Consider the following 57,671-nt stretch of genomic DNA (forward strand, 5'->3'; position numbering starts at 1 on the left):
CTCATCGTTCAAATATCCATCAAAGCCCTGCTGGCTAGCAAATGTTACAATATGTATTTCATATGGGTTTCCTAGGGATGTTTCTATAACACAATCGGCAGTTGGCCTTACCCGGTAAATTAATTCCCCGCCATGTTTATGCAACAAGGGTAATACATACGATTCGAACAGGTTAAATTCGTATTCTTTATTGTCCCTGATGAATACGATCTGGGTAAAGTAAAGCATGTTTAAATATAAAAAAGATATTACTCCGTTTTCAAACTCTTAACCGGATTTGTTAATGCGGCTTTTACACTCAGATAGGATACCGTGGCAAATGCGATCACCATAACTATCAAAAATGGAATAATGAACAGTAAAGGACCGATATCAACTCTAAAGGCATAGGTTTGCAGCCATTGGCTGATAGCATACCAGGCTATTGGCGCCGAAACAACAAAGGAGATAACTACTAACGCAGCAAAATCCTTGTATAGCAATGTCAAAATACTATTCACCGTAGCTCCCAAAACCTTGCGGATACCGATCTCCTTAGTGCGTTGCACAATAGTGTAGGACACCAGCCCGAACAGACCCAAACATGCTACAAAAATAGCTATGCCGGTAAATACGCCAAACACTTGTCCAAAACGTTGGTCGGTTTGGTATTGCTCATTAAAATACTGATCCAGGAAAAAATAATCAAACTGATCGCCTGGGAAAAATGCCGACCATGTTTTTTTAAGATCGGCAATGGTTTTAGGGAGATTAGTTGTACTTATTTTTACTGATACATAACCCCGCACATCAGGAATGCAACGAAAAATAATAGGCTCATAGGCATCACGCAAGGACTGCTGATGAAAGTTATCAACCACGCCTACAATGGTATATACCTGTCCCCAGAAATCAATACGTTTTCCTAATGCCGCCTCAGGTTTATTAAACCCAAGCTGTTCTATGGCTTTTTTATTAAATACAACATTATGAGGCTCATCTCCATAATTTTTAGAGAATTTACGGCCGGCTATGAGTTTTAAATCATAGGCAGTCAGGTAATCATAGTCGGCACCTACAATACGGTATTGCTTGCCCTGGCTTTCGTCGGCCGTGGTTAACTTAACACCACCGGCATTCCACCAAATTGATTCTCCCGGAACTGAGGTTGATACACTTATATTTTTTATAGATGATTGTGTCAGACACTCCTGTTTAAACGAGCTCATATCCCGATAAAACGAATCAATCTTATTCATCGGTGGCTTAATGATCAATGTTTGATCAATTTTTACACCCAGCTTTTGGCTTTGCATAAATTTTAACTGCCTGAACACTGTGAGCGACCCAATGAGTAAAAATATAGAGGCGGCAAACTGAAATACCACCATCGCTTTGCGTAAAACAACACCTTTAGGCGAAGCCAGTATTTTACCCTTCATCACTTCAACAGGCCGGAATGAGGATAATACGATGGCCGGGTAAAATCCGCTAAAGAATGATCCCAGGATAAATATACCTAACATAGAACCCCAGAAGATGGGTCTGGTAAACATATCAAACCCTATTTGTAAACCTGATATACGCGAAAAAACAGGTAAACAAATCAGAATTAATATCACAGCTAATATGATGGCTAACCCATTAAGCAGCATAGATTCTAACATAAACTGAGCAATCAACTGTGCTTTAGCTGAGCCCAATGTTTTACGAACGCCCACCTCTTTGGCCCTACCTATACCACGTGCGGTTGCCAGATTAATGTAATTGATCCAGGCAATAATGATCACAAATATGGCTATGCCCAGCAGTAAATAAACCGACTTTCCATCGCCATTGGGTTGAAATTCCAACATACGGTTGGAGTATAAATGGATGCTTTGTATGGGTTGCAAGGTATAAACAGCATCTTCGCCGGCACTTTTATAAGCATCATAAACTTTTTTTACAATAGGTATAAATTTACCCTCCAGCACTTTAGGGTCAACTCCTGGTTTAAGTAACACGTAGGTTTTACAGCCATCACTTAACCAGGCATTATCCATATCATAATCTTTATTCGGTGGATTTTCCTTGAGCAGCGTATTATATGATTGCAAAAAATCAAACTTCATGTGCGAATTGGCAGGAACATTTTTCATTACACCGGTAATTTTCAAGAGCTTATCATTATTAATAGTTAATGATTGCCCCACCGGGTTTATATCATGAAAAAGTTTTTGCGCCACCTCTTCGGATATGACCACTGTATTAGGCTCTTTTAAAGCCGTTTTGGGATCGCCGCTGATAAGCGGAAAAGAAAAAATATTAAAAAATGCATCACTCACATAATAATCATTGGTGATAGTCATTTTTTGGTCTTTATAATTAGCCAGCACTCTACTGGCGCCCACAATCTTTACAAAATCTTCTATTTCTGGCAAGGCAGCCTTGAAAACGCTACCGGGTGCGAATGCTCCGCCGGCCCACCGCGTGCTTAATTTACCATTGTTATACCTGTCTTGATTGATGCGGTAAATGCGGTCTTTTTTGGCGTGGAAATTATCAAAACTTAATTCGAAATTGACGTATTGCAAAATCAACAAACAGGCTGCCATCCCTATAGCCAAACCAACGATATTAATAAATGAGAATGCCTTGTGTTTATAGAGATTTCTAAAAGCTACAAGCAGGTAATTTTTCAGCATAATCAATTAAGTTTAGGCTGGAAATAGAGCCAAAAACATACCTTAATTTTAAGACATTGAAATTCAATAATTTAAAATAAAGTACACTTAAATAACTGTTCGGATTCGTTACAATTATTGTTCAGTATTGAACGGAAAAACGCAGAGTCATATCACTTAAATATTCTTATCCTAAAGAGCAGCTACATCAGTTCACTATCCTTTTTTTCATGATAAGTTTTGTAAGCGAGATAAAAGAACAACAGTGACGGCAATGCATTTAGCAATACATTTTGAGGATTTACCTCAGGATAGGTTATAATTACCTGCACTATTAACGATATGAATAGTAAACTGCCAATGGAAATATACAGGTAACGAAATTTCGGATTCATTAGGTATTCGATTAACAATGTAATCCAGCTAAACGCGTATTCCCGGTTAATGGTTACATTGTTAATCGACTTTTTAAATCCATCAGCGTTTCAGCTCATACTTGGCTGGCGCGTCTTTGGCTATTTTAAATATAGTAGCACCCAATGGTGGAAGGGTAATTACAATAGAATTATCTTTTCCATGCCACTTTATAGTTTCGGCGGTTACTTCGTGTCCATTGGTCAAACCGCTGCCCCAAAACTTTTTAGCATCTGAGTTGAATATCTCAACCCATTGTCCGCCTTTGGGTACACCTATACGATAATTATGGCGTGGTACAGGTGTCATGTTCAGGATGATCATCAGGTCGTCTTTTTCATGATGGCCCATGCGTCTGTAAACTAATACCGAATCATTGGCATTGCCCCCATCTACCCATTCAAAGCCACTAAAGTCAAAAGCTTTCTGATAAAGTGCCGGTTCATCACGATACAAATGATTCAGTGTCTTCACCGTTTCGCTCATGCCCTGGTGGTTTGCATACTCCAAAACATGCCATTGTAGCGACTGGGCAAAATTCCACTCATCGCCCTGACCAAATTCGGCACCCATAAACAGCAATTTGGTGCCTGGGTGCGTAAACATATAACTGTACATTAAACGCAGATTGGCAAATTGCTGCCATTCATCGCCAGGCATTTTGCGTAACATGGAGCCTTTGCCATATACTACCTCATCATGCGAAAAGGGCAGCATAAAGTTCTCGGTAAAAGCATATATAGTACTAAAGGTAATTTCGTTATGGTGATATTTTCGATTGATCGGATCCTCTTTAAAGTAACCTATGGTATCGTGCATCCAGCCCATCATCCATTTCATACCAAAGCCCAGTCCACCCAAATAAACCGGGCGACTAACACCGGTAAACGAAGTAGATTCTTCGGCGATGGTTTGCACCGATGGGAAATGACTGTAAACTGCCTCGTTGAACTCCTTCAAGAAAGATATAGCTTCCAGGTTTTCGTTCCCACCGTAAATATTAGGTTCCCACTCACCATGTTTACGGGAATAATCCAGATAAAGCATGGAAGCTACCGCATCTACACGCAAACCATCGGCATGATATCTATCCAGCCAGAAGAGCGCGTTACTGATCAGGAATGCCCTTACCTCGTTGCGGCCATAATTAAATATGTACGATTTCCAATCCGGATGAAAGCCTTTACGGTTATCGGCATGTTCATATAGATGCGTACCATCAAACTTGTACAGGGCATGCGCATCGCCAGGGAAGTGTGAAGGCACCCAATCCAGTATCACACCAATTCCGGCCTTGTGAAATTCTTCAACCAGATACATTAAACCCTTAGGGTCGCCATAGCGCGATGCAGCGGCAAAATACCCGCTGATCTGGTATCCCCAGCTCGGGTAAAACGGCGATTCCATAATGGGCATCAGCTCTACATGGGTAAAGCCCATTTCTTTGACGTAAGGTACCAGCTTATCGGCCAGTTGGGTATAGGTCAAAAACTCATCCGGACTCTCTAAACTGCGCGCCCATGAACCCGGATGTACTTCATAAACACTATATGGTTTATCCAGGCCATTATGTTCGTGCCGGTTGGCCATCCACTCAGCATCTTTCCATTCATAGTAGGTATCGGCAACTATGGAGGCTGTACTTGGCGGTACTTCCCACCTGAGTGCAAAAGGGTCGGCCTTTTCCAGGTTTTCGCCGGTTGATGATTTGATATAATATTTATAGGTTTCGCCCACACCCACATTCGGGATAAAACCCTCCCAGATACCCGAGGAATCCCAGCGGGCATTTAGACTGTGCGAACCGCGGTTCCAGCCGTTAAAATTGGCTATAACCGATACATACTGTGCATTTGGCGCCCAAACAGAAAAATAGGTTCCGATAACTCCATTAAATTCCACCACATGCGAACCAAACTTTTCATACAGTTTATAATGTTTGCCCGATTTAAATAAACTGATATCAAAATCGGTAAAACGGCTGTAGGGTTCTACAGCATTCTGCATTACATGTATCTGAGGCACGGATGGCTTTGCTTTGGCCGTCTTCGTGGCAGGCTTTGCCGTTTTGGAAGCTGCTGTTTTTGGTTTTGGAGCAGCTTTTTTAGCTGTTGCGGGTTTCACTTCCGGTGTAACTACCTTTTTATCAGCCGATTTTGCGACTTTCTTCTCTTTTGCAGGTTTAGCTTCCGGTAACGGGGTTTCGGTTTTCTTTGTTTGTTTGGCCATGATATAAGAACCTGTTAAGGCATGTTAGAATAACCCAATGTACGGGAATGGTTTGGTTTATATACTATCAAATATAACAGGATTTACAAGATTTTGATTTGATTTAAAAGATTATACTTTGGGCAATTATTTTTGTTGCCACCTCCTATTCATTCATGGGCTGAAAAACTTTTTAAACCCCGAATTTTAACACTTTTCTGCTCAAAAACGGGGTAAAAACCTTCGAAAATTCATTCAAAACCATCCATTTTAACACTTTTTAACAAATTTCAGCCCGTTTTTTAGCAGTTTTAAAAACTTTAAAAAGTATTAATTTATTGATTGTCAAATAACTACATACCAAACGATCTATTTTTGACCTTGTTTTGTCTTTAACAAAACAGCCCGGTTCTCCTTTTTGCGGGAGAACCGGGCTGGTATTTGTATAAAGATACGAAAAATAATCGGGAGTTGGAAGGCTTTAGTCTGAAGCCTACCGGCATAATAGGCCGAGGAATTAAAAGCAGCATTTGAATAAATACTCCTGACATACTGTTGTCATCAGGCATACTTACGTTTGCGTGTAAATAACAATCAAATAATAACAGTATGAAATTATCATCATTAAGAATTATCACCAACGAAATAAAAAACCTGGTACCGTTTTATGAAAAAATTACTGGTTTGCCCGCCAAATGGTATACGGACGACTTTGCAGAAATAACTACAGACGGTAGCAATTTAGCTATTGCCAGTACCCGTACATTAAGCTTATTCGGAAACAACTTTGCCGAAGCTGCCAGTAACAAAAGCGTGATTATAGAATTTCGCGTAGCAGATGTTGATGATCAATATGCTAAAATTAAAGATTTCTTGAATGATGTTATTCAAGAACCCACCACAATGCCCTGGGGTAACCGCTCTTTATTATTTCGCGACCCGGAGGGGAATTTGGTTAACTTTTTTACACCTGTTTCTGCTGAAGCTGCTGAACGATTCAATTAAGTTATAGGATTCTTTCGGTGCCGTTGTTGGTGTTGTCACCAACAACTTATTATCGTCGACCAGGCAGTAGAATGTTGGTGACAACACCAACATTGGCGAAGGCACTTTCTTCACACGTCATTGCGAGCTACGAAGCAATCTCTACATAAGCAGGTTAACCATAAAGATTTACTCTGTATAGTTTAGAGATTATTAATGTTCTGTTTGTTTTTTTTATAGGTATTAATGAGCTCCCTCCGGTCGGTTGTCTTCGTACCTCGCAATGACGCGCGGGAAGGACAAAGGTAGCCACATAACTAAAAAGGCCCCTAACGGGGCCTTTTTAGTTATTTTAAAATTTCGATGTGTTTGAAATTCTTACTGAACTTAAACTCTACCGTGCCATCGGCGTTGATCACGAAATCGTTGACCACTTTGCCATCGGCCAGTATTTTGCCCGGTTTAAATGGTAGTCCGATAATATTGAGATGGTAACCTTCATAGCGCGGGGTGTACAGGCCTTCCATGCTCTGATGAATGGTCATCTCGCGGGAATTGCCGTTTACCACAAACTTTTTCTCGAGGTAAATATCCTGCTCGTAGGCAAAGGTTTCGCCGTAATCTTCAAACAGGAAAGAGTTCACTTCATAGTCCGAGTAGTAGATATTTTGTTTCACCTCTTCTATCTCATGCTCGCCTACATATTGCATTACCGGATATTCGGGTATTACCGAGCCGGCTTTTACAAACAGCGGCATAGTTTCCAAAGGAGTTTCTACACTTACTTCTTTACCGCCTTCTACTATCTCATGCGTCCAGAAGTTAAACCATTTGCCTTTAGGCAGATATACATTACGCTTAGTTTGACCTGGCTCCATTACCGGACAAACCAATATCTTATCGCCATAAGTAAACTCATCCTGGCGGAAGTGATTCAGTTTCACATCCTGCTCATGCATTACTATCGGTCTCAATATCGGGAAGCCATAACGGTGATGCTCCCAGAAGGTGGAGTAAAAGTAAGGCATCAGTTTATAGCGCAGTTCGATAAACTTACGGTTGATGGCCGTAAACGGTTCGCCAAAGCTCCAGGGCTCACGCTCCTTGGTATCCCCTGCCGAATGCGCGCGCATAAATGGTGAAAATGTACCCATCTGGATCCAGCGGGTAAACAATTCTCCATCGGGTTCACCGCTAAAGCCGCCAATATCGGTACCGCAGAACGGTATACCCGATACAGAAAGACGCTGGCATTGGATATTACCTAATTTCAAATGCTCCCAGGAAGCCACATTATCACCAGTCCAAACGGATGAAAAACGTTGTACGCCTGAGTAACCCGCCCTGGTAATGGTAAAAGGGCGCTTATTTTTCATGATGTTACGCAAACCCTCATAAGTGGAGCGTACCATTTGCATACCATATACGTTATGTGCCTTACGGTGCGATCCGCGGAAACCATCGTACTGGTGGCGTACATCATCGGGGAAAGTACCGGCGCCAAATACGGCGGGCTCATTCATATCGTTCCAAACACCGGCTACACCCATTTGCACCAGCTCGTCAAACAAACCGCCCCACCAGGTACGTACCTCAGGGTTGGTAAAATCCGGGAACTGGCAGCGGCCCGGCCAAACATGGCCCTCCATAAAGTAATCGTCGCTACGGCGGCAAAAATATCTTTTCTCCTTACCTTCTTTAAACACAGCGTAATTATCGTCGACCCGTATGCCCGGGTCAATGATCACCACGGTTTTAAACCCATCGGCGGCCAGTTCGCTGATCATTTTTTTAGGATCAGGGAAATATTTGCGGTTCCAGGTAAAACAGCGGTAGCCATCCATATAATCAATATCCAGGTAGATACCATCGCAAGGGATCTTATTATCACGGAAACCACGAGTGATCTTTTTCACCTTAGCCTCCGGATAATAGCTCCAGCGGCATTGGTGATAGCCCAGTGCCCAAAGCGGTGGCATAGGATGGGTTCCGGTTAATATATGGTAGCTTTTTACCACATCCATCATATGCGGCCCATGGATATAGTAGTATTGCAGTTCGCCACCATCGGCCCAGAAACTGGTTTTGGTAGTATCTTCACCGCCAAAGTCAAACTGTGCCTTAAAGGTATTATCGAAGAAAATACCGTGTGCTATACCTTCGTTTACACTGATGTAAAAAGGGATGCTGCGGTACAGCGGGTCCTGGTTCCACTGAAACGAATAAGCGTCTGTGTTCCAGTTTTTTAAACGTTTGCCGCGCAGGTTAAATTCGGTTGGTTTATCGCCCAGGCCAAAAAAGCTTTCGTCGGGATGGCAGGTTTTGGTGCAAAACACGTAGTAGCCGCCAAACTTTACATTCTCTTCCCAGTGCATGGGCACCGCATCGGTACTGGTTACGTGGTTTTTACTATCAGAAAATGATATAAAAAAGTCCTTTTTACGGATATGACAGTTTATCGATTTAGTGGCTACCCGAAATTCCATCTCATCTTCAAACAAGGTAAACTCGGCGGCTTTATGTTCCAGTTTGGGAACCGCGTAGGAAAAATCTTCCAGAAAAACTCCATGCGGCGCTAATCGTACCCGGATAATCTCGTCGGTCACTACAATCACTTCCACCTTCGCATCGCCATCGGTAAAGTAGAATTTATTCCCCAGCTGATCTGCATGATTAGGAATACCCAGGTACTTTTTGATGATGGGCTTTATCGCATCGGCCGGGTTATTGAGGTGGTGAAATTCCTCATCCTCTTCTTCAAGTATGTGCTCTGCTTCAACTAATTTACGAGGTATCAGCTCCTCATTTGGTATATTACTTTCCATTCAAATCTATTAGAGGTCTGCTACAAATATGTATAAAGTGTACTTACTACGCAATATACGACTATTGAATTAATGAAAAATCATTAACCGTGCCATTAAACGCAATTTCTCATAAATTTAATTTAATTTTTATATCGAATTTTTATTGGGCTGGTGGGAAGCAAAGTGAAGATGAATATCGTAGAGCGCTCAATTGCCGCTGTGGCTGTTACTTTGTCTTGATACAAAGTAACCAAAAATCAAGTCAGCAGAGAGGCTTCTTGCGCACTTGGCCTTTACCCTGCAAAGCGGTCAGAACCACGGGCTGCAATTATTTTGCCCCACTTCGTTCCCGCATTCCCCTACGCTTCAGCAAAAACTTGCTATGCCCCACATCCGCACAGGCCACCATTGTTCTGCCCGCTTTCGCCCGAAGCTGTTCTGCTGACGGTGGAAATGAAATACAAGCTGGGAAATAAAAAATATGTCATTGCGAGCGTAGCGTGGCAATCCCCTCACGTTCTCATAGGCAAGAACGCGAGAAGATTGCTTCGTCGTTCCTCCTCGCAATGACATGAAGGAAAATTGGGGAAGTATCGCCGTTTAAAACGCCAGCAACAATCCGCCCGAAGCAGGTATGCTTATACCCACCCCGTTTCTGATATCATCCGTATGGAATTTTACTTCGCTAAGCAAATCAGTGAACTCTGTTTTGCCGTTTAGATTGAGTTTGCTGAGCAAGTCGTCAGGAAATTTAACAGTCAACCCGCGTTCGGCGCGGTTAAAGTTAGCGATAACCAGTACACGCTGTTCATCCGTGTAACGTAGATAAATGTATAATAACTGATCGAACCCGGGTTGATGTTCGTTGGTCATCATCAGTTCATAAAAAAGTCCATTGCTTAGGGCTTCATTATCTTTTACGCTCAGCAGTAATTTTTGATAGAAACTGCGCAGGTTGTTTTGACTTTCGGACAGATTCGCGCCATCAAATGCTCCGTTATTGAGCCATTTCTGATGTTCGGGTACACAACAGTAATCAAATATAGAGGTACGGCCATCATCGCCACTGAAACCCTGATGACCTAAAGCTGGCTCGCCCACTTCCTGACCCGAATAGATCATAATCGGACCGGTGTTCATGGTAGCGGTCACAATCATGCCGGGTACGGCCAGCCAGGCGTCGCCGGCAAAATAGTGGGAGGCGATGCGCTGCTCGTCGTGGTTTTCCATAAAGCGCAGCATGTGCTGGTCGATACCATGACAATGGGTATTCCATACATTGTTGATTTCCCAGGTATTGGCGCCGTAATCGTTACGGGTTAGGCGACGGATGGCATCGTACAAACCCACCTTATCGTACAGGTAATCAAAGCCCCCTCTGAAAATATAATCGCCGTATTTGTTTTTATCATAGGCTTCGCCGATGAATATGGTACCGGGATAGGCTGCCTTGAGTTTGGGGATAACCCAGGCCCAAAACTCGGTGGGCACCATCTCTACCATGTCGCAGCGGTACCCGTCTATACCCTTTTTACTCCAAAAATTCAGGATGTCGTAAATTTTGTTCCACAGCGGCGGTATTGGGTCGAAATGACCATAACGGCCGTTCATATAGTCGACCCCGTAGTTCAGCTTCATGGTCTCGAACCAATCGTTGATAGACGGCCAGGCACTGAATACATCGTTACCGGTAGCCTTTGCGGGATTCTCATCAAAATGCCCATCCTTCAGCGGACTGTGGAACTCATCCCCACCGGGATTATAACCCGATGGCACTACAAAAGGCTGACCGGGGATATAATAAAAATCATTGTGTGGATCGAAAGCTTTGCTTTTGTCGTCATCCTGTCCAAAATCACGCACTTCGGTGGGTTTTACATCCGAGGCGTAGGTGCGGGCCACGTGATTAGGCACCAGATCCATGATTACTTTAAGACCATTGTTATGGGTGCGCTGTATCAAAGCCTCGTATTCGGTCATGCGATTGTTGACATCAACAGCCAGATCGGGAGCTATGTCATAATAATCCTTAATGGCATAAGGCGAACCTGCCCTGCCTTTCACAATATCCGGATCGTCATTGGCGATGCCCTGGGCAGTATAATCGGTCATGGTGGCGTGCTCTATAACGCCGGTGTACCATACATGTGTAAAGCCCATAGCCTTGATTTCCTGCAGGGCTTTGTCGGTAATGTCATTTAGTTTACCAACCCCATTTTCTTCGATAGAACCATTGACTTTGTTAAGCGTTTGTGTGTTGCCAAACAGGCGCGGCAGGAGTTGATATATGATGAGTTTATTCATTCTTTTAGTATCAAGTAGCGAGTATCAAGTATCAAGACTTTTTACGGGATTTTGTTTGGAAATGATTATTTATATCTATTGTATTGAATTATTTCAAAACTATTTTTTGGGCAGAAAAATTATTGCACCAAAATCATAGTTTTTTAATTAAAATTTAACACTTTCAACATACGTTTGCGGTGCATTTAAACAGGCTTGTCTTCGTTGCTTAATCAAAGGAACAGGCAATCTAATTTTAAGATTCAAGAAGATGACATCACTAAATGAACTTGGGCAGCGGATATGCATTCTAGGCCCAAGTAATAGCGGCAAATCAACGCTGGCAAATCAGCTTGGAGAAAAACTAAATATTCCGGTATGTCATCTCGACCAGCTTGCACATATTCCCGGAACAAACTGGCAACTACGAGATGAGAAAGAATTTGCCGCCGATCAGGATGCTTTTCTTGAAAAAGAATCATGGATTATTGAAGGTAATTATAGTTTCTGCATGCCTCAGCGTTTTGCAAAAGCGACTTCTTTAATTTGGATAGATCCAAATTTTTTAGGTTGCTTTTTTCGATGCATCTCAAGATGCATAAAAAATGACCGTAACAGACCGGGCCGGCTAAAAGATGCAACGAATGAATTTAGTTTTGAAATGATGAATCACATTCTGTTTAAATACCCTAAAATTCGTCAGAAGCATAAAGCTATACTTTCGGGATATACTTTTCCGCTCCTTTACATTCATTCCATGAAAGAGTTGAATCAATATTATATGAAATGGGGTCTAAAAAGATAATTGCTAAGCGATATTAACCGCGCTATTCGAAGTCAGAGATCTGCGCTGTTCGAAGTCTCTGACTTCGAACGCCTATGTCTGTAGTCTTCAGACTACAGACATAGCGATCGTTACTTCTGCATTGCCCTCAACCACATGCTCATTACCATAAACTACCACTGTGGTTTCCTTATCCGAAGCATTTTTGATCTGCACGCCATCCTTACTTACCTTAACATTCAGCAATGCTCCCCTGAAACCGATATGGAACGAAAATGACGACCATTTTGCAGGAATAAAGGGTTGGAACGATAACCTATCATCGCGCACACGCATACCTCCAAAACCTTCCACAACCGACATCCAGGTACCGGCCATCGAAGTGATATGGCAGCCATCCTCGGTGTCGTTATTATAATCGTCAAGATCCAAACGGGCGGTGCGCAGGTAAAATTCATAGGCCCGGGCTTCGTCGCCTAGTTTGGCAGCTAATATGGCATGCACACAAGGCGACAAGGAAGACTCATGCACGGTGCGCGGTTCATAAAAATCAAAGTTGCGACGAATGGTTTCCAGATCAAACCTGTCTTCAAAAAAGTAGATCCCTTGCAATACGTCAGCCTGTTTGATATAGCAGGACCGCAGGATCCTGTCCCAGCTCCATTTCTGGTTCAGCGGACGGTCGGCCGCGGGCAGGTCTTTCACCAGGATCTGCTCTTTGTCCAGGTAGCCGTCCTGCTGTAAAAAAACCTGCAGCTTTTCGTCGTAGCCATAGTACATTTTTTCGATGATGTGCTGATATCTTGATGTTTCGGTGGCTTCGTCGAAATTTATCCTGGCAGCCAAAGCATCATATTTGACTTTATCGGCGGTTTTTACTTTTTCAATCACTTCCATGGCATACCCCATGCACCAGGTAGCCAAAGTGCTGGTGTACCAGTTGTTGTTGATATTATTTTCGTACTCGTTTGGCCCGGTTACGCCCAGCATCACATACTGTTCCTTAGCCTGCGACCAGCTTACCCGTTGCGACCAGAAACGGGCAATGGCTATCAAAACCTCCAGGCCATAGTCGGTTAAATAGGATTCATCGCCGGTATAGCGCACGTAGTTAAAAATGGCATAAGCGATGGCCCCATTGCGGTGGATCTCCTCAAAAGTGATCTCCCACTCGTTGTGGCATTCGGTACCGTCCATGGTTACCATAGGATACAGGGCGGCGCCATCCTTAAAGCCCAGCAGGGCGGCGTTCTCAATAGCTTTACCCAATTGCTTGTAGCGATACAGAAGCAGGTTGCGGGTTACCTTCTGATCGGCGGTGGCCAGGTAAAAAGGTACGCAATAAGCTTCGGTATCCCAATAGGTGGAGCCACCGTATTTTTCACCGGTAAAACCTTTGGGACCGATGTTCAGGCGATCATCCTCGCCGGTATAGGTTTGATTGAGCTGGAATATATTAAAACGGATGGCCTGTTGTGCCGATACATCACCCTCAATAATAATATCATTATGTTCCCATTTTTTGGCCCAGGCGGCAGCTTGCTCGGCCAGCATGGTGTCAAATCCTTTGGTACTGATACGGTTAAGGGTATCATTCAGATTAGCCACCAGATCTTCTGGTTTGTGATTTTGCGAAGATAGATTAGCCACATATTTGATCATGCTAATACTTTGCCCCTGCTGTGCCTGCACAGTTATCGCAGAGGCTATATATTTTTCTTTGGCGATAGCTTCTGCATTGGCCGACACAGCTTGCCCGTTTTGCAAAAGGCTGAACTTCATGCCCGTGGCTACTTCAAAGCCCGTTTTTTTGGTACGCATGACCACGTAGCCACCATCGGGTTGACTGGCTTTACTTACCTCGTCCCAGAACTTTTCGTCGTAGTTGGAGTCTTTGTTTGCTATATCACCATCGATAGCAGGTGTCAGGGTAAAGGTTCCACTAAAGTTTATGGGGGTGATGGTATATTTTATAGCGGCGGCCTCATCATCAACCATACTGCAAAAGCGGACGGCTTCTACCTCTACTACTTTGCCGCCCGCTGTTTTGGCATTGAAGTTTCGTTTGAGGAAACCCACTTTCATATTTAGTTCCCGGCGAAAGTTGCTTACTTCACATTTAGCCAGGTCGAGCTGTTCGCCATCGAGGTTTACATCGATGATCGTCCAGTTAGCGGCGTTGAGTACTTTGGCAAAATATTCGGGATAGCCGTTTTTCCACCAGCCTACACGGGTTTTGTCGGGATAATAAACTCCGGCTACATAGTTGCCCAATAATGATTGTCCGCTGTAAGCCTCCTCAAAATTAGCACGCTGGCCCATGCGGCCATTACCCAGGCTAAATATACTCTCTGATATTTGATGATGCTGCGGATCGAAGCCTTCTTCAATAATGCTCCAGGCGAGCCCCCCCTGCCCCCTAAAGGGGGAGCTATTTGCAGGGGGCTCCCATTCGCCAACTCCCCCTTTAGGGGGGCGGGGGGCTTTATCTAACCCACTCACCACCAAATCAGCCTCATACAACACCTTAGGGTCGCCTATGCCAATGGCTTTCATGCCACCTGTTTTGGCTGCCTCTACCCCGGCAATGGCGTCTTCAAATACCACGCAATGTTGTGGTTCGATGCCCAGCGCTTCAGCTCCCTTCAAAAACACTTCAGGATCGGGTTTGGGCTTAGTCACGTTATTCCCGTCGATAATGGCATCAAACAGGGGCACAATCTGCAGCTTCTCCAAAATAGTCATGGCATTTTTACTGGCCGAACCCAACGCGGTTTTGATACCCGCGTCGCGGCAGCTTTGCACAAACTCACGTGCGCCGGGAAATATTTCGGCGGGCGTCATCTGGTTTATCATTTCTACATACCAGGTATTTTTTTGAGTAGCCAGCTGTTCCTGCTCGGCCTCGGTTTTGGTTATGCCGCCCCAGCCCAGTATCAGTTGTAACGATCGTACACGACTTACGCCTTTCAACTGTTCGTTCTGCTGCTCGGAAAAATCAAAACCCAGGGAATTGGCCAGGCGTCGCCAGGCTTTGTAATGGTATATGGCTGTATCTACAATCACGCCGTCGAGGTCAAAAATACAGGCTTTAATGTTATCCATTTTATACAGTGTATGTGAGCCCTAATGTATTGTTTTTGGATTGGGGGAACAAAGATTTTTGGAGAAATGACAAAAGAAAAAATCCTTACTCCTTGCTCCAAAAATCCCAAAATCTAAAAGTACTCCTACCTTCCTTAAGCTATGTTAATAAAAAACCCACTTCTTTATTTGGATTAATTATAAATAATAATAATCTTTGTGCCCGAGATATGATTACCACCATTACAACAACCACTTCATGGACAGATGTTTTTAAAACATCGGCAGGAGCCATTTATCAATGCGATGCCGAGCGTTGCTGGTATGTTGATTTTGCGGGTAAGGTTGCCAAATTCGATTATCGCTGCCTGTTAAAGCTGCGTAAGTCGGTTTATCATATCGATATTGAGCAAGCCCTGCTCAATACCACAAAAGATCCCGATGTAGAGATTATTTTTATCTGTGCCTGTGATCATTGCTATGTACTTTCATTACTACAAATCATAGCCCTCAAAGAATTATTAGAAGGTACTTTTGTCATGCTGGAGTTAAATCATATCCTACATGAACGCCTCTGTGGCATAGCCAGTTAACTATTTAGACTAATACTAAATTCATATTATTTAAAAATTATAGTTATATTAACTTATAGCACTATTATTGCATCATAATACCTGCAACACGTTATTAATTTAATAAAACTATGAAAGATCTACTCCGCATAAAAAGCCTTATTTCAACCGAAATTGAAGGGCTTTTAAACCAACAAGTAAAAAAAGAAGCCCTGTCTTCATCTATATATTTATCTATGGCTTCCTGGTGTAACCGTAATGGTTACGATTTTTCGTCCGACTATTTTTTTAAACAAGCTGAAGAAGAAAGACACCACCAATTAAAATTTTATAAATATATCCTGGATATGGGCGGCAATGCTGTATCGCCAGAAGTTACCGGCATTAAACAGGAATATAACTCCTTTCGCGAAGTGTTTGAAGAAGCTTTGGACCAGGAGATCAGCGTTACACAATCTATCAAAAATATTTATGCACGTTGCATGAAAGAGCAGGACTTTGTAACTATGGAGTTTCTGAACTGGTTCCTGAAAGAGCAACGCGAAGAAGAATACAAAGCCCGTCGTGCCCTTGAACTGTTTGAAGTTATCGGCGAAGAAGGTACTGGCAGATGGCAGATCGACAAACACGTTGGTCAGATCAAATACGATAGCGAGGCGTAAACCCCTCCCAATCCTCCTCAAAGGAGAGGCTATAAAAAAATGTCCTTTTGCTTTTGCAGAAGGACATTTTTATTTTATTCAAATTTTTTTATCAGAAGTCTCACCCTTTAGGGGGAGATTTAGAGGGGGCTTATATCAAATCCATCAACTTCAATACATCCTTAGGGTGATATTCCTTTAACCAGGTATTTCCTGGCTGGATACTGCATATGGGGGCATATTTACACCTGTCGGTACATTCTGTTTCTATAACTTCAATTTCTTCGTGACCGTGATGATGCTTGGCGTATGCTTTAGCCAGTTTAAACATATCCTTGCCACCCTTCTTGCCGCACTTGCTACCAACGCATACATACAGTACTTTGTCTGGTATGGTAAATTTCCCCATCAGGATACTTAATTTATGGTTAACATTAAAGCAACAAAGATAAAACAATAAAGTTCCATTTGTGCAATGCGATACCTATTGAAAGTTTTTTACATAGGTAGCAAGTGGCTCAAGCCCAACCTCCTGCCGAAGTTGATCAACCAATTTGGGATCTTTTAATGGAAATGGTGAATACTTCCCGGTTTTACTATCCCGGGACAATTGCGTACCATAAATTTGCTTTTGATCTTTATTAACCAGGATACGATCGGTGAGATAGGCATATTTCTCTTTGCTGGCATTATTTTTAGCAATTTGCTGCTTCATCAAGGCTAATACCCGCTCCTGGAAAGGTATATCATCATCACAATGCTGAACAATGGCCCAAAAACTATCGCTCGAACTGCCAACCAAATCGTAACCCGGGTAGCCGTATTTTTTGATAATTGACTTTGCTTTCAATTCGTTAATACGATCAGCTTCTGCCCAGTTTTTTTGGATAATTTCATCGCTGTAAACCGATTTTTCTTTCCGGTATTTTTTGGTGAACTCTATACGCCAAAACTGATCGGTTTTAAACATAGAGTCGATCTGTTTTATCAACGCGGTATTTTTTTTAAATACTTGTGCCGATGGCGCTACCATGAGGTATCCACATAGCAATGCCAGAATAAACATTGTTTTTATAACTAATATTCTCATAGGGGTAATTAAAATAACTAAATGTATAGTTATAATAATAACTTACCAAATAATTTAAATTTTATTTGCGTAACCCAGAAGTTACTTATACTTTTACGTAACCTCAAAGTTACACATAAATGAAAAGAGACCTTGTTATCAAATGGCATTTTCCGCACTCTCCAGAAAAAGTATGGGAATGTATTACCAATCCAGAACTGATTAGCCAATGGCTCATGAAAAATGATTTTAAGCCTGTGGTTGGCCACCAATTTCAGTTTCATAGCAAACCATTGCCTAAAATGGGTTGGGATGGTATTGTTTATTGCGAAGTACTGGAAGTGATACCTAACCAGAAACTGGTATATACCTGGAAAGGCGGTCCAAGGCCCGGTATTATAGGTTTAGATACTTTGCTTACCTGGACACTAAGCCCCGATGGAGAAGGCACCCGTTTGGTATTGGAGCATAGCGGCTTTAAAGGGCTTAAAAACATGCTCTCCAGTATATTTATGGAATCCGGTTGGAAAAAACACATCACTCGCCGAATGATTAAAATACTAAATGAAATACCAGGAGTTTAAGTATCAGCTTTAAAATCACCAAAATAAAACCAAATAAATGAAAGCAATTGAAGTTATCTCTATCCCGGTTACTGATCAAACCCGGGCTAAAGAATTTTATCAAAAACTGGGCTTTGAAATTTTAGTCGACGCTCCTTTTGGCCAGGGTCAGCAATGGGTACAGTTAGGTTTTCCAGGCACGGCTGTTTCTATTACGTTAGTAAACTGGTTTCCTGAAATGCCAGCAGGCAGCGTCCGTGGCTTTGTCATTAAAACAGATGATCTGAACGCTGATATTAAGGACCTTACCGCCAAAGGCATTGAACTGGGAACCATTGATGATACTCCATGGGGAAAGTTTTTGGCCATAAAAGACCCTGACGGAAACGTGATGAGTCTGCATGCTGAGTAATGATTGTCTGAATCAAAATTTATAGACTTTTGATAATTCTATAATCCTGTAAATTCTGATTCAGACAAAAAATCTGCACATTTGAAAAATGTTCAAAAAGTATCACACCTGCCTTCTTCTATGTTTGCTATTACTCTGGGGTTGTAATCCTAAACCTGCTAATCAATACAAAGTAGTTAAAATAAAAGATGGTGATACACTGGGCCTGCTCAGTAATGATAACCAGCAAGTCACCGTTCGTCTGGCTGAAATTGATTGCCCCGAAAAATCACAGGCTTTTGGCAAAGCAGCCAAAAAATTCACCTCCGACTTGTGCTTTGGGAAGGACGTTACCTTAATAGGAAATACTAAAGACCGTTACGGCCGTACCATTGCCCTGGTCATTTTGCCCGACGGCACCAATGTCAATTATCAGTTGGTAAAAAATGGCTTTGCCTGGCATTATAAAGCCTATTCGCAAAGTGCAGAATTAGCCCAGTTGGAGCAAAATGCCCGCGAAAATAAGCTGGGCCTTTGGCAGGACGCCAACCCTACCCCACCCTGGGAGTATCGTAAAGAAGGCCGTTCATCCGGCTACGATAATAATCCATACAAAAAACACTATAAGCGTAAACCAAAGCTTGAGGATGTATATTAAAACTGTAACTTTATGTCCAGTATCAAGTAGCTAGTATCGGGTATCGAGACCCAATAACATATCGATATATTGTGATTTAGCTACCGTCAGGATTTCAGAAAACGCACCTGTAATAAAACAGTCCTGATACTTGATACTAGCTACCTGATACTAAAAAAAGCATATGAAGTTTACAAAAGCGTTTTTATCGATCGCCTTTACACTCGCCCTGATTTGGGTACTGCAAAAAAAATTTGGCCCGGCACCGCCATTCGGCGATTTTTTAAGTCCGGCTGATGGTTTTTGGCAAAATGCCGAAAGCAAGAATATTTTACCAACTACGCATTTGATGCTTCCCGGGCTTACCGGTAAGGTGACCATTAAGTATGATGAGAACCGCATCCCGCATATTTTTGCCGACAACGAACATGACCTGTACTATGCACAGGGCTACATAACTGCTACCGAGCGTCTTTGGCAAATGGACATACAAACCCGCCAGGCTGCCGGCCGGCTGGCCGAAGTGCTTGGCCCCCAGCTGCTCGAGGTCGACCGTTATCATCGCCGTATGGGTATGGTTTATGGCGCCGAAAAAACCTTAAAAGCCATGATGAACGAGCCGGCCGTGCGCCAGATGGTACTGGCTTACACCGATGGTATTAATGCCTACATTCATCGCCTGCACCCACGCCAGTATCCCATTGAATTTAAACTGCTTGATTATGCACCGGAAGATTGGAAGCCCATTAACTGCGCTTTCTTACTCAAGCTGATGAGCGAAACACTGGCGGGAGGTTCCAATGAATTTGCCATGAGCAACATTCTCAAAAAGTTTGGCCCGCAAACTACCGGTGACCTTTTCCCCGATTATCCTTTTCATGAAGATCCTATAATACCTTCGGGCACCAAATGGGATTTTAAACCGCTTACCATTCCAAAGCCATCCGCAAGTTTCCTGGCCCAGATGAATGACAGCGCTAAGCGCATGGTAAAGGCAGAAGGCATAGGCAGTAACAACTGGGCTGTAGCCGGTAATAAAACGGCTAATGGATATCCTATTTTGGCCAACGACCCACACTTAAATCTCACTTTTCCGTCTATTTGGTACCAGATACAGCTTACAGCACCTTCTGTAAATGTGTATGGAGTATCGTTACCCGGTTCGCCCTGCGTTATATTAGGTTTTAATAATAACATCAGCTGGGGTATTACCAATGTAGATGCCGATATTTTGGATTGGTACCAAATCAAATTCAGAGATAATAAAAAGGAAGAATACTGGTACAACAACCAATGGAATAAGACCAATCGCCGTGTAGAAGTAATCAACATTCGCGGTCAGGAACCTTTATATGATACGGTTATCTACACGCATCACGGCCCGGTGGTTTATGAAGATAAAACCAAACAAGGAAAGGGTAATGATTTTGTACCGGTGGGTGACGCTTTAAGATGGATAGCCCATGATGAATCGGACGAACTGATGGCTATGTATATTTTAAACCGGGGTAAAAACTATACCGATTACCGTAAAGCGCTTACCTACTTTAATGCCCCGGCCTCTAACTTTGTATTTGCCAGTAAGGATAATGATATCGCCATCACCCCCAACGGCAAATACCCATTAAAATATCGTGATCAGGGTAAATTCATACTGGATGGTACCGACCCTGCCGACGACTGGCATGGCTGGATTCCGTTTGATCAAAATCCTACGGTAAAAAACCCTCCGCGAGGTTTTGTAAGTTCGGCCAATCAATCATCAACAGATCCAACTTATCCGTATTATATCAATTGGTCGTTTGCCTCTTATGAACGTGGTAAGCGTATAAACGACAGACTTACCGCTATGCAAAAAGCAACGGTGGATAGTATGCGTATCCTGCAAACCGATACCTATAGCATCCGCGCACAGGATGTGCTGCCAACCCTATTAAAATATCTTGACGTTACCAGATTAGATCATGATCAGCTATCGGCATTAAGCATGGTTAAAAACTGGGATAAATTTTATAGCGTTGGCTCAACCGGGGCATCAATTTTTAACTCGTGGTGGGTACAATTTTATGGAATGGTTTGGAGCGATGAATTTAAGGATAAGGACTTGCAGGAAAATTATCCCTCTATGGACAGAACCGAAAAGCTATTGATACAACAACCCGGTGCCAAATGGTTTGACAATGTGAATACACCTGCTAAAGAAACCTGTGCAGATATTGTTACCCAGTCATTTAAAACCGCTGTTGCCGGTTTAGTAAAAAAATACGGTAAACCTGGCCCGGCATGGGCATGGGGCAAGGTTAAAAAAATGGAGATAACTCACCTTACCCGCCAGGAAGCTTTTAGCTCTGGCAATTTTGAATCGGGTGGAGCAGGTTCAACCGTAAATGCCCTGCATGACGGGCACGGTCCGTCATGGCGCATGGTGGTACAAATGGGGCCAACAGTAAAAGGGTACGGCATTTTACCCGGTGGCGAATCGGGCAATCCCGGCAGTTTTTTTTATGATGATATGCTAAAAATCTGGCAAAAAGGGGAGCTAAAAGAATTGCTGTTCCTTCAAGCACCCGATGAAATGTCTGATCGTGTCAAAACAACATTAACAATAAACAGCAAATAAGATAAATTTAGTATCAAGTAGCTAGTATCAAGTATCATGACTTTTGAACAACTATCGACAAATACAAGTATCTTGATACTTGATACTAGCTACTTGATACTCTAAAGAAAATAAGATTATGTTATTCCTCATTATACTCATATTATCATTTGCAAGCGGTTTCTTTTTGCCCTGGTGGGTAGTGGCTATTGCGGCATTTTCGGCAGCCTTCTTTATCGGCAAAACATCGGGGCAGGCATTCTTGTCGGGTTTTTTAGCGGTGTTTATCGTTTGGATAGTGTTGGCTTTATTTAAAAGCATCCCAAACGATCATATATTGGCCAAAAAAGTGGCAGTTATGTTTCATTTACCAGGCTGGGGTTATCTACTGGTGATCACCGGGATTATCGGAGGGCTGGTGAGCGGTTTCGCGGCGCTTTCGGGCGTGCTGCTCAAAAAGGCTTTTGAAAAAGAATAAACACTAATTACACAAATGGCTTCGAATTAACACAAATAAAAATTGAACTATTCAATTCGTGTAATTCGAAGCCATCCGTGTAATTAATGTCCAATTTTAGAATGCGCCAACTGCTTCTTTTAGCGCAGCAACTCCATCTTTATCGCTTTTTGAAGAAGCAAAAACTTCCTGCGAAGTAGATTTATCGCCATAAAAATTGGCGATGGCACTTTTATCAATGGCCAGGTTTGAACCATTAATAGTTATACCGGCAAATAAACCGCGGCTGCGTGAGTAAGAGTAAACCTCGGCTTCCAGCTTATAATCGGTACTGGCCGATGAGCTGCGACCAACAGGACCTGCCGCTGCCGAAATATCGCCACCGATGGTAAAATCGCCGTTTTCAACTTTGGTCAATACTCCCTTGTGATGGAATACCAGGATCAGGTCGACAGATTGTACACCAATCTGTAAACCAAAGCTACCACCGGTTAGGGTTACAAACACAGGGTCGCTCCACTTGCCATTAGCCAACTTTACCATGGCTACGCCTCTGCCCCGTTTACCACCAATACCAAAACCGGCATTAATCATTTTAGGGATAACAACAATTCCTTCCGACTGCTCCATTAACTGATGCGGGATGGTTTCACTCATTTTGGCAAACTCCTTTAATACATTAGCAGCATTATGTACGCGTTCCGTTTCTTTATCGCCTGCTTTGGCCGAAATCAGCACAAAAAACAAGCTTAGAATCAATGGGAACTTCAAAAATTTCAATGTTTTCATGGGGGTAAAATTACAATTTGTACAATGTTATATATAATTACTAACCCCCAAAACGCATACTTGTTTACATAATTGTGCAAGCAAACGGTCATTTGTTTTTGGTTTGAACCTTAGTATCCATGATTCGGGGAATCTACACATCTGAAATCCACACATCTGCACATCAATATTCTTATCTTTGCGAATAATGAACACACCGGATAAACAACAGGTATTTTCTATCCATAACACAACCGATTTTGATCAGGCAACTCTGCAGGTCTTTAGGCATCAGGCCAAAAACTGCAGCGTTTACGGGCAATTTATTTCGGGACTAAAAATTGATGCGGATAAGATTACTTCGGTTGAGCAAATCCCTTTCCTACCGATAGAGTTTTTCAAATCGCACCGGATACTGAGTACTAATGCCCCGGTTGAATTAACGTTTACCAGTTCGGGTACTACAGGCATGGTTACCAGCAGGCATTTGGTAAGTGATAAAACCTGGTATGAGGATAGTTTCCGTGATGCTTTTCAATTGTTTTATGGTGATATCAGGGATTATACTGTATTAGCCTTGCTGCCATCATACCTGGAGCGCGATGGTTCATCACTCATTTATATGGTTGATGACCTGATCAAACAATCTCAAAATCCCGATAGCGGTTTCTTTTTATATAACCACGACGAACTATATCATCAGCTACAAAAACAACAAGCGGCCAAACGGCCCACCCTTTTGATCGGAGTTACTTTTGGTTTACTTGATTTTATCGAAAGCTATCAGATCAATTTTCCAGAATTGATTGTAATGGAAACCGGCGGCATGAAAGGCCGGCGTAAAGAAATGATCCGCGAGGAGCTGCATGACACGCTCTGCAAAGGCTTCGGCGTAAGCCACATACATTCAGAATATGGCATGACCGAACTACTGTCACAAGCCTATTCCAAAGGTGATGGTATTTTTGAATGCCCGCCCTGGATGAAAATCATCATCCGCGATACTAATGACCCTATCAGCACGTTAGCAAAGGGCAAAACAGGCGGCATCAATGTGATCGATCTGGCCAATATCAATTCCTGCTCATTTATTGCCACGCAGGATTTGGGTAAGATCAACACAGACGGCGCATTTGAAGTATTAGGCAGGTTTGATCAGTCAGACATCCGCGGATGCAATTTACTGATTGCTTAGTGTATTTTAGTATCAAGTAGTTAGTATCAGGTAGCATGACATTTTCTGCATGATCATATCGGGTTTCAGAATCTTGATACTTGATACTAACTACTTGATACTAAAATCTTGACTCTTTTAACCGGTATTATTATTATTTTTGCACGCAGCACAAATGCTAAAATCATGATTGAGAAATTTTTAAACGAGGAACAGGATCCTAAAGCAGTTGAAAAAGTATATTCCCGCCTGGTAGACCTGCTATCTTCTGGTGAAGAGATCATTTATATAGCGGTTCAGAAAAAGCCATTGGTAAACTTATTTCCGGATTGCATTGCCATTACCAACAAACGTGTGTTATTTTTTACCCCGGCCAACCTGGGCTTATCTATCAAGTTTGTTGATTTTGTTTGGAAGGATATTGTTGATGTACATACCAAAGAAGAAATCATTGGTGCTGTATTTAGCGTAAAAACCACCAATGGCGCCGAAATGGCCGTTGATTACCTACCCAAGATCCAGGGCCGTAAATTATATCAATATGCCCAGGAGCGTAAAGAAATTGAGCGCGAAGCCCGTCGCCAGCGTGATCTGGAACAAAAACGTGCCGAATCAGGCTCTATTCAGTTTGACAATCCCGCTGCTGCCCGTACAACCACTGCACAACAAGCCTTTACTGCGCCAGCTCCGGTAGTTGTTGAACAGCCCGCACCAACTCCTGTTGCTCCGCCAGCACCGGCACCCGCACCAGTTGTGCATGAAGCGCCAAAGCCGGATGAGCTTACCGAAAAATTAAAAAAATTAAAAACGTTGTTTGATAACGGCCTGATATCCCAGGAAGAATACAATCACAAAAAACTCGATCTGCTGAGTGATTTGTAAAAGTCATTATAAAAAAGGGCGGTAAGTTAAAACTTACCGCCCTTTTTTGTCATTAGGTCATTGCTGTTTTTAGTAATGACTTAATGACGATTTATCAAATGACTCAATGACTTTTATAATATAATGATCTAATTTAAAAGCCGGTCGTCAAAACTAAAAGATTCTTTATTCACTATTTTAATATTTTTGGCTTCGGGGTGTAATGGGTTAAGTATATAATTGTACTCTGCCGATACTATAGCCGATGGTACGCGCATGGCCAGGTATTCCTGCTTTTTCAGAAACTCGTCGCCAAGTTTTCTTAGCGCCACCGGGCCCGAAACGTCCTGCCAGTTATCAGGTAATAAATCCGGGTTTAGTTCTGTGATGCTGTAATTCGGAACGTCAATCTGAGCCAAACAAAAATTTGCAGGAACAATTAAAGGATCCAAATGTACCAGTACTTCCAGAACCGCTAATGATCGGGATGAGGCCAGATAAAGCATGGGCTTCCCCTCACTGTTCCAGCGGCCGCCGTATAACCTGGCTCCCGTTCCGCTCAGATCATCCACATATTGGCATTTCGCTATACGATATAAAACCATCAGGCAAAAATACCGTGCTCTATACGGCCTAACTCCCTAAAAACCATATCAAAACCGGCAGAAGTATCCAGGATGGTTACCGGGGCCTCGCCCTTAAACACGTAGCCTGGAGTTTTTACCCATATTTTAAATTTATCCATGGAGCCAAAAACCTCCTCGCCACGGGTATACAGGCGGGCCAGTTCAACAGCCTTTTCGGCGTACTCCGTTTTAATGATGGCGTTATCATCATAACGTTGTAAGGTACGCTCCGAGATGTGTAATATATTGGCCAGCTCTTGTATATTGAGGGATATTTTTTTGGCTAAGGAAAGCAAAACGCTTTTTGGGAAGCCTTTACGCGCCAGGTTAATGATATCAAAATCTGTAGAAAATTTAACAGACTTTGCCCCCTCGAGTAAATGATAAAATGAAGGAACCGGAGCCTGAACGGCGTACGCTGCCATGGGCTCATTCAATTCATTTTTTTTGCTATCAATTTTTGTTTTGTACGACATATATACAAATATACTTACCATTTGTCGTATTTCCAAAGTTTTTCACAATAAAAAAAGCGATGAGTTTTAAACTCATCGCTTTTTTTATTAAGTCATTATTCATTGAGTCATTAAACCGGCTAATGACCTAATGACGCCAAAAGCTAATGAAATAATGACTTAACTTATTCAGCAACAATCAAAAAATAATTCTTCTTGCCTTTTTGTACCACCAGGAATTTATTATTGATCAAAGCATCGGCAGTATAAATATCATCGGCAGTAGCAATTTTAACTTTATTAATAGCCGAACCTCCGCCTTGTATCATCTTTTTAGCTTCACCTTTTGACGGGAATATGGCCGTTTTCACAGCCAGCAAATCACTAACATTGATGCCTTGCTGCAACTCAGCTAAAGTCACGCTAAAATTAGGCACACCGGCAAACAGTCCCAACACCTCGGCATCATTCAGTTCATTTAAAAACTCAATGCCTACGTTGCCAAATAAAAACTCAGATGATTTAATGGCCTTTTCATACTCTGCTTCACCATGTACGCGTATGGTTATATCTTTGGCCAGCGCTTTTTGTAATATCCGTGTATGCGGCGCTGCATCATGCTCCACCTCCAAAGCTTCAATCACATCACGCTCAAACAACGTAAATATGCGGATATATGCTTTGGCATCAACATCGGTGGTATTTAACCAGAACTGGTAAAACTGGTATGGCGATGTGCGCTCTGCATCCAGCCAAACCGCGCCGCTTTCGGTTTTACCAAATTTGGTACCATCAGCCTTTTTGATCAGATTGGTAGTTAGGGCAAATGCTTCGCCGCTATCTTTACGGCGAATGAGCTCAGTACCGGTCACAATATTACCCCACTGATCGCTGCCCCCCATCTGGATGCTGCAATTATGGTGTTTCCACAGGTAATAAAAATCGTAACCCTGCACTAGCTGATAGGTGAACTCGGTGAATGACATCCCGGTATCGCCTTCCAGGCGTTTCTTTACCGAATCTTTAGCCATCATGTAATTAACGGTAATGTGCTTGCCTACATCGCGGATAAAATCAAGAAAGGTAAAATTCTTGAACCAATCGTAATTATTCACCATTTCGGCACTATTGGCGCCGCTGTTAAAATCCAGAAAACGGGTCAATTGCTTTTTAACCGACTCCAGGTTATGCTGCAAAACCTCTTCCGACAGTAAATTACGCTCCTGCGATTTACCTGAGGGATCGCCAACCATACCGGTAGCACCACCAACCAAAGCATAAGGTTTATGACCGGCCCGCTGAAAATGGATCAGCGTCATGATTTGCGTTAGGTGACCAACATGCAATGAATCGGCGGTTGGGTCAAATCCTATATATCCCGAAGTCATGCCTTTATTCAGCTTTTCTTCAGTACCCGGCATTTCGGTATGCAGCATTCCTCGCCAGCGTAATTCTTCAACAAAGTTCATATTCAATATTTCAAAGGCTGCAAATATAAGAGAATAATTGGCTGGGCCGAATAGCTATATCACACCTATACCGGGTTAACTACAGGTAAAATCTATTTCAAATAATTACTTATTTTTTGTACCTTGAACAAAAGCCACTATTTTGCACAGTAGCGCCTATGAATTTTTTATCGCATTATTACTTTGATCGTGATATAAACAACTGTTACCATATATTAGGTATCGTTTTGCCCGATCTTTTAAAAAATGCCGATAAAAATATCATCCTTCATCCAGAAAAACTGCACCATCCCGATAAAAACATCAACTCTGTTATTGCCGGCTGGAATAAACACCTGGCGGTCGACCGTTATTTCCACTCCTCTGATTTTTTTACCCTTCACTCCCATCAGTTAAAAAAACAATTGCTGCCCGCTATTGAAGGTTCACCGGTAAAGCCGTTTTTCCTGGGACACATCGCACTGGAACTAATCATTGATAATCTATTACTTACTACAGGTAAAATACAGGTTGATGACTTTTACGCCAACCTGGCGGCTTGCGAAACAGCGGTGATCAATAACTTTTTAACGTTCTCCGGATTAATGGACAGTAATGTTTTCTTAAAGTTTTTTGACGATTTTAAACGCAGCCAGTACCTGCACACTTATGCCGAAACGCACCAGATAGCCTATGCCCTAAAACGTATTTGTATGCGCATCTGGCGAAATCCTTTTACCCCGCAGCATGAGGCATTAATGAATGAAGTACTGAGCGATTACCGCGACTATCTGCTTCCCGACTTCATGTCGATATTTGAAGAAATTGCCAATAAGCTGATCACTATTTAACAGTCTGTTTATCATTTAACCTATTGTTAAAAAGCATCAACCCAGGTCTTTTTCGGAGTTCAAATGGTAAAAACTCCATGACAAAGGCGCTATTTATATCAAAAAGCCTTAAATATCAGCAATTAACATTTAAATATTCTTTTATTTAATAAAATTATATACCTACCTTTGCAGTCCCAATTAACAAATTGGGAAAAGGAGAAAAATTATTTAATGGCAAAAAAACAAGAAGCAGAAAAAGAATTAAAAGCGAAAGAAGCTGAACTGGACACAGTTACCGCATCTGGCGAAAAAGAAACCATTGAATCAGAAGCTGATTCAATATCTATCGAAGAGATCAAATCAAAAATTGCAGCTACTCCAAGTGCGGATTTCGACTGGGATGCAGATGACAAAAAATTTGGTAACTATACCGATAGCGACCGTGAGAAATTCGAGAAAATGTATGATGGAACTTTCAGCTCTATCACCAAAGGCGAAATCATCACCGGTACCGTTGTTAATGTTAACAACAAAGATGTGGTACTGAACGTAGGATTTAAATCAGACGGTTTAGTTTCAGTATCAGAATTCCGTGACACACCAGATCTGAAGATCGGTGACAAAGTTGACGTTTTTGTTGAATCACAAGAAGATGCTAACGGTCAGTTAGTACTTTCACGTAAACGTGCAAAAACTCAAAAATCATGGGAGCGCATTAATTCAGCCCTTGACAATGATGAGATCATCACTGGTTTTGTGAAGAGCAGAACTAAAGGTGGTTTAATTGTTGACATCATGGGTGTTGAAGCCTTCTTACCTGGCTCACAAATCGACATCAAACCTATCCGTGATTACGATGTGTATGTAGGTAAAACAATGGAATTCAAAGTTGTTAAGATCAACCACGAGTTTAAAAACGTAGTGGTATCGCACAAAGTGCTGATCGAAGACGATTTGGAAAACCAAAAAACAGAAATTGTTGCACGCCTTGAAAAAGGACAGGTATTGGAAGGTACCGTTAAAAACATTACCGACTTTGGTGTATTTATTGACCTTGGTGGTGTTGACGGCTTACTGCACATTACTGATATATCTTGGGGCCGTATTGAGCATCCACGCGAAATTCTTTCATTGGATCAAAAAATCAACGTTGTTGTGCTTGACTTTGATGACGAGAAAAAACGTATTGCTCTGGGCTTAAAACAATTAACTCCTCATCCTTGGCAAAGCCTTTCTGAAGATATTCAGGTTGGTTCAAAAGTTAAAGGTAAAATTGTTACCGTTGCTGATTACGGCGCATTCCTTGAAATCATCCCTGGTGTTGAAGGTTTGATCCACGTATCAGAAATGTCATGGTCACAAAACCTGCGTAACCCTCAGGAATTCCTGAAAGTTGGCGACGAAATCGAAGCACAAGTGTTAACACTTGACCGCGAAGAGCGCAAAATGTCATTGGGTGTTAAACAATTAACTCCAGATCCATGGCAAAATGCTGCTGAGAAATATGCTATCGGCACTCAGCACGTTGCAACAGTTAAAAACATGACCAACTTTGGTGTGTTTGTTGAACTGGAAGACGGCATCGACGGCTTGATCCACATCTCTGATCTTTCTTGGTCTAAAAAAGTAAATCACCCTAACGAATTCACTAAAGTTGGTGAAAAATTAGACGTGGTTGTTTTAGAACTTGACGTTGAGAACCGCAAATTAAGCTTAGGTCACAAACAGCTGGAAGAAAACCCTTGGGATACTTTCGAAACCGTATTTACCATTGATTCAATTCATGAAGGTACTGTATTGAAAGTAACTGACAAAGGTGCTATCGTAGCTTTACCTTACGGTGTTGAAGGCTTTGCGCCAACCAAACACCTGGTTAAAGAAGATGGTAAATCAGTAAAAGCTGAAGAAACCGCTGAATTCAAGATCATTGAATTTAACAAAGAGAACAAACGTATCGTTATTTCACACTCACGTATCTGGGAAGAAGCTCGCGCTGACGCTCGTGTACAGGAATTTGAAAACCGCAAAAAAGAAGCAAAATCTGCTAGCAACGCGGTGAAAAAAGTGAAAGAATCAGTTGAAAAATCAACTTTAGGCGATCTTAGCGTATTAGCTCAGTTAAAAGAGCAAATGGAAGGTGCTGAAAACAAAGCCCGCAAGGCTGCACCAGCTAAAAAAGCTGAAGAGTCTGAAGAAGAAGCATAAGCTTTAACTGAAGCAATATTCTCACAAAGCCCTTCCGTTTTTCGGAAGGGCTTTTTTGTTGAGCAAGTTTTTGTCATTTCGATAGAGCATGCGCAGGAATGAGGGAAGCGCGAAAGAGAAATCTTATACCCTCTACTATGTCTTCATTAAATAAATACCGTATAAGATTTCTCCTCGTTCCTCGTTCGAAATGACAACATTTTATATATTTAAGTAGTCCATTTTATATTTACACCATGACCGGAGAAACAAACCTTAATACCTTGCTCAAAAACATGACGCCTGTGCTCAATGAAGGCGATTATGTGTATTGTACAGTATCATCTATCCCCCAAATTGATACCAATAATATTTTAGGTCTTTTTAAAGAGACAGAGGGCTTTACCGTTATTCTCAAAAAAGAGATTGCCGATCAGTTTCAACTGGAGTATAGCTATATAGCTGCCTGGATAACCCTCAGCATACATTCTTCATTAGCAGCTACCGGACTGACAGCCGCATTTGCCACAGCACTGGCACAGGAAGGTATCAGTTGTAATGTTGTTGCAGCCTATTATCACGACCATATTTTTGTGGCAAAGGAGGATGCGGCAAGAGCCATGAATGCGCTTAAAAAAATATCAAATCAATAAAAGTATCCCCTATTGGAGGAGATTTAGAAGATGCTTTTCAAAACTATTTACTATTTTTGCCCAAATCCACCCATACGATGCAAAATCTTACACTGCTCGACGGACAAAAATTTCAGATCACCATACAACGTTTATGTCGCCAGTTGATTGAAAATCACGATGATTTTTCACAATCGGTACTTATTGGTATCCAGCCACGGGGCATATACCTGGCTAAACGTGTAGCCGAAGAATTAAGAAAAATATTACCAGGCAAAACCATTTTACAGGGCGACCTGGATATTACCTTTTATCGCGACGATTTTCGCCGCCGCGAATCGCAACTGGTACCCAATCAAACTAAAATAGATTTTATTATTGAGGGGAAAAAAGTAGTGATGATGGATGACGTTCTCTGGACCGGCCGAACCATTCGCGCCGCCATGGATGCCATGCAGGCTTTTGGCCGCCCCGAGAAAGTGGAGCTGCTGGCCCTGGTCGATCGCCGTTATTCGCGACATATACCTGTATCGGCAGATTATGTAGGTATTGAGGTGGATTCCATCGCATCGCAAAAAGTAGTAGTAAGCTGGAAAGATACAGATGGCGAGGATAAAATTGTGCTGGTATCGGAAGCAGCGGAGTAAAGTTTGATAATATCGAACACTGAATTCTGAATATCGAATATTGAAGTTTAAATAAGGAATGGATGAACAACAGTAAATATGACTTAGAAGAAAGGCTTATTGATTTTGCTGTTATGATTGCTGATATTATTGAAGCTTTACCTAATACACGACTTGGTAATTACATTGCCGGACAATTAGTACGATCAGGATGTTCACCCGCTTTGAATTATGGTGAAGCCCAATCTGCTGAATCAAGGAACGATTTCATTCATAAAATGAAAATCATATTGAAGGAATTACGAGAGTCAATGGTTTCCCTCAAAATTATTAAAAGACGAGACATACATAATCTGGATAATACTGAAACAGCAATAAACGAATGCAATCAATTGATAGCGATTTTTGTAAAAAGTATAGAAACAGCGAAGAAAAACAATTTAAAACAACAATAACGAAACAAAGGGATATCGAATAACAAAGTACTTCTTACCTACTTCATTATTCGACATTCAAAATTCAGTGTTCGATATTATATAAAGATCATGGCAGGACTAAGCACAAGGCATTTATTAGGCATAAAAGATTTGAACCGGGCAGATATTGAACTGATATTTGAAACTGCTGATACTTTTAAATCGGTTTTAAACAGGCCGATCAAGAAAGTGCCTTCATTGCGGGATGTAACCATTGCCAATATTTTCTTTGAAAATTCCACCCGTACCCGTTTATCATTTGAACTGGCCGAAAAACGCCTATCGGCAGATGTAGTGAACTTCGCGGCGTCATCATCATCGGTAAGTAAGGGCGAAACCTTGATCGATACCGTAAACAATATCCTGGCCATGAAGGTGGATATGGTAGTGATGCGTCACCCTTATGCAGGTGCGGGCATCTTCTTGTCCAAACATGTGAAAGCCCAGATTGTGAATGCCGGCGACGGCGCTCATGAGCACCCTACCCAGGCTTTGCTGGATGCTTTCTCTATCCGCGAAAAATATGGTGATGTGGCCGGTAAAAAAGTGGTGATTGTGGGTGATATTCTGCATTCGCGCGTGGCGCTTTCCAACATACTTTGCCTCAAACAATTGGGTGCCGAAGTAATGGTTTGCGGCCCTACTACACTAATCCCTAAATACATTGGATCCTTAGGTGTTAAGGTTGAGCATAATTTAATAAAAGCCCTTAACTGGTGCGATGTAGCCAATATGCTGCGCATACAACTGGAACGCCAGGACATTAAATATTTCCCTTCCCTGCGAGAATATACCATGCTTTTCGGCTTGAATAAAACCATTCTGGACTCATTGGATAAAGAGATCACGGTGATGCACCCCGGTCCTATCAATCGTGGTGTGGAGATCACCAGCGATGTGGCCGACAGTAAGCAATCCATCATCCTTGACCAGGTAGAAAACGGCGTAGCTGTACGCATGGCCGTACTATATCTACTGGCCGGGCAAACGCCTTAATTATCAGCAAACAGGCACGGTAAAAGTTTAATTTCTTAGCCCCATTTATATAACAATGCTTGTTATCAGCGTTGATAATCAAAGTAAAATGATAAAGTTTAAGAATGTTTGCTGTTTATCCCTGTTCATACTATTTGTAATTTACTCGGCACCTGCACTTGCTCAAAGCCGTCAGCAGGTAAAAACAGATTCGGTATTCGCGCTGGTTCAAAAATTTTTTAATGCGCAAAAAGCCGATTCGCTTTACGCGCTTGGTGGTGAATTATTCAAAAAGACTTTAACACCAGAAGGTTTCCGGTCGGTAGCCACCCAGCAACTTTTCCCGATGGGCGATATTAAAGGTTCATCGCTCATTAGTTTCGTCAATAACAAAGTAAGTACCTATAAACTGATATTTGGCGCAGTTACTTTACAGCTGCAAATGAGTCTTGATCAGGACAATAAATTGGATCTTTTCCTGTTTCAACCTTTTACCCAGGTAACTGCCGATAAACTGAATCAGGCCGCCTCAACCAATAAGCTACAAACCTCCATGGACAAAGTGATCGAATCTGCTGTACGCCCATACATTCAAAAGGCCAATACTGTTGGTTTAAGCGTGGGTGTTTTAAAGGATGGTAAAATAACCACTTATAACTATGGCGAAACTACCAAAGACAATAAGCAACTGCCCACACTTCATACTATTTACGAAATAGGATCAATCACCAAAACGTTTACTGCCACGCTGCTGGCCTATTATGTAAACGAAGGCAAAGTAAAACTAACCGATCCTGTTACCAGATACCTGCCCGATTCTGTTGCCAAAAACCCGGAGTTAAAACTGGTCACACTGGAGTCATTAAGCAATCATACCTCGGGTTTAGCCCGTATTCCTGACAACCTGGAGGCCAATGCAACGGATGAACTTAACCCTTATAAAGACTATACCAAACAGCAGCTATTTACCTATCTGAAAACATGTAAGCTGAACAATCAGCCCGGCGAAAGGTACGATTACTCCAATTTGGGTGTAGGTTTGTTGGGCACTATCCTATCAAAAGTGAGCGGTGAAACATTTGAACAGATGGTTGCCGAGATCATCTGCCGTCCCCTGGTTATGTCGAGCACCACACAGCGGTTAAGTCCGGCCAGGTTAAATAATTTTGCAACGGTTTATAACATTACAGGCAACGAGACCCCGGCTTGGAATTTTGACGTTTTAGCCCCCTGCGGGGCGCTGCATTCATCCGTAAATGATTTACTGGTATATGCAAAGGCCAATATGAACCCGGCGCCAGACAAGCTCGGAAAGGCCTTTGAGCTAACCCACCAGATCACGTTCAGCAAAGATGCTAAAATGGGACTGGCCTGGCATATTATTATTGTCGATGGCGTAGAGTATTACTTTCATAACGGCGGCACCTATGGCAGCAGCAGTTTCCTGGCTTTTAATGCGCAAAAAAATCTGGCTGTAGTAATATTATCCAACTCGGCCGAAAATACCGATCTTATAGGTGTTAAAATGCTACAGCTGCTGCAAAAGTAAGATATAAACAATCCAGTCATGCCGAACTTGTTTCGGCACCCCATTAGCAAAGTGTACTGCAGGACGGTTAGCTTGTGCTGTGGGATCCTGAAACAAGTTCAGGATGACTTCCCTTTTATATATAATTATCCATAAAAAAACATCCCACCTTGCTACTGCAAAGCGGGATGCAAACAAAAGTAATCAGTCAACTGAATTAACTCAATCCTTATCCTATCAACTAATTATTTATCTTTTACTGTTGATCCGTCCCTGATCTCGTCCGAAGCTACTTTTACCAGTTTATCATCTGGTTTCAGATCGCCGTAAACTTCCATCATATCGCCCGATGTTAAGCCTTTTTTGGCATCAACCCATTGCGCTTTGTGGTTTACCACTCTTATTACAAACACCTTTTCGGTTGAAGTATATACAGCAGTTTTAGGCACTACATAAGCGCTATCGCCACCAGGCAGCGGTACGCTTACCTCGGCAAACATATGAGGCAAAAGTTTTTTGTCTTTATTGTATACGTCCATTTCTAAACGCTCAGATCTTAGCTTTTCATCCAAAGCACCGGCCAAACGTTTCACCTGGGCGGTAAATTTTTGGTTAGGCAATGCTTTCACTGTAAAATCCACTTCGCTTTTATTGCTTAATGAACCTGTAGAGTTTTCTGGTATGGATACTACTAAACGCAGCCTTTTCTGATCCTGCAGGGTAAACAATGGATCGGCACTTTTACCACCCGGACCTACATAGGCACCCAGGTTTACATTACGACTGGTGATAACGCCATCAAACGGAGCGCGTATTTCCAGGTAAGCCAGGTTAGCGGCTACTTCCTTATAGGCAGATTTTGCAGCTTCTACGTTTGCCAGGTCAGAATTTTTCTTGGCTTCGGCCTGCTCCAGGTCATTTTGCGATACGGTACCAGGAGTTTTGCTGGTGCTTACCAATCGGTCATAAGTAGCCTTGCTGGCGTAGTAAATAGCCTCCTGTTGTTTTATTCTGGATTGCGCGCCTGCTAATTGTGAGTTAATTTCCGGGGCTTCCAAAACAACCAGTAATTGCCCCTGATGAACTTCGGAACCAATATCCACCAACAGTTTTTTCACATAGCTATTCACCTTAGCATACAGGTCAACCTGTTGGTAAGGGATCAGCTCGCCGGGAATAGTAACCGAGCCGCTCAGCTTTCCTTTTTTAACCGCAACCAGCTCAACAGACGGGGTTTCTACCGCTTCCTGTTGTTGCTCTTCGGCACTTTCTTTCTCTTTTTCTTCTGAATGACACGCACTCAGGAAACTTACAGCCACCGCTAATACGGCAAGCATAAGGATCGATCTATTTTTAAGCTTTTTCATGATGATGCAAAGGGACATAAAATTTACTTTCTTTATCTTCTGGGTCTAATGATACTGATTGTGTGCTGGCATTACCTTGTACCCAGGCAAAAACCAATGGTAATATTAACAGGGCTGCAAATGTTGAAGCAATAAGTCCGCCAATAACCGCGCGGCCAAGCGGCGATGTCTGATCACCACCTTCACCCAGGCCGGATGCCATCGGGATCATACCTACAACCATCGCTAAACTGGTCATTAATATAGGGCGCAAACGCAAAGCTACAGCTTCGCGGGCGGCTTTCAACGCGTCGCCATTATGTTTACGCAACTCTTCGGCGTTGGTTATCAGCAATACCGCGTTGGATATGGATACACCCACCGACATGATCATACCCATGTACGATTGTAAGTTTAGCGTTGCCCCGGTTATTTTAACCAGCAGTAACGATCCGAACAATACCGCCGGCACCGTTGATAATACTACGAATGACATTTTAAACGACTGGAAGTTGGCTGCCAGCATCAGGAATATCACGATAATAGCTACCACCAAACCCGATTGTAAACTATCCAACGTATCGGTTAGCGTTTGGCTCAGACCGCGCATTTCAATAGTTAAACCGTGCGGTAATTTGCCGATGGATTTAATAGCTTCCTGCACATCATGCGTAGCTGTACCCAAATCTTTTTTGTTGATATTGGCAGTAACCGACAGTGTAGGTATAGCGCCGATGTTGTCATCTTCGCCATTAGCCAGGCCGGTTTTTACATCAGCCACATCACCCAATGTTGGGCGTGCCTGGTTAGCTAATACAGGAATCTCCTTTACATCATTCAGGCTGGCCATTTGATACTCAGGTATCTGTACCTGTACCAGGTAGCTCAGGCCGGCACGCTCATCAATCCAGTTATTTTTTTCGGTAAACCTTGATGATGAGGTTGAAGCGATCAATGAGCGGGAAATATCATTTAAACCCACACCCAGTTGTGCCGCTCTTTGCCTGTCGATAGTAATATCCAATGATGGATAGTTAAACGACTGACCTATCTGTGCATCGCGTAAATATTTAATCTGTTTTAATTTATCTAACACCTTAAAGGCATATTCCTGATTCTGTTTTTTGTTTTTACCAGTTAAAGCCACCTCTATAGGCGTAGGCGATCCCTGGCTCAGGATCTTGTCTGTCAATTCTATCGGCTCAAATGATATTTTTATGCCGGGCATTCTTTGTGCTATGGAATCTCTGAATTTTTCTTTCAGATCGTCCAGGTTCACTTTATAGTCTTCGGTTAAGCTCACCTGCATAACCGCTTCTTGCGGCCCGGCCATGAACATATATATCGGGTTGGTAGAGAACGACGAAGGGTGTGTACCTACCATGGTAGAGGTAATAGCAATATGGTTTTTACCTACAATGTTACCCAATATACGTTGAGCTTTCACCACTTCTATCTCGGTACGTTCCAAACGGGTACCATCAGGTGCACGTAAACGTACCTGGAAGGTGCCGGAGTTTACCTTAGGTAATACGTCGCGGCCAATAATGTTCAGGAGTAAAAAGGCTAAACCGCAGGCAGTAATAACATAAATGGTCACCAGAATTTTCCGGTTAGGCATCATCCTGTCCATCAGGCGCATAAAGCTATCCCTGAACTTATCAAAACGGGTTACTTCCTTACCGGTATGTTCCAAAGCCCTTTTCATGGCCTTTTCTTTTTGCTCCCATGGTTCGCCTTCATCCTCCAAAGCAAAACCATCGGGATTGCTGTGATCTTCATGTTTGTTCACCATGATCCAGTTGGCCATGATAGGTACAAAGGTTTGCGCCAGGAAGTATGATACGATCATGGAGAAACCAATAGCCAATGCCAGCGGCAGGAACAACGCTCCCGGAATGCCTTTCATGGTAAAGGCCGGTGCAAACACCGCCAGGATACAAAACAGGATCAGCAATTTAGGGAAAGCGATCTCCTTACAGGCATCCCATATAGCCAAAGCTTTTGGTTTACCCATATCAAAGTGCTGGTGAATATTCTCGATCGTTACCGTCGACTCATCCACCAGGATACCAATGGCCAGCGACAAACCGCTCAGCGTCATGATATTGATTGTCTGTCCGAAAAGCGAAAGGAAAAATATAGCCGATATAATACAGGTTGGTATAGTTAATATTACGATTAATGCACCGCGTTTATCACCCAGGAACAGCAATACCATTAAACCGGTTAGTACCGCACCTATGGCGCCTTCTTCGGCCAAACTTTTCACCGCGTTGATTACATAAACCGACTGGTCAAACACGAACGACAGTTTCACGTCATCAGGAACCAAGGCCTGGAAACGAGGCAATGCTTTTTTCAAATTCTGAACCACATCCCAGGTTGAGGCTGTGGCCGATTTGGTAATAGGCAGGTAAACCGAACGCTTTCCGTTAATAAGCGCATAACCATTGGTGATATCCGCACCGTCTTCCACAGTAGCCACATCATGTAAAAAAACCGTTTGTACACCGTTTTTGTATAATGGGATATTACCAAAATCGGGGATCTTTTTAATGGTGGTATTTGCTGGGGCAAGGTAGTTATAGTCGCCTATACGTACGTTACCAGCGGGGGTGTTCTGATTATTTTCGCGCAAAGCGGCCACGATCTGGTCAGGCGTTAAATTGTGCGAGCGCAGCAATCCCGGATCAACCTTGATCACCACGGTACGCTGATTACCACCAAAAGGAGCCGGTGCTACCAGACCGGGAACTGATGTAAATGCCGACCTTACATAAACCAACGCAAAATCAAGCAACTCGTTGTTGGACCGTGTGGGACTACTGAGTACCAACTGACCAACGGGTAGTGTGGAGGCATCAAACCTCAAAATAAACGGAGGCTGCGAGCCCTGCGGGAATGCCGACTGGGCCCTGTTGGTGAACGCCGTGACCTCCGCCGCGGCCTGTGCCATATTGGTACCTTCGTAAAAAGTAACTTTTATCAGTGTTAAACCCTGTACGTTTTTGGTTTCGATAGTTTTTACACCCGAAACAAAGAGCAGCAGGTTCACATATTGCTTACCAAAATAAGCCTCCATCTGGTCGGGGGTAAAACCTCCGTAAGGGTGGGATATGTAGATAACCGGCAGGTTCAAATCAGGAAAGATATCTATCTTGATGGTACGTACCGCATTGATCCCGAAAAAAAACAGTCCGGCAACTATAACCAATATGGTAATTGGTTTTTGTAGCGCCCCTTTGATCATTCCCATTATAAATGTGTATTACTGTTATTAAAAATTATTAATGAATATGCCGAAATCGCCTGTAGCTGCCGATTTAAACAGCAGGGCCTGCCATACATTGTTTAAGGCAATATAACGATCAACCTCGGCACGGTTCAGTGTATAAAGGGCCTGGGTAAAATCAACAATGTTGGCCAGCCCGTTTTTATACAAAGTATATTTTTGCTTGTAAGCATCGCTCGCGGCCGAAACCTCAACCGGTACTTCACGATAGTTTTTCAAGGAGTTACCAATACGGGTTTGGGCCAGTGCCAGCTGTGCTGTCAGTTGCTGCTCCACCAGGTCGTAATCATTTTTAAATTGTTCTGACGTATACTTTTGTGATTGCACCTGGTAATGCACCCTGAACGGACTGGTAATATTCCAAACCATGGCCACGCCAAACAGGTAATTGTACCTGGTTGGGTTGGCGCCCGCACCGTAACTGCTGTTAACGCTGTTGGGGTTGGTGGTATAATCATAATTAAAACCAGAGCCTCTGCCCTGGTATACGCCAAACAAGGTAAATGTAGGGTAGCTGAAAGTTCTCAGGTATTTGGCCTGTTCGTCACTTACGCCGATGCGGTTTTGCAGGTAGCGTAATTGCGGATGATCTGCCAGTTGTACCGAGCTTAAGGCTTCCAGCGTGGTAGGCAGCTTGGTAACAAAAGCGCTATCGAGCAAAAAGTCCTGCGCCGGGATACCCAGGTACACCGAAAGCTGGTTGCTCTGATCTTGTACGGTTTGCTGCGTATTGGTCAGCGAGATTTTGGCGTTGGATACCTCCGCGTTGGCCAAAGCCGAATCGACACCCGGATTTAAACCATTCCGTACACGGGCCACTACCACTTTTTGCAGATCCATGGCCCTATTCAGGTTATCCTGCTGGGCTTTTTCTAATTGCTGGGCTGCCAGTAAATTTAAATAGGTGCTGGCCACGCGAACTTCGTGTTGAAATTGCTCTTGTGTAAGGTCGGCTTGTTCACGGTTAACGATGTTCTTTTGAACCTTGATACGTTCATGTGATTTGCCAAAGCTGAAGAAGTCCCAGCTTACATTGCTTAAATACAATGACCCGAATGCCGCGTTCCAGTTTTGTTTGGCCTGGGCCGGGCCTGATGATGCTACGGATAAACCACGGTAACCATACAAAGGTCCGTTTTGACCGTTGGCAGTTCCGTAATCCTGTTGTGCCGAGATGCTTACATCCGGTAAATATTCTGTACGTGTTTCTTTTAAGTATGCCTTAGCAGCGTTTAACTGATTAGCTTTGGATTTGATGGTACCGTAATTAGCGAGTGCCATTTGTTCAGCATCTTTGATGTTTAAAACTTTTTGCTGAGCCTGAGCCTGGTAGACAAATAAAACACCTAAAAACAGAAGTAGTTGTTTTGAAGGTAGATTATACATATTGTGTATTTTATACACGGCAAAGGTAGGGCTATAGGATCTATGAAAAAAATGAATTAATTTTGTCATAATCATTAGCAAAATTCATAATGAATATAGCACTCCACCATTTCCGCTTAGTTGATACCATATCAAAAGAGGGAACTTTAACTAAAGCAGCCGCTACGCTGCATCTTACCCAGTCGGCACTGAGCCACCAGTTAAAGGAACTGGAAAAGGAGCTGGATATCGAAGTTTTTCATCGGGAAGGCAAAAAATTACATTTGTCTGAGATTGGCTATCGCTTTTTGCGCAGTTCGGAGAAGATCATCGCCGAAATACGGTCGATGGAAGAGGATATCCGCAATTACAAGAACGGTAAAACCGGCAAGCTGAATATCAGCATGCAGTGCTATACCGCTTACCACTGGTTACCGGGAGTTATTAAAGATTTTAAAAGCCAATGGCCCGATATTCAAATCAATATTGTATCAGATGCAACCCGTCGCCCGCTGGAATACCTGATGCGTGGTGATCTTGACCTGGGCATCGTTCGCACCCAAATGATAAATACGAAGATAACCTATGAGGCTATTTTCGAGGACCGCCTGAATGTTATATTACCGATTGATCATCCGCTTGCCAAAAAGGATGTGATCAATATCTGCGATTTTCAGGATCAGGACCTGATCCTGGCTCTTTACGATCCCAGCTACCAGGATACCCCACTTATTGAAACCCTGATACAGGACCAACACGTAAAACCCAAAACACTCAACCGAATCCACTATACCGATGCCACCATCGAAATGGTAAATGCAGGACTAGGCATCAGCGTAATGGCCGACTGGATAGTAAAACCTTACCTGGCCAACAGAAACGTAGTAGCCAAACCCCTGCACCACAGCGTGGCCAAACGCACCTGGTATGCCGCTACCTGTAAGGACAACCCGGTTATCCAGAATTTCCTGTCGTGCTTAAAACTATATTTTGCCGAGAACCAAATGTGCATGGAAGAAGAACATTTTGAAGAATTACTGGAACAGGTGGTTTAATACAACACACAGACGACTCACCCCGTCTGCGCTCCGCTGGACGACCCTCTCTTTCGCTTCGCGGCAAAGAGGGTGGGGAATTTGTTTGTTATTATTTTTGTTTACGATCATTCTCAAATCCCCTCTTTCCGCCGCAGGCGAAGAGAGGGTGACCAAGCGCAGCGATGGTCGGGTGAGTCAACCCGCTATGCCCTTTCCTCAGCATTATCCCTACACCAAAGGCACCATAAAACCCAACCACCTATCCCAACAACAACTGGACAAACAGGTAGAGGCGTTTTACGATCAGTGGAAAAAACGCTATGTAAAACCCGCCTGTAGTCCAGATCAATACTATATCTGGTTTGAAAGAAAGGGCAAAGAGAGTGTATCCGAAGGCCAGGGTTATGGCATGGTCATTACTGCGCTGATGGCTGGTTATGATCCATCAGCGCAGCATACTTTTGATGGTCTTTACCAATATTACAAAGCACACCCCGCCAAAACTTCTCCCTACCTCATGGCCTGGGCCCAGGTGAAAGGTTGTAAGGATCTCGACCGCAGTACCGCTACCGATGGCGATATGGATATTGCCTATTCCCTGCTGTTGGCCGCCAAACAATGGGGCAACACCGGGAGCATCAACTATCTCCACGAAGCGCAAAATATCATAGCGGCCGTCATGCAGCACGAGATCAACCCCAAAACCTACTCTGTCTTGCTGAGCGATGCCATCGAATATGATAGCGCCGATTACTTCGACACCCGCTCATCCGACTTTATGCCGGCACATTTTAAAGCCTTTGAAGCCACTTTACATAACGGCAAATGGAAATCAGTAACTGATAATAATTATCGCCTCTTTGAGGCCGTACAAGCCCGATACAGCCCCGACGCCGGCCTGGTGCCAGATTTCATCCGCGGTATCAACAAAACCCCTCACCCGGCACAACGCAACTACCTCGAATCGCCATACGATGGTTATTATAACTACAATGCCTGCCGTGTACCGTGGCGCATTGCCAGCGATTATTTGCTGTATGGCGACAAACGCTCCAAAACTTTTGTTGATAAGATAAACCATTGGATCCGCGAAACCACTCAAGGCAATCCCGATAATATTTCGGCAGGATATACCCTGGCGGGTAATGATATCAAAGGGCGGTATTTTGAAGCTTTAAGCTTTATAGCCCCTTTCGCCGTATCAGCCACAGTTGATCAAAGTAATCAGCAATGGCTCAATAAGCTATGGGACTACCTAGTGGCCTTTAAACTCAAAGATTACGACTATTACGATAACAGCATCAAAATGCTGGACATGATCATCGTATCAGGCAATTACTGGAAAGTATCTTGATTTCGGATATCGGATGTTCGATATCCGATTTATTTTTAATTCTTGATTCGGCAATAGAGTTTATTATTCTGTTAATTCTTAAATTCCGTAAATTCTGGTTCAGAATACTTAATTTAAACCCATGGAACAGTACGAGAAAATGTATTTGTACAAACGGATAGTACAGGCCAAGCTATTCATCGACAGTCATTTCTCCGAAAATATCGACGTTTCCAACATTGCCGATGAGGCCTGTTTCTCCAAATATCATTTCATCAGGCTTTTTAAATCCATATACGGCAAAACCCCGCATCATTATCTTACCCAGGTGCGGATAGACAAAGCCCGCTTATTACTGGCCGAAGGCAATAGCATCATGGATGTTTGTGCAAGCATCGGTTTTGACAGTCCTACATCATTTACAGCCACTTTTAAAAAAATGGTAGGTAAAACACCCTCAGTATTTCAAAACAGCCAAAAAGCAAAGCAGCAAGCTATTAGCGCCAATCCCTTATCTGCTGTTCCTAATTGTTTTGCGGAATCTCATGGGTACATCAAAAAATAGCAATTTTCAAGAGGTAATAGTGTGATGCATTGCCCATGTTTGTATTGCTAACCAAATACATACAAAAAATGATCACCAAAGTAACGCACATGTGCATTTATGTTCTTGATCAGAACCGTGCATATGATTTTTATGTAAACAAACTGGGCTTTAAAGTACATACCGATGCCCCCATGGGCGAAGGTGCCCGCTGGCTCACCGTAACCCCGCCCGAACAACCCGAACTGGAAATAACCCTGTTCCTGGTTGCCGAAGGTGGCATGTTTGATAAGGAAACGGTACAAACCATGACCCACCTTATCCAGAAAGGAACGTTTGGGGCAGCCGTATTTACCTGTCACGACCTGCTGGCCACATACGAAGAATTAAAGGCCAAAGGCGTGGTATTCAAAAAGGTGCCAACAAAGGAGTTTTATGGCTATGAAGCCCTGTTCACAGATGACTCCGGCAATTGGTTTTCACTGGCACAAATTGAATCTTAGGTTATGAAATCCATCTTTGATCAGCAAACAAGAGATGAACTCATCAACAGGGTGAATTCATTAAACACCGGCAGCAAGGCGCAATGGGGCAAAATGAATGTATATCAAATGGTAAGGCACTGTAGTCTTTGGGAAGACATGATGCAGGGTAAACAGAAATACAAACAAGCATTTATCGGTCGTATTTTTGGCAAAATGGCCTTACGCAAAGTAATGAAAGAAGAATCGCCCCTGGCCAGGAACACTCCTACTCTTCCTGAACTTAGAATTACCAGTAATGGTGACATGGGATCGGAGCGGACAGCATGGATCACCAAGATCCGGAATTACGCCAATTTTTCCAATCCCGGTTTCATACATCCTTTTTTTGGTAACATGACCGAGGAGCAGATTGGATATATGGCTTATAAACATACCGACCACCATTTACGGCAGTTTGGGGCCTGAGTGCATGTATGTTAATTGATGTCGGGCGTATAAACCCCTCCCTGCCAACGCGCAAGCCAAACGCAACCCCTCCCGTGGGGAGGGAATGAAAAAGCAATGCATTTTAAAAGCCCCGGCTCCGTGCGATTCCTTCCCTCGGGAAGGGAAGGAAGGGGTTTCTGCACCATGCCTGGCTGAAATTTCTTTGTGCACTACTGACATAGGGCTGTCATGCGGCCTGGTTTTCTTTGTTTCATGAAACAAACAATTCCTTCATCAAACAAAGAGCTGCAGGTACTTTCTTTTAAAACCTCCGGACAATGGGAAAAATGGCTGGATAAGAACCATGAAAATACAGATGGCATCTGGCTGAAAATATTCAAAAAGGATTCGGGCATAAAATCTATCAACTATGCGATGGCCTTAGATGTCGCTCTTTGTTTTGGATGGATAGATGGGATTAAAAAAAAGCTGGACGAGGTATCCTTTATTCAAAAATTCACGCCCAGAAGGGCTAGAAGTACTTGGTCGTACCGGAACACAGAACATATCCAACGACTTGTCACCAGCGGAAAAATGCGTCCGCAGGGTATTGCGCAGGTAGATATGGCCAAGGCTGATGGTCGATGGGAAAAAGCCTATGCACCACAACGGGAGGTGATTATTCCCGAGGATTTTATGGAAGCGTTAAACAACAATAAAAAAGCTAAAGCCTTTTTTGATACCCTCAACAAGAATAATCTTTTTATCATATACTACCATTTGCATCAGGCCAAAACACCCGAAACAAGGGAAAGAAGAATTCAGCGGTTTGTAGCTAAGCTGGAACAGGGCGAGGTATCGGTTTGATGATCCTTATACAGGAGATCGAAGCCTACTCTTCTGGACAAGATTGTCATTTCGAACGGAGAGAGAAATCTTATAAAATTGGCAAGGCATTGTGCAGAAGATTTCTCTCTCCATTCGAAATCCTTTAAGACTTGCGAAGTTTTAAAAACTTCGCAAGTCTGACTCTTCTCTTAAAGTCTTACTATTCTCCTTAACCAGATATCGTATCCTGAATCACCTCCGCCACATCCCTTCCACTAGTTAGGGCCGCCTCTATCGTACCCATGGCGGTGCCTTCGTAAAGATATTCACCGGCAAAAAACAGGGTACCATCAACCGGGGTATTCAGCGTGCGGCGACAGGCAGACGCATTAATGGTATCATAAGCGTAGGAACCCTGCGTAAAGGGTTTGGCTGTCCAGTTCACTACTTTCCATGTTTTAAGTCTTTGTTGTAACTCCTCCACACCCAACCGGAAAATATTGGCGAGTGATTGCAAGCCCTGCATCAATATATTCTCATCGGTCATCTCTTTTTTTGCTTCTGCATCCGGCCCTCCTATCCAGCCGGTAAATACGCTGGACTGTTCGGGAAACTGTGTCCACCAGGTGGGTATTTCTTCCCCCGAAAGCAGGTAGCCCATCTGGTCAAGGCTCCGGCCAATGCGTTCCTCGGTTTGTTTACTGTACCAGAAAGGCTCGTCAAACTCCAATAATATTTTGATCACCGCGCCAAAGCCCATCTGTTGTATAGCCTCTGCATGCGCTTTAAGCGGCGGATAAAAAGTTATCGCACCCGTTTGTCCATTGCCTGCCTTCAAAACACCCAGCGGAACAGCCAGTATCATCCGTTGGGCGTGGAAGGCTGTACCACCAACTGTAATCGCGCTCACCTTCCCGGGTTCCAGGTAAATATCTTTTACAATGGTATTCAGTAATATTTTGCCTCCGGCTCTGCACTCACGGGCCAGGAAATCCATCAAACTCACATATCCTCCTTCTACACGATGCTGGGCATTATCATCATCACTTTGCCATTCTTTCCTTAAGGCAAAACAACTGGCTTTCTGCGGATCACCGGTATCATAGCCCGATACAAATTGCCGTACCGATGCCCTCATCCGGTTATATTCATCACCGGGGAACTCCTTCAACATCAATTCCTCGATGCTGGTATCCTGCTGCAGGCTGTTCAATTTGTCGATAAGCAGGTCCCAATGTTCAATAAATGATTCATCTTCACTAAATACACCCTCGTTGTACTGTACCATACTTGCCGACGCGGAACGGTATGGGATGCCAGCCTCATTTAATAAGCCAAGGGTAACCGGCAGATCGCCGTGCACAAATTCGGCGCCCAATTCTATATGTTTCCCGGTAACGGCATCGTGTTGCGTATATATCCGGCCGCCGATACGGTTATCTGCTTCCAGGACTATTACTTTTTTACCGGCATTGGCCAGTTCACGGGCAGCCATCAGTCCGGCTGCGCCGGCGCCTACGATTAGTATATCAGCAGTATTCATATTTTATAAACAAAGTTAGGTTTTGTATTGATGGCGGCAACGCAGCAGTTTAGTCAGCATAAAATGTGACAAAAAGAATACAACCAATAAAAATCTCGGATTGTAACTAAAGTCACCAATTTTGCGACATGCATGCACTTACTTTGATCAATAAACATTCATCATTTAACTTATTTGAATTATGTCAGACAGTGTACAACTCATACCCGGTAATTCCCTGATAACCGAAACGCCGGAAGAAGGCCGGGCATTAGCCATTAAAATATCGCGCCTGGTGATTAAAGCTACCCAACCCGATGCGGCAGTGCGCGAAAGATTAAGACCCATTTACGCGGAAGACGCTGCCATGCTTATTGCCATAGGCCAAACCGTGGCTATTGAATTTGCCACCATTGCTGCCGCGAATAATTATTGGAAAAAATAAGCGGGCACCGCTACAACAAGGTAAATTTGCTGCAGACAGTGAACTGCAACAAAAATGGATGAATTTCAAACCCACCTGGTAAGCCAATGCCTGGCCGAATTTGGGAAAGACTTGCTTGGCGAATTGATTAGCTTTGGCAAGCTCCAATCATTTGGACCGGATGAGTACGTGGTAAAACAAGGTCAGCTGGTTCGGAGTTTACCTATTCTGATCAGCGGAACGGTAAAAGTTTACAGCGAGGAGGATGGTCTGCCTTTCCTCCTGTATTATATTAACCCGGGTTCTACCTGTATTTTTAGCTTTGCCCATTTGTTTAATGAAAAGGAAGTGAGCTTTTCTGGCATTACCGAGGAGGAGTCGCTCCTTTTGCTGGTACCCATTTATAAAGCCCGGGAATGGCTGTTGAAATATCCGGCGTTTAGCGAGATGATACTGCACGAATATCAGAAACATTATAACGACCTGCTGGAAACCACCAAACAGGTAATTTGCTATAACCTGGAAGACCGTTTGTTACAATATTTAAAAACCAAGGCGAACATCGCCAAATCGGCCGAACTCATGATCACCCACCAGCATATCGCCGCCGACCTGGCCACTTCCAGGGAAGTGATATCCCGGTTATTGAAGAAACTGGAAAAAGACCACAAGATACTGCAGGTAGGGCGCAGGATCAAACTTACGCTCCCGCGAGATTAGCGCAACGTACCTCGTAGTGATCATGGCTTCCAGTCTGAGGCAGCGAATATCTAATTGTCATGCTGAGGAACGAAGCATCTGTTATTGAACTTTTGAATCGCAGAATAGACCCTTCGCTCCGCTCAGGATGACAAATAATTTAACGGTTTTGATCTCCACTCAAATTTTCGTATATTTATAAAAATGCAACAGCCCGGCTTTCTGATATGAAAGCCGGGCTGTTGTATTTAAGAGAAAACAAGACCCCAAAACGGTCGTTTTACATTTAGTTATTTGACAATCAATTATTTAATACTTTTTAAAGTTTAAAAAAGCCCTCAAAACCACGTTTAAATTTGTTAAAAAGTGTTAAAATCGATGGTTTTGGATCAATTTTCAAGCGTTTTTAGCCCCTTTTTGGCCAGAAAAATGTTAAAATTTAAGGTTTAAAAAGTTTTTATTTGCTCTTTGAAACAGTCCTTTTGCCGGCATCATTATGCAATACAATAAAAGGTTGGTAAAGGTCCCAATTGGGTTCCATATCTTTTTGAACCATCAACCCTTTAGCCGTAAATGAAAAATTGCCGAGGATAATATCGGGGTAACCATCATGGTCGATATCATTTATATCCATCGCTATCCAGCGGCCATATTGATTGATGGGCAGGGCGTGTACCTTAAACTTGCCTGGAGTAGTTTGCTCATGATAGGTAAAACCTTCTTCTGGGTAGTACTTAAAATCGGGAAAGAAAGCGATCACTGCGATATCAAGGTCGCCGTCGTGGTCAAAATCGGCAGCTATAGCCTTTGAGCAGCCGTTGATATGGTAAAAATAGGTCTGCTTAAATTTCCAGTTGCCTTGGTTGGTAAAAATATACACCCCATGATACGGTTTAAATACCGGCGAAAAATCGTTGTTATCGCCACAGGTATACACAATATCCAGCAGGCCATCATGATTAAAATCAATCAGTTGAAAACTACTTGAGCCATACACCGAAGGAAAACGCAATAAATTTTGACTGGTAAAACCGCCTTTTTTATCATTCAGGAACATCCAGATCCCTTCGTCGGCCTGGGCAAAAAGGCAGACAATATCGGGCCAGCCATCGTGGTTAAAATCGCCGGTAAAAACCTGCGTTGCGCCGGGTAATGCACGTAATATTTTTTTGGTGAACCGGCCTCCGGCCTGCTGTTGCATCACATACAAACCGCCTCTATTGCGCCCGAAACCGCAGGATACATAGTCAGTAAGCCCATCCCGGTTAAAATCAGCATAAGCGCTTTTTACAGGCCTGGGCAAACTATCAGTGATTAAGGTGGAATCGTTTTTGGCAGGTTGATTGAGATTAATATTGATCAGCTTTCCTTTCAAAGCATCGCTTGGGGGCAAAAAACCTATACAGGTAATGATCGCTCCATTGGGTTCGTTCTTTGACTTAAAAAAATTAATATCCGTAACCGGCGACTGGAACTTTTTAACCAGGGTTGCTTGCAGATCACTATTCCACTTGTACAAATTGTTGCCCGCATTACCTGTATAAATGAAGTTATCATTCGGATTGTAGGCTACCATGGTGGTCATGGCCTGCAAACCTTTACGATTAGTATTTTGGGGTTGCCTGAGACTAAATATTGCCCAGTCTTTTACAGCAGTGGGCTTGGGAATGATCAGTTTTTTGGGAGATGTATTTTTATAATATGCCAGTATCTTATACCAGTCTTCCTTGGACATACTGGTGTTTGCCGATACCAGGTAGTTACCCATAAAACTTTTGAAACCAAATTTTGGGGCCATTGCAGGCATAATGCCTGTTTCCCAGGTAGCACTGTCCAATAGCGAAGGATCCGGTAGTTGGTGGCAGCTTGAGCAATGGATCGCGGCCAGCTTTTTCCCATCGGCTAAGTACTCTTTATTGCTTTGGGTATTGTTGTTATTGCCGGAACAGCTGATGATCAGCATTCCAATACTTAACATTATGGCTTTCAGCAAACACAACCTGTTTACCGGCATCCCGTAGTTTTTAGTCATGTACACTTTTCAATTTTGGCAAACACAAACAGGGTGCAGCTTTTATACTTATTTTTTGATGTGGTTTTCCAGCACTATCAAAGGTAACTTTTTATCCCATGCGGGTTTAAACCCGGGTATAAATAAAAAACCGCTCGAGTAGTTACCTAATATAATGTCCGGCTTGCCATCATTATTCAGATCAGCAACTTCCATACACATCCAATGCCCATATTGGCTTACCGGAATAGCATGTGGCTTAAAATCAAAAGGCTTAACCTGTTCAAAATAAATAAATTCTTCGGCCGGGGTGTTTTTCATATCGGCAAAAAAGGCTATGGTAGCTATGTCCAGATCGCCATCCCCATCAAAGTCAGCGGCTATGGCTTTAGTACAACCATTAATGGGATAAAACCAGCGCTGTTTAAAATTCCAGTTGCCTGTGTTAGTATAAATATACAGGCCATGATAGGGCTTTATCCGGCGTGAATCATGGTAATTATAACCGCAGGTATAGATCAGATCGGGATTGCCATCATGATCCATATCGGCCAGCTGAAAACTTGATGAGCCATAAACCGGCGGAAAACGCAGCAGGTTTCTTTTGGTGAAACCTCCTTTATGGTCATTCAAAAACTGCCAGAGACCTTCATCGCCGCTCCCGATTAGTACCATTACATCGGGCCAGCCATCTTTATTAAAATCGCCGGTAACCGCCTGAATGGCTCCTGGTTTATCATAAATTGTTTCCTGACTATAAGTATAATCCGGATTCTGTTTTAATAAAAACACGCCGCCTTTCAGCTTACCTGTCCCACAAACTACCATGTCGGTAAGGCCATCTTTATTAAAATCGGCAACTACGGTTTGCTGAGGCCGGGGCAAGTCTGACGCAACAAAGGTTTGGTCGTTATTGAGTTCCCTGGCGTCCAGATTTACTTTTACAATTTTACCGTTAGGGAAATCGGCGGGCTCCAGGCGTCCTATACAGCTAAAGTAACCCGCGTTGTTACCTGCTGTATCCTTTGTAAAATTCACACTCACAGCCGGTGATGGCAATGTACCCAGAGAATCGGGCTTTAAGTTATTGTCCCAGCCAAGTAGTTTGCTGCTGGTAAAATCAGCGCTGTACAGTTTATGTGTATATGGGTTTACCGCTACCATAGTGGTAAAACTATTATAGTTTACAGGAGCCGGCGTTTTTAGGGTAAAACCAGCCCAATCATTTATCAATGAAGTGGGCTTGGGTGCCGCAACAACCGTATCGGGAGCAGCTTTCTTGTAATAGGCTACCAGGGCAAGCCATTCCTGTAATGATGCACCTGCAGTATCGGCCACATTTCGTTTATAATAGGTCGACCCATAAATGGAGATGTGCATAAAACCTGCCATATAGGGTAATACATGTTTTTCCCAAACATCTTTACTTAAGGCATTGGCCGGTACTAAAGCATGACAGCTTGTACATTTTGCCTGGGCTAGGTTTTGCCCATCTACCAGTACATTACCCGTTAACTGATAAGGTTGCCTGGTTTTATTTTTACAGCTGTTCATTAGTGTTATGCCAGATAACACTGCAACAAACGATATGATATAGAATGTTATAAAATAGCTTCTTCTCATATAATTATATCTTAGCTATTTTTTAAGTTTTAGTTTTTTCCAAATGTATTCACCTACCTGCCGACCTTGTACCGCGCCCTGGTCAACACTGTTACGATAGTGTATACCTCCATAAAAACGGCTGACCGAGGTTTCGTCGGCAGCTTTTAAAAAGGAATCAAAATGGCGCTGCATACCGATATACCGCAAGTCGCTGGTATCCTGATACGCGAAATTATCGCCAAAAATGTGGGTTAGTATCACTGCTGATGCACCGCTGATATCACTGTGCCCGCTCGGAAATTCCGGGAACGGAGGTGTTTGCAGCATAGGTAACCAGTTAGGGTCTATTTTGTCATTAATAACCGTCACCGGCCTGATATAGTTCAGATCATACTTTACCTGCCAGCCACAGATAAACGCGTCAAAAAGTGCTATAGACGTTAAGGCATAAGCCTGTGCCGTTTTCACCACATCGGCATGGGTTTGCTTACAGGCAATAGCGGTAATACCTATCCAGTGACCACCGGGTGTGATCTTTTTATTGGCAAACATCACATGCCCGCTATGCTGAATTACAAAAGGGTTATCGTCCCAAAACTTGGCAATATCAATTTGTTCTTTGGTCAGATTCTTACTTTGTTGATACACCTCCACATTCTGTTTAAAATAGGCGCTATTTTTATCCTCACTAAAAGGTGGCGGAGGCGGCAACGGGAAATTGGTTGAGGTATCTACCGCAAAAGTGTGCATAGTGCCCCAGCAGAATTCTACCCCGTCCAGATAATCGGGTGGTGTTGGATGCCATTGACCGGGGTTATCATTACCTAAAAACCGGGGTTTACCGCGGGTTTGTGGATAATTGTCGACAGAGGCTCGTTTGAGTATGTATTTACCAATTTGCTCGCCAAATGCGATAGAACGGGCGTAAGTAGAATCGTCAAGGTTATCTTTGTAGCTGGCAAATACTTTATTCTCATACTTTTTCAGGGTATCAACAGAAAAGGTAACCTTATGTGCTACTGTAAAAAATGCCTTGGTGGCCGCCAAAGTAAAATTGTAGTTTTTATTTTTTTGAGGTTTAGGTGGTTCGCCAAAACCCCGGAGCTGTGCGGTAATGGAGTTATAATCGGGGTTGGTATAGCGTACCGCCTCATACGCTGCAAGCGTGGCATAACCATATATACGACTGGCTACAGGCGGCGTAAATACGTCATATATAATTACTTGTGTTAGCTGGTCAACGTTTTGATGTATTACATCCGTATCCTTCATTAACGCAGCCTTCTTTTTATCGCCGCAACTAAAAAGAAAAAAAATACAGGTAACAGCTATAACTAGTTTAAAATGCCTCATATATCGATTAATTGAGCTGTATGTTTCTTTGGTGACCATAGCTATCAGTTATAGTTACCGATGCCATATTGTTATCAATATTAAAAAATCTGCCGGACTGCGACAAGAAAGAACTACCGTTGTAAAACTCTTGCCTGCTTATTTTGCCATTTTTGTATTTAATAACCGCATACATATCCAATGGCTGCAGGTTAACTGTTTTAACTGGTCTTTTTAATTCAAAAAGTTTCATCACATCGCGGTTCTGTGTAGCAGCTAGTAAATAGTTTCCTTTAGCTCCCTTTAACTTAACGAGGGCTTTACCGTTACCCGGTATAAAAAGGCCGCTTTGCAGCAATGTAAGGGGTTTAAAACCTCCTTTACCATCGCCTTTGAGTATAAGGCCATTAAAGGCGTCGTAACGGCCTGTGGTAACTTCTGTACCAAAATCATTACCATTGATGGCTACATCCAGATTACCATCACCATCAAAATCATCAACGGTGATACCGCATAGTTCAGACATCTGAGCTTCCAGCGGCAATGGTATAATAGTAAATTTGCCATTGCCATCATTACGCAAATAGCACGACTGCAGATAATTTGCCTTTAATCTTATGGCTCCTTTACGCATTTCGGGCGTTAACACCGAATCCATAGTAGCTACAGCCAAAGATTTATAATTCTGGTACCGAACACGCATACCGATCATCTGTTTAATGATATCATCGCGCCCATTAACCGGAAATTCTTTCATTACTCCCTGCTGATCTTTCAGAAAAACGGATGGAAAAGCATCATAACTACCGTTGCTATCAAAATCCTTTGCAGTAATAAATATGGGGTACTGATCTGTAGCCTTGTAAAAAGTATTTAGGCCGGTGTTACCCACTATATAATCAATGTCGCCATCATGGTCAAAATCACCGGCAGCAATAGTGTTCCACCAGCCTAGTTTATTTTCGACGCCGGTATTATTGGTTACATTTTTGAAGGTGCCATGATCATTTTGCAGGAAAGTGATAGGCATCCATTCTCCCGTAATTATCAAATCGGGCCAGCCATCATTATTAAAATCGGTGAAGGTGGCATCACATACCAAACCAATATCCTTTAATGCTTTTGCAGCTGTTGCAGATACATCGGTGAATTTAATAACGCCCTTTTTACTATCGTTACGTAAAATAAAGCTTGAAACAGGTTTAGGATAGTTCCAGGGATCAACCCTACCGGATACAAAAAGATCAAGCTTACCATCCCTGTTAAAATCAGCAGCTTTAACACATAATTTGCTGGTGAAGTTTTTGGGCAGGGCATCTGGTTGCAGCTTAAAATTTCCTTTCCCGTCGTTCAGGTAAATTCTGTCCTGATAATTTGTAGACCCGGATTCACTTTCGAAACCACCACTAGCTATGTACAAATCGGGATAACCATCGCCATCAGCATCAAAAAGCAGGATGCCTTCGTCCTTAACCCTGGTCTTTTGTGATAAAAAGTCGTTATGTGCCGAGATCTGGTTAACCGCTGGCAACATATCCTTTGTTCGCGGCAATAAATCGCGCTGTATAAATTTGCCATTGGCCTGCTGTAATAATACCTGAGCAGGATATTGGGTTGTGCCCCCAATTACCATATCATCAAATCCGTTACCATCTATATCCCCAACAGCAACGGCTGGTGTATATTCTGATAACTTATGTGGTATCAACTTTTGAACATTAAAATCAACATAGTCTTTGTCCTGATGCTTGTAAGCAATACCTGCGGATGCTGTTATCTCCTTAAATAAGGATGATTTATTGATAACCGGATGGTTATAATTATAATTTATTTTAGCATCGGCAATGTTTACCTTAAGCGTTTGATCTGCCTTTACATTTGGTAATACCTGCTTTTTACCGTTATCCCACCTGATCACAACAGAATCAAGCATGGCTATCTTTCCTAAACCAAAGTGGGCAATATTTTGTATGGTTGATAGGTAACCCCGGTATGGTATATTTTCATATACCTGCTGTTTGCCGTGATCATAGTAAATATTGGCCTTCGCTCCTATACCATTGAGGTTTTGACTGCCTCCGTGAAATTGTATGTGTAAATAGTGATGATTATTTTTGTCCTTTTCACGGGAGGTGTTCTTATAGATGAATGCCTCATCATCAATATTATTGATGATCATATCCATAGTACCATCATTATCGAGATCGGCATAGGCAGCTCCGTTTGAAAATGACGGAATATCCAATCCCCAACTTTTGGTTACATCTTCAAACTGTAATCCATTAGTATTTCTGAATGCGTAATTGGGTATTTTAACAATAGGGATTTGACCAAGAACCTGTTTTGTTGATGCAACTGAATAGGCCTGCTGCCTGAATACAATAAAATCATGATCGGTCACATCACGTGGATAGCCATTTGTTATTACCAGATCGCGGTAGCCATCATTGTCAAAATCAGTAAGCATGGGGCCCCAACTCCAATCGGTTTGGGCAACGCCACTTAAAAATGCCATTTCGCTAAAAACAGGATCGCCAATAGAATCATTTTGCTTTACCCGTGGCCCCTGGTTAATCTGTAATGTATTGCGTGTATATTGATACTGATATTTGTACCGATCGAAATTTTGAAATATCTGGTAGTTGTTTGGCGGCATGAACATCTTTTTCCGATAATTATCTTCTGGGTTCATGTCAACCTCAAAAACATCGGGCAAACCATCGTTATTTACATCTTCAATATCCTGCCCCATAGCGCTGTAAGAGGTATGTTTAAAATACTCTTGCGTTTTGTCTGTAAATGTGCCATCGTGGTTATTAATATATAGTATATTGTTGGGTAAAAAGTCATTAGTAACATAAATATCCTTCCAGCCATCGCCATTAATATCAGCTATGCTTGCGGCATGACCATAGCCCTCAATAGTGATACCTGCCTGTTTGGAGACGTTAGTAAATACACCATGTTTTAATACCGGATTCCAGTCGTTCCGATAAAGTCTGCCTGTACTGCGATGACTACCATCTGTAATAATTGGCCTGAAGGTACTCTGATTATCACTTGCAACAGCCTCGTTAACGGTAAGGTACATATCCAGATCGCCATCATTATCATAATCAAAAAATGAGGCCATGGTAGAATGCACATTAATATCCAGGCCATACTCTTTGGCCATCTCTTTAAACCTGGGCACACCATCGGCGCCAACTCCCTGGTTTACATATAAAAGATTGGTTCTTTTAACAGAATCATCTAATAAAGTATTACATACATAGATATCTGGCAGCCCATCATTGTTTATATCAACAATGGCAACGCCACGTCCCCAGCCACCTTTACCCCCAACGCCTGCTTTGGCTGTTATGTCTTCAAACTTCATATTACCCCTATTCAGATATAAACGATTGGGCACGGCATTACCAATAAAATAAATATCCTGCAGCCCATCATTGTTAAAATCGCCAATGCCTACACCGCCACCATTATAAATATTAAGCATGGTGAGCGGGTTTATTTTTTCGTTTTCGACTATAGTATTACTAAAGGTGATACCAGAGTATGATGAGGGTATTTTTTCAAATAACGTTGGCTTTTTACAAGCCATAAATGCACATACGAAGAGACATAAAAAGGGGACACTATGCTTCATGAAATTAATATCAGGCTATAAAAAAGGTGGAGATAAACATCTCCACCTAAAATTACATTTTTATAAATTATAATAGGTTTAAATTAATAACCTTTGTTTTGAACCAATACACCGTTACCGCCTGCCAGTGATTTTGACAAGTCAATTTGCGACTGAGGGATAAAATAATACTCATTTATTCCTTTGGTAAATTTAGCGCCCTGCAGTTGCGAGTTAATTCGTACGTCATAGGCAAAAAATGCATTGATCTCAGCAGCCATACTACCATCTCCTGTTGCTGAACCATTAGGTAAGCCAACAGAAGTACCATCCCAGCGCTGTAAATCAAAGAAACGCATACCTTCCATGGCCAGCTCTAATTTCCTTTCAAAATGGATGGCTTTACGGGCATAAGTTTTATCAGCAAAAGCTCCGCCTGGGTATTGACCAACTTTATAATTATCAGCTGGTGTAGCATTCACAGTATAGGTGGAAGAAGATGGAGCATAAGTAGAGTTTTTATAAACCCAACCGGCTGGATTGGCTGCTCTTGCCCTAACCAAGTTAACATCGGTCACCGCGTTTGCAGGATTACCGGCAGTAGATTCAATTTCAGCTTCAGCTGCCATTAAAAGTATATCAGAAAACCGCATCAGGTTAATATTATTTGATGTTAACTGTACGTTGTTCCAAACACCGGGAGTATTATCGGAATTTGTTCCCTTTTCTGATTGAGAATAAACATTTTTACGCGGATTGAAAACACCATCTGTAGGGTCACGAATCCATCCTGCCGGAGGATTACCCCAGTCAAGAAATGGCACATTTGGCCGACCAACTGTGATATCCAAACGAGGGTCAACATTACCGGTCCAAGGAGTAGCGCCATTGCTTACATCCTGACCAACTGTATTAAAGGTGTCAAATAAAGGCAACCCATTGGCGTCGGTTTTAAATGAATTACCTAGTGATTGTGAAGGGTTAAACCAACCGCAGCAACCACCAGGGCCACCATAAGGAAAGTTCAAATCATCGCCGGCATTACCATTTTGGCCATTTGCACCATC

Annotated in this window: 48 protein-coding genes (2 of these 48 cut by a window edge); 26 read left to right on the forward strand and 22 right to left on the reverse strand. The window is 42.7% G+C overall.

Features of this window, described 5'->3' with window-relative positions:
* The 4 genes from G7092_RS12000 to glgB form a co-directional block, all read right to left on the reverse strand.
* Positions 1-228, reverse strand: partial view of a DUF1330 domain-containing protein gene (locus G7092_RS12000; protein WP_166089549.1) — the 5' portion only. 75 nt of this gene lie to the left of the window's left edge; 228 of the gene's 303 nt are visible here — the first part of the coding sequence; it begins with the start codon at positions 226-228; the stop codon falls past the left edge of the window.
* Positions 229-248: 20 nt separating this feature from the next.
* Entirely contained in the window at positions 249-2,666 is a 2,418-nt protein-coding gene (locus tag G7092_RS12005; RefSeq protein ID WP_166089551.1) for an ABC transporter permease, read from the reverse strand.
* Between the two features lie 182 nt (positions 2,667-2,848).
* Positions 2,849-3,040 (reverse strand): hypothetical protein, encoded by a 192-nt coding sequence (locus G7092_RS12010; protein WP_166089553.1) that lies wholly within the window; start codon positions 3,038-3,040, stop codon positions 2,849-2,851.
* A gap of 82 nt (positions 3,041-3,122) precedes the next feature.
* Positions 3,123-5,066 (reverse strand): 1,4-alpha-glucan branching protein GlgB, encoded by a 1,944-nt coding sequence (gene glgB, locus G7092_RS12015; protein WP_202985321.1) that lies wholly within the window; start codon positions 5,064-5,066, stop codon positions 3,123-3,125.
* 810 nt (positions 5,067-5,876) lie between these two features.
* Here glgB and G7092_RS12020 point away from each other — a divergent pair.
* Positions 5,877-6,272: a VOC family protein gene (locus G7092_RS12020; RefSeq protein ID WP_166089557.1), complete on the forward strand. Its 396-nt coding sequence runs from the start codon at positions 5,877-5,879 to the stop codon at positions 6,270-6,272.
* 326 nt (positions 6,273-6,598) lie between these two features.
* Here the strand turns inward: G7092_RS12020 and G7092_RS12025 are convergent, their stop codons facing one another.
* On the reverse strand, positions 6,599-9,076 hold the full coding sequence (locus G7092_RS12025) for a glycoside hydrolase family 31 protein (protein WP_166089559.1): 2,478 nt from the start codon (positions 9,074-9,076) through the stop codon (positions 6,599-6,601).
* Between the two features lie 582 nt (positions 9,077-9,658).
* Positions 9,659-11,362, reverse strand: a complete 1,704-nt coding sequence (locus tag G7092_RS12030; RefSeq protein ID WP_166089561.1) for an alpha-amylase family glycosyl hydrolase — start codon at positions 11,360-11,362, stop codon at positions 9,659-9,661.
* Between the two features lie 250 nt (positions 11,363-11,612).
* Here G7092_RS12030 and G7092_RS12035 point away from each other — a divergent pair, with 250 nt between their 5' ends.
* A complete protein-coding gene (locus G7092_RS12035) occupies positions 11,613-12,146 on the forward strand; it encodes a P-loop NTPase family protein (RefSeq protein WP_166089563.1) in 534 nt (177 codons plus the stop codon).
* Positions 12,147-12,233: 87 nt separating this feature from the next.
* Here G7092_RS12035 and pgmB read toward each other — a convergent pair whose 3' ends face one another.
* Entirely contained in the window at positions 12,234-15,230 is a 2,997-nt protein-coding gene (gene pgmB, locus G7092_RS12040; RefSeq protein ID WP_166089565.1) for a beta-phosphoglucomutase, read from the reverse strand.
* A gap of 209 nt (positions 15,231-15,439) precedes the next feature.
* Between pgmB and G7092_RS12045 the strand changes: the two genes are divergently transcribed.
* Both G7092_RS12045 and G7092_RS12050 read left to right on the forward strand, forming a co-directional pair.
* Entirely contained in the window at positions 15,440-15,802 is a 363-nt protein-coding gene (locus G7092_RS12045; protein WP_166089567.1) for a hypothetical protein, read from the forward strand.
* Between the two features lie 110 nt (positions 15,803-15,912).
* The gene (locus tag G7092_RS12050; RefSeq protein ID WP_166089569.1) at positions 15,913-16,443 is read left to right on the forward strand and encodes a ferritin; all 531 of its coding nucleotides are present in this window, start codon (positions 15,913-15,915) and stop codon (positions 16,441-16,443) included.
* Positions 16,444-16,573: 130 nt separating this feature from the next.
* On the opposite strand, the gene G7092_RS12055 is transcribed toward G7092_RS12050, so the two are convergent.
* Both G7092_RS12055 and G7092_RS12060 read right to left on the reverse strand, forming a co-directional pair.
* The gene (locus tag G7092_RS12055; protein ID WP_166089571.1) at positions 16,574-16,831 is read right to left on the reverse strand and encodes a (2Fe-2S) ferredoxin domain-containing protein; all 258 of its coding nucleotides are present in this window, start codon (positions 16,829-16,831) and stop codon (positions 16,574-16,576) included.
* A 75-nt stretch (positions 16,832-16,906) separates the two neighbouring features.
* A complete protein-coding gene (locus tag G7092_RS12060) occupies positions 16,907-17,512 on the reverse strand; it encodes a DUF6624 domain-containing protein (protein ID WP_166089573.1) in 606 nt (201 codons plus the stop codon).
* A 119-nt stretch (positions 17,513-17,631) separates the two neighbouring features.
* Here G7092_RS12060 and G7092_RS12065 point away from each other — a divergent pair, with 119 nt between their 5' ends.
* The 5 genes from G7092_RS12065 (at position 17,632) to G7092_RS12085 (ending at position 22,159) form a co-directional block, all read left to right on the forward strand.
* On the forward strand, positions 17,632-18,075 hold the full coding sequence (locus tag G7092_RS12065) for an SRPBCC family protein (protein WP_166089575.1): 444 nt from the start codon (positions 17,632-17,634) through the stop codon (positions 18,073-18,075).
* 37 nt (positions 18,076-18,112) lie between these two features.
* Entirely contained in the window at positions 18,113-18,466 is a 354-nt protein-coding gene (locus G7092_RS12070) for a VOC family protein (RefSeq protein ID WP_166089578.1), read from the forward strand.
* An 88-nt stretch (positions 18,467-18,554) separates the two neighbouring features.
* On the forward strand, positions 18,555-19,103 hold the full coding sequence (locus tag G7092_RS12075) for a thermonuclease family protein (protein ID WP_166089581.1): 549 nt from the start codon (positions 18,555-18,557) through the stop codon (positions 19,101-19,103).
* 163 nt (positions 19,104-19,266) lie between these two features.
* Positions 19,267-21,702: a penicillin acylase family protein gene (locus tag G7092_RS12080; RefSeq protein WP_166089584.1), complete on the forward strand. Its 2,436-nt coding sequence runs from the start codon at positions 19,267-19,269 to the stop codon at positions 21,700-21,702.
* 118 nt (positions 21,703-21,820) lie between these two features.
* Positions 21,821-22,159 (forward strand): hypothetical protein, encoded by a 339-nt coding sequence (locus tag G7092_RS12085; RefSeq protein ID WP_166089586.1) that lies wholly within the window; start codon positions 21,821-21,823, stop codon positions 22,157-22,159.
* Between the two features lie 96 nt (positions 22,160-22,255).
* Here the strand turns inward: G7092_RS12085 and G7092_RS12090 are convergent, their stop codons facing one another.
* Entirely contained in the window at positions 22,256-22,927 is a 672-nt protein-coding gene (locus G7092_RS12090) for a lipid-binding SYLF domain-containing protein (RefSeq protein ID WP_166089588.1), read from the reverse strand.
* A gap of 187 nt (positions 22,928-23,114) precedes the next feature.
* On the opposite strand from G7092_RS12090, the gene G7092_RS12095 reads away from it, so the two are divergent.
* Complete coding sequence (locus tag G7092_RS12095) at positions 23,115-24,101, forward strand: LuxE/PaaK family acyltransferase (RefSeq protein WP_166089591.1); 987 nt, start codon at positions 23,115-23,117, stop codon at positions 24,099-24,101.
* Positions 24,102-24,266: 165 nt separating this feature from the next.
* Positions 24,267-24,962 (forward strand): PH domain-containing protein, encoded by a 696-nt coding sequence (locus G7092_RS12100; RefSeq protein ID WP_166089593.1) that lies wholly within the window; start codon positions 24,267-24,269, stop codon positions 24,960-24,962.
* Between the two features lie 128 nt (positions 24,963-25,090).
* On the opposite strand, the gene G7092_RS12105 is transcribed toward G7092_RS12100, so the two are convergent.
* From G7092_RS12105 to tyrS, 3 genes are all read right to left on the reverse strand, one after another.
* Positions 25,091-25,546, reverse strand: coding sequence for an RES family NAD+ phosphorylase (locus G7092_RS12105; protein ID WP_166089595.1), 456 nt, complete (start codon positions 25,544-25,546; stop codon positions 25,091-25,093).
* Complete coding sequence (locus tag G7092_RS12110) at positions 25,546-26,043, reverse strand: Xre family toxin-antitoxin system antitoxin (protein WP_166089597.1); 498 nt, start codon at positions 26,041-26,043, stop codon at positions 25,546-25,548. The genes G7092_RS12105 and G7092_RS12110 overlap by 1 nt, the downstream gene beginning before the upstream one ends.
* A 164-nt stretch (positions 26,044-26,207) precedes the next feature.
* The gene (tyrS, locus tag G7092_RS12115; RefSeq protein WP_166089599.1) at positions 26,208-27,491 is read right to left on the reverse strand and encodes a tyrosine--tRNA ligase; all 1,284 of its coding nucleotides are present in this window, start codon (positions 27,489-27,491) and stop codon (positions 26,208-26,210) included.
* 158 nt (positions 27,492-27,649) lie between these two features.
* Here tyrS and G7092_RS12120 point away from each other — a divergent pair, with 158 nt between their 5' ends.
* From G7092_RS12120 to G7092_RS12150, 7 genes are all read left to right on the forward strand, one after another.
* Positions 27,650-28,321 (forward strand): hypothetical protein, encoded by a 672-nt coding sequence (locus G7092_RS12120; protein WP_166089601.1) that lies wholly within the window; start codon positions 27,650-27,652, stop codon positions 28,319-28,321.
* Positions 28,322-28,534: 213 nt separating this feature from the next.
* Positions 28,535-30,508, forward strand: coding sequence for a 30S ribosomal protein S1 (gene rpsA, locus G7092_RS12125; RefSeq protein ID WP_166089603.1), 1,974 nt, complete (start codon positions 28,535-28,537; stop codon positions 30,506-30,508).
* A gap of 236 nt (positions 30,509-30,744) precedes the next feature.
* The gene (locus G7092_RS12130) at positions 30,745-31,140 is read left to right on the forward strand and encodes an ACT domain-containing protein (RefSeq protein WP_166089606.1); all 396 of its coding nucleotides are present in this window, start codon (positions 30,745-30,747) and stop codon (positions 31,138-31,140) included.
* A 77-nt stretch (positions 31,141-31,217) separates the two neighbouring features.
* On the forward strand, positions 31,218-31,766 hold the full coding sequence (gene pyrR, locus G7092_RS12135) for a bifunctional pyr operon transcriptional regulator/uracil phosphoribosyltransferase PyrR (RefSeq protein ID WP_166089608.1): 549 nt from the start codon (positions 31,218-31,220) through the stop codon (positions 31,764-31,766).
* Positions 31,767-31,828: 62 nt separating this feature from the next.
* Positions 31,829-32,200, forward strand: a complete 372-nt coding sequence (locus G7092_RS12140) for a four helix bundle protein (RefSeq protein ID WP_166089610.1) — start codon at positions 31,829-31,831, stop codon at positions 32,198-32,200.
* Between the two features lie 90 nt (positions 32,201-32,290).
* Positions 32,291-33,217 carry an aspartate carbamoyltransferase catalytic subunit gene (locus G7092_RS12145; RefSeq protein ID WP_090467170.1) on the forward strand — a complete coding sequence of 309 codons (927 nt, stop codon included), beginning with the start codon at positions 32,291-32,293 and terminating at the stop codon, positions 33,215-33,217.
* An 88-nt stretch (positions 33,218-33,305) separates the two neighbouring features.
* Positions 33,306-34,745 (forward strand): serine hydrolase domain-containing protein, encoded by a 1,440-nt coding sequence (locus tag G7092_RS12150; RefSeq protein WP_166089613.1) that lies wholly within the window; start codon positions 33,306-33,308, stop codon positions 34,743-34,745.
* Positions 34,746-34,969: 224 nt separating this feature from the next.
* Here G7092_RS12150 and G7092_RS12155 read toward each other — a convergent pair whose 3' ends face one another.
* The 3 genes from G7092_RS12155 to G7092_RS12165 are packed head-to-tail and all read right to left on the reverse strand — an operon-like array spanning position 34,970 to position 40,751.
* Positions 34,970-36,061, reverse strand: coding sequence for an efflux RND transporter periplasmic adaptor subunit (locus tag G7092_RS12155; RefSeq protein WP_202985261.1), 1,092 nt, complete (start codon positions 36,059-36,061; stop codon positions 34,970-34,972).
* Positions 36,062-36,077: 16 nt separating this feature from the next.
* The gene (locus G7092_RS12160; protein ID WP_166089617.1) at positions 36,078-39,329 is read right to left on the reverse strand and encodes an efflux RND transporter permease subunit; all 3,252 of its coding nucleotides are present in this window, start codon (positions 39,327-39,329) and stop codon (positions 36,078-36,080) included.
* Positions 39,330-39,350: 21 nt separating this feature from the next.
* Positions 39,351-40,751, reverse strand: a complete 1,401-nt coding sequence (locus G7092_RS12165; protein ID WP_166089618.1) for a TolC family protein — start codon at positions 40,749-40,751, stop codon at positions 39,351-39,353.
* A gap of 89 nt (positions 40,752-40,840) precedes the next feature.
* Between G7092_RS12165 and G7092_RS12170 the strand changes: the two genes are divergently transcribed.
* The 6 genes from G7092_RS12170 to G7092_RS12195 all read left to right on the forward strand — a co-directional run bounded on the left by G7092_RS12170 (position 40,841) and on the right by G7092_RS12195 (position 45,422).
* Positions 40,841-41,785, forward strand: a complete 945-nt coding sequence (locus G7092_RS12170; RefSeq protein WP_166089619.1) for a LysR family transcriptional regulator — start codon at positions 40,841-40,843, stop codon at positions 41,783-41,785.
* 97 nt (positions 41,786-41,882) lie between these two features.
* Positions 41,883-43,121: a family 8 glycosyl hydrolase gene (locus G7092_RS12175; protein WP_166089621.1), complete on the forward strand. Its 1,239-nt coding sequence runs from the start codon at positions 41,883-41,885 to the stop codon at positions 43,119-43,121.
* A gap of 121 nt (positions 43,122-43,242) precedes the next feature.
* On the forward strand, positions 43,243-43,665 hold the full coding sequence (locus G7092_RS12180) for a helix-turn-helix domain-containing protein (protein ID WP_166089623.1): 423 nt from the start codon (positions 43,243-43,245) through the stop codon (positions 43,663-43,665).
* A gap of 68 nt (positions 43,666-43,733) precedes the next feature.
* A complete protein-coding gene (locus tag G7092_RS12185; protein ID WP_166089626.1) occupies positions 43,734-44,147 on the forward strand; it encodes a VOC family protein in 414 nt (137 codons plus the stop codon).
* Between the two features lie 3 nt (positions 44,148-44,150).
* Positions 44,151-44,594, forward strand: coding sequence for a DUF1569 domain-containing protein (locus tag G7092_RS12190; RefSeq protein ID WP_166089628.1), 444 nt, complete (start codon positions 44,151-44,153; stop codon positions 44,592-44,594).
* Positions 44,595-44,828: 234 nt separating this feature from the next.
* On the forward strand, positions 44,829-45,422 hold the full coding sequence (locus G7092_RS12195) for a YdeI/OmpD-associated family protein (protein WP_166089630.1): 594 nt from the start codon (positions 44,829-44,831) through the stop codon (positions 45,420-45,422).
* A 190-nt stretch (positions 45,423-45,612) separates the two neighbouring features.
* On the opposite strand, the gene G7092_RS12200 is transcribed toward G7092_RS12195, so the two are convergent.
* Positions 45,613-46,926: a flavin monoamine oxidase family protein gene (locus tag G7092_RS12200; protein WP_166089632.1), complete on the reverse strand. Its 1,314-nt coding sequence runs from the start codon at positions 46,924-46,926 to the stop codon at positions 45,613-45,615.
* A gap of 181 nt (positions 46,927-47,107) precedes the next feature.
* Here G7092_RS12200 and G7092_RS12205 point away from each other — a divergent pair, with 181 nt between their 5' ends.
* Together G7092_RS12205 and G7092_RS12210 are read left to right on the forward strand one after the other, a co-directional pair.
* Entirely contained in the window at positions 47,108-47,350 is a 243-nt protein-coding gene (locus G7092_RS12205) for a hexameric tyrosine-coordinated heme protein (RefSeq protein ID WP_166089634.1), read from the forward strand.
* A 54-nt stretch (positions 47,351-47,404) separates the two neighbouring features.
* A complete protein-coding gene (locus G7092_RS12210) occupies positions 47,405-48,049 on the forward strand; it encodes a Crp/Fnr family transcriptional regulator (RefSeq protein ID WP_166089636.1) in 645 nt (214 codons plus the stop codon).
* A 436-nt stretch (positions 48,050-48,485) separates the two neighbouring features.
* On the opposite strand, the gene G7092_RS12215 is transcribed toward G7092_RS12210, so the two are convergent.
* The 5 genes from G7092_RS12215 to G7092_RS12235 form a co-directional block, all read right to left on the reverse strand.
* Positions 48,486-50,060, reverse strand: a complete 1,575-nt coding sequence (locus G7092_RS12215; RefSeq protein ID WP_166089638.1) for an FG-GAP-like repeat-containing protein — start codon at positions 50,058-50,060, stop codon at positions 48,486-48,488.
* A 48-nt stretch (positions 50,061-50,108) separates the two neighbouring features.
* Positions 50,109-51,593: an FG-GAP repeat domain-containing protein gene (locus G7092_RS12220; RefSeq protein WP_166089640.1), complete on the reverse strand. Its 1,485-nt coding sequence runs from the start codon at positions 51,591-51,593 to the stop codon at positions 50,109-50,111.
* A gap of 84 nt (positions 51,594-51,677) precedes the next feature.
* Positions 51,678-52,916, reverse strand: a complete 1,239-nt coding sequence (locus G7092_RS12225; protein ID WP_235953817.1) for a vanadium-dependent haloperoxidase — start codon at positions 52,914-52,916, stop codon at positions 51,678-51,680.
* A gap of 88 nt (positions 52,917-53,004) precedes the next feature.
* Positions 53,005-56,625 (reverse strand): VCBS repeat-containing protein, encoded by a 3,621-nt coding sequence (locus tag G7092_RS12230; protein WP_166089643.1) that lies wholly within the window; start codon positions 56,623-56,625, stop codon positions 53,005-53,007.
* An 83-nt stretch (positions 56,626-56,708) separates the two neighbouring features.
* Positions 56,709-57,671: the 3' portion of a RagB/SusD family nutrient uptake outer membrane protein gene (locus G7092_RS12235; protein ID WP_166089645.1), read on the reverse strand. It continues 855 nt past the right edge of the window; the window shows 963 of its 1,818 coding nt (coding positions 856-1,818); the start codon falls outside the window, past its right edge; it ends in the stop codon at positions 56,709-56,711.

The sequence above is a fragment of the Mucilaginibacter inviolabilis genome (assembly GCF_011089895.1).
Taxonomy (GTDB): domain Bacteria; phylum Bacteroidota; class Bacteroidia; order Sphingobacteriales; family Sphingobacteriaceae; genus Mucilaginibacter; species Mucilaginibacter inviolabilis.

Coding starts and splice junctions, on each gene's coding strand:
- G7092_RS12045 (WP_166089567.1), top strand. CDS start 15,440: ATGATTACCACCATTACAACAACCACTTCATGGACAGATGTTTTTAAA.
- G7092_RS12145 (WP_090467170.1), top strand. CDS start 32,291: ATGGCAGGACTAAGCACAAGGCATTTATTAGGCATAAAAGATTTGAAC.
- G7092_RS12070 (WP_166089578.1), top strand. CDS start 18,113: ATGAAAGCAATTGAAGTTATCTCTATCCCGGTTACTGATCAAACCCGG.
- G7092_RS12190 (WP_166089628.1), top strand. CDS start 44,151: ATGAAATCCATCTTTGATCAGCAAACAAGAGATGAACTCATCAACAGG.
- G7092_RS12105 (WP_166089595.1), bottom strand. CDS start 25,546: ATGGTTTTATATCGTATAGCGAAATGCCAATATGTGGATGATCTGAGC.
- pyrR (WP_166089608.1), top strand. CDS start 31,218: ATGCAAAATCTTACACTGCTCGACGGACAAAAATTTCAGATCACCATA.
- G7092_RS12225 (WP_235953817.1), bottom strand. CDS start 52,916: ATGAAGGATACGGATGTAATACATCAAAACGTTGACCAGCTAACACAA.
- G7092_RS12140 (WP_166089610.1), top strand. CDS start 31,829: ATGAACAACAGTAAATATGACTTAGAAGAAAGGCTTATTGATTTTGCT.
- G7092_RS12025 (WP_166089559.1), bottom strand. CDS start 9,076: ATGGAAAGTAATATACCAAATGAGGAGCTGATACCTCGTAAATTAGTT.
- G7092_RS12100 (WP_166089593.1), top strand. CDS start 24,267: ATGATTGAGAAATTTTTAAACGAGGAACAGGATCCTAAAGCAGTTGAA.
- G7092_RS12185 (WP_166089626.1), top strand. CDS start 43,734: ATGATCACCAAAGTAACGCACATGTGCATTTATGTTCTTGATCAGAAC.
- G7092_RS12160 (WP_166089617.1), bottom strand. CDS start 39,329: ATGGGAATGATCAAAGGGGCGCTACAAAAACCAATTACCATATTGGTT.
- G7092_RS12170 (WP_166089619.1), top strand. CDS start 40,841: ATGAATATAGCACTCCACCATTTCCGCTTAGTTGATACCATATCAAAA.
- G7092_RS12065 (WP_166089575.1), top strand. CDS start 17,632: ATGAAAAGAGACCTTGTTATCAAATGGCATTTTCCGCACTCTCCAGAA.
- G7092_RS12035 (WP_166089563.1), top strand. CDS start 11,613: ATGACATCACTAAATGAACTTGGGCAGCGGATATGCATTCTAGGCCCA.
- G7092_RS12085 (WP_166089586.1), top strand. CDS start 21,821: ATGTTATTCCTCATTATACTCATATTATCATTTGCAAGCGGTTTCTTT.
- pgmB (WP_166089565.1), bottom strand. CDS start 15,230: ATGGATAACATTAAAGCCTGTATTTTTGACCTCGACGGCGTGATTGTA.
- G7092_RS12195 (WP_166089630.1), top strand. CDS start 44,829: ATGAAACAAACAATTCCTTCATCAAACAAAGAGCTGCAGGTACTTTCT.
- G7092_RS12200 (WP_166089632.1), bottom strand. CDS start 46,926: ATGAATACTGCTGATATACTAATCGTAGGCGCCGGCGCAGCCGGACTG.
- G7092_RS12060 (WP_166089573.1), bottom strand. CDS start 17,512: ATGAGAATATTAGTTATAAAAACAATGTTTATTCTGGCATTGCTATGT.
- G7092_RS12230 (WP_166089643.1), bottom strand. CDS start 56,625: ATGAAGCATAGTGTCCCCTTTTTATGTCTCTTCGTATGTGCATTTATG.
- G7092_RS12080 (WP_166089584.1), top strand. CDS start 19,267: ATGAAGTTTACAAAAGCGTTTTTATCGATCGCCTTTACACTCGCCCTG.
- G7092_RS12180 (WP_166089623.1), top strand. CDS start 43,243: ATGGAACAGTACGAGAAAATGTATTTGTACAAACGGATAGTACAGGCC.
- G7092_RS12155 (WP_202985261.1), bottom strand. CDS start 36,061: ATGCTTGCCGTATTAGCGGTGGCTGTAAGTTTCCTGAGTGCGTGTCAT.
- G7092_RS12220 (WP_166089640.1), bottom strand. CDS start 51,593: ATGAACAGCTGTAAAAATAAAACCAGGCAACCTTATCAGTTAACGGGT.
- G7092_RS12020 (WP_166089557.1), top strand. CDS start 5,877: ATGAAATTATCATCATTAAGAATTATCACCAACGAAATAAAAAACCTG.
- rpsA (WP_166089603.1), top strand. CDS start 28,535: ATGGCAAAAAAACAAGAAGCAGAAAAAGAATTAAAAGCGAAAGAAGCT.
- G7092_RS12130 (WP_166089606.1), top strand. CDS start 30,745: ATGACCGGAGAAACAAACCTTAATACCTTGCTCAAAAACATGACGCCT.
- G7092_RS12005 (WP_166089551.1), bottom strand. CDS start 2,666: ATGCTGAAAAATTACCTGCTTGTAGCTTTTAGAAATCTCTATAAACAC.
- G7092_RS12215 (WP_166089638.1), bottom strand. CDS start 50,060: ATGACTAAAAACTACGGGATGCCGGTAAACAGGTTGTGTTTGCTGAAA.
- G7092_RS12050 (WP_166089569.1), top strand. CDS start 15,913: ATGAAAGATCTACTCCGCATAAAAAGCCTTATTTCAACCGAAATTGAA.
- G7092_RS12210 (WP_166089636.1), top strand. CDS start 47,405: ATGGATGAATTTCAAACCCACCTGGTAAGCCAATGCCTGGCCGAATTT.
- G7092_RS12095 (WP_166089591.1), top strand. CDS start 23,115: ATGAACACACCGGATAAACAACAGGTATTTTCTATCCATAACACAACC.
- G7092_RS12205 (WP_166089634.1), top strand. CDS start 47,108: ATGTCAGACAGTGTACAACTCATACCCGGTAATTCCCTGATAACCGAA.
- tyrS (WP_166089599.1), bottom strand. CDS start 27,491: ATGAACTTTGTTGAAGAATTACGCTGGCGAGGAATGCTGCATACCGAA.
- glgB (WP_202985321.1), bottom strand. CDS start 5,066: ATGCAGAATGCTGTAGAACCCTACAGCCGTTTTACCGATTTTGATATC.
- G7092_RS12055 (WP_166089571.1), bottom strand. CDS start 16,831: ATGGGGAAATTTACCATACCAGACAAAGTACTGTATGTATGCGTTGGT.
- G7092_RS12075 (WP_166089581.1), top strand. CDS start 18,555: ATGTTCAAAAAGTATCACACCTGCCTTCTTCTATGTTTGCTATTACTC.
- G7092_RS12165 (WP_166089618.1), bottom strand. CDS start 40,751: ATGTATAATCTACCTTCAAAACAACTACTTCTGTTTTTAGGTGTTTTA.
- G7092_RS12030 (WP_166089561.1), bottom strand. CDS start 11,362: ATGAATAAACTCATCATATATCAACTCCTGCCGCGCCTGTTTGGCAAC.
- G7092_RS12110 (WP_166089597.1), bottom strand. CDS start 26,043: ATGTCGTACAAAACAAAAATTGATAGCAAAAAAAATGAATTGAATGAG.
- G7092_RS12010 (WP_166089553.1), bottom strand. CDS start 3,040: ATGAATCCGAAATTTCGTTACCTGTATATTTCCATTGGCAGTTTACTA.
- G7092_RS12090 (WP_166089588.1), bottom strand. CDS start 22,927: ATGAAAACATTGAAATTTTTGAAGTTCCCATTGATTCTAAGCTTGTTT.
- G7092_RS12150 (WP_166089613.1), top strand. CDS start 33,306: ATGATAAAGTTTAAGAATGTTTGCTGTTTATCCCTGTTCATACTATTT.
- G7092_RS12120 (WP_166089601.1), top strand. CDS start 27,650: ATGAATTTTTTATCGCATTATTACTTTGATCGTGATATAAACAACTGT.